62 protein-coding genes and 2 pseudogenes (1 of these 64 cut by a window edge) are annotated in these 46,732 nt (G+C 56.2%); 14 read left to right on the top strand and 50 right to left on the bottom strand.

Annotated elements, in window-relative coordinates; all coding sequences use genetic code 11:
- Positions 1-781, bottom strand: a pseudogene (locus HK23_RS14630) (transposase); the annotation flags it as partial.
- Between HK23_RS14630 and HK23_RS05075 the strand changes: the two are divergent.
- The 5 genes from HK23_RS05075 to HK23_RS05050 all read left to right on the top strand — a co-directional run bounded on the left by HK23_RS05075 (position 776) and on the right by HK23_RS05050 (position 4,660).
- Entirely contained in the window at positions 776-1,156 is a 381-nt protein-coding gene (locus HK23_RS05075; RefSeq protein WP_063908733.1) for a hypothetical protein, read from the top strand. The pseudogene HK23_RS14630 and the gene HK23_RS05075 overlap by 6 nt on opposite strands.
- A gap of 233 nt (positions 1,157-1,389) precedes the next feature.
- On the top strand, positions 1,390-1,563 hold the full coding sequence (locus tag HK23_RS05070) for a hypothetical protein (RefSeq protein WP_243444492.1): 174 nt from the start codon (positions 1,390-1,392) through the stop codon (positions 1,561-1,563).
- Positions 1,564-1,695: 132 nt separating this feature from the next.
- Positions 1,696-2,319 (top strand): hypothetical protein, encoded by a 624-nt coding sequence (locus HK23_RS05065; protein WP_025829086.1) that lies wholly within the window; start codon positions 1,696-1,698, stop codon positions 2,317-2,319.
- A gap of 1,439 nt (positions 2,320-3,758) precedes the next feature.
- Complete coding sequence (locus HK23_RS05055; protein WP_086653138.1) at positions 3,759-4,157, top strand: hypothetical protein; 399 nt, start codon at positions 3,759-3,761, stop codon at positions 4,155-4,157.
- 2 nt (positions 4,158-4,159) lie between these two features.
- Positions 4,160-4,660 carry an ImmA/IrrE family metallo-endopeptidase gene (locus HK23_RS05050; RefSeq protein WP_086653137.1) on the top strand — a complete coding sequence of 167 codons (501 nt, stop codon included), beginning with the start codon at positions 4,160-4,162 and terminating at the stop codon, positions 4,658-4,660.
- 33 nt (positions 4,661-4,693) lie between these two features.
- Here the strand turns inward: HK23_RS05050 and HK23_RS05045 are convergent, their stop codons facing one another.
- From HK23_RS05045 to HK23_RS04965, 17 genes are all read right to left on the bottom strand, one after another.
- Entirely contained in the window at positions 4,694-5,116 is a 423-nt protein-coding gene (locus HK23_RS05045; RefSeq protein WP_086653136.1) for a hypothetical protein, read from the bottom strand.
- 93 nt (positions 5,117-5,209) lie between these two features.
- Positions 5,210-5,758 (bottom strand): twin-arginine translocation signal domain-containing protein, encoded by a 549-nt coding sequence (locus HK23_RS05040; RefSeq protein ID WP_086653135.1) that lies wholly within the window; start codon positions 5,756-5,758, stop codon positions 5,210-5,212.
- 3 nt (positions 5,759-5,761) lie between these two features.
- Positions 5,762-6,079, bottom strand: coding sequence for a hypothetical protein (locus tag HK23_RS05035; protein WP_086653134.1), 318 nt, complete (start codon positions 6,077-6,079; stop codon positions 5,762-5,764).
- A 12-nt stretch (positions 6,080-6,091) separates the two neighbouring features.
- On the bottom strand, positions 6,092-6,400 hold the full coding sequence (locus tag HK23_RS05030) for a hypothetical protein (protein ID WP_086653133.1): 309 nt from the start codon (positions 6,398-6,400) through the stop codon (positions 6,092-6,094).
- Positions 6,397-6,825 (bottom strand): cell wall hydrolase, encoded by a 429-nt coding sequence (locus HK23_RS05025; RefSeq protein ID WP_086653132.1) that lies wholly within the window; start codon positions 6,823-6,825, stop codon positions 6,397-6,399. The genes HK23_RS05030 and HK23_RS05025 overlap by 4 nt, the downstream gene beginning before the upstream one ends.
- A complete protein-coding gene (locus HK23_RS05020; protein ID WP_086653131.1) occupies positions 6,806-7,282 on the bottom strand; it encodes a hypothetical protein in 477 nt (158 codons plus the stop codon). Before HK23_RS05020 ends, HK23_RS05025 begins: the two co-directional genes overlap by 20 nt.
- 18 nt (positions 7,283-7,300) lie before the next feature.
- Positions 7,301-8,032, bottom strand: coding sequence for a hypothetical protein (locus HK23_RS05015; RefSeq protein WP_086653130.1), 732 nt, complete (start codon positions 8,030-8,032; stop codon positions 7,301-7,303).
- A gap of 2 nt (positions 8,033-8,034) precedes the next feature.
- Complete coding sequence (locus HK23_RS05010; RefSeq protein WP_086653129.1) at positions 8,035-10,677, bottom strand: hypothetical protein; 2,643 nt, start codon at positions 10,675-10,677, stop codon at positions 8,035-8,037.
- Between the two features lie 252 nt (positions 10,678-10,929).
- Positions 10,930-12,192 carry a hypothetical protein gene (locus tag HK23_RS14225; protein WP_143217488.1) on the bottom strand — a complete coding sequence of 421 codons (1,263 nt, stop codon included), beginning with the start codon at positions 12,190-12,192 and terminating at the stop codon, positions 10,930-10,932.
- Positions 12,192-12,620 carry a hypothetical protein gene (locus tag HK23_RS05000; RefSeq protein WP_143217487.1) on the bottom strand — a complete coding sequence of 143 codons (429 nt, stop codon included), beginning with the start codon at positions 12,618-12,620 and terminating at the stop codon, positions 12,192-12,194. The genes HK23_RS14225 and HK23_RS05000 overlap by 1 nt, the downstream gene beginning before the upstream one ends.
- Positions 12,621-12,802: 182 nt before the next feature.
- Positions 12,803-13,948 (bottom strand): baseplate J/gp47 family protein, encoded by a 1,146-nt coding sequence (locus tag HK23_RS04995; protein ID WP_086653126.1) that lies wholly within the window; start codon positions 13,946-13,948, stop codon positions 12,803-12,805.
- 10 nt (positions 13,949-13,958) lie between these two features.
- On the bottom strand, positions 13,959-14,318 hold the full coding sequence (locus tag HK23_RS04990) for a phage tail protein (protein ID WP_086653125.1): 360 nt from the start codon (positions 14,316-14,318) through the stop codon (positions 13,959-13,961).
- Positions 14,315-14,983 (bottom strand): phage baseplate assembly protein V, encoded by a 669-nt coding sequence (locus HK23_RS04985; protein WP_086653124.1) that lies wholly within the window; start codon positions 14,981-14,983, stop codon positions 14,315-14,317. Before HK23_RS04985 ends, HK23_RS04990 begins: the two co-directional genes overlap by 4 nt.
- Positions 14,976-16,169 carry a hypothetical protein gene (locus tag HK23_RS04980; RefSeq protein ID WP_086653123.1) on the bottom strand — a complete coding sequence of 398 codons (1,194 nt, stop codon included), beginning with the start codon at positions 16,167-16,169 and terminating at the stop codon, positions 14,976-14,978. The genes HK23_RS04985 and HK23_RS04980 overlap by 8 nt, the downstream gene beginning before the upstream one ends.
- Entirely contained in the window at positions 16,166-16,375 is a 210-nt protein-coding gene (locus HK23_RS04975) for a hypothetical protein (RefSeq protein ID WP_086653122.1), read from the bottom strand. Before HK23_RS04975 ends, HK23_RS04980 begins: the two co-directional genes overlap by 4 nt.
- A complete protein-coding gene (locus HK23_RS04970; protein ID WP_179193802.1) occupies positions 16,375-17,298 on the bottom strand; it encodes a hypothetical protein in 924 nt (307 codons plus the stop codon). Before HK23_RS04970 ends, HK23_RS04975 begins: the two co-directional genes overlap by 1 nt.
- 98 nt (positions 17,299-17,396) lie before the next feature.
- Positions 17,397-17,687, bottom strand: a complete 291-nt coding sequence (locus HK23_RS04965; RefSeq protein WP_256940079.1) for a hypothetical protein — start codon at positions 17,685-17,687, stop codon at positions 17,397-17,399.
- A gap of 203 nt (positions 17,688-17,890) precedes the next feature.
- Between HK23_RS04965 and HK23_RS04960 the strand changes: the two genes are divergently transcribed.
- The 3 genes from HK23_RS04960 to HK23_RS04950 all read left to right on the top strand — a co-directional run bounded on the left by HK23_RS04960 (position 17,891) and on the right by HK23_RS04950 (position 20,688).
- Positions 17,891-18,271 carry a LexA family protein gene (locus HK23_RS04960; RefSeq protein WP_086653119.1) on the top strand — a complete coding sequence of 127 codons (381 nt, stop codon included), beginning with the start codon at positions 17,891-17,893 and terminating at the stop codon, positions 18,269-18,271.
- Positions 18,268-19,527 (top strand): Y-family DNA polymerase, encoded by a 1,260-nt coding sequence (locus tag HK23_RS04955; RefSeq protein ID WP_086653118.1) that lies wholly within the window; start codon positions 18,268-18,270, stop codon positions 19,525-19,527. The genes HK23_RS04960 and HK23_RS04955 overlap by 4 nt, the downstream gene beginning before the upstream one ends.
- Before the next feature lie 813 nt (positions 19,528-20,340).
- Positions 20,341-20,688 carry a hypothetical protein gene (locus HK23_RS04950; RefSeq protein WP_143217486.1) on the top strand — a complete coding sequence of 116 codons (348 nt, stop codon included), beginning with the start codon at positions 20,341-20,343 and terminating at the stop codon, positions 20,686-20,688.
- Positions 20,689-20,724: 36 nt separating this feature from the next.
- Here HK23_RS04950 and HK23_RS04945 read toward each other — a convergent pair whose 3' ends face one another.
- The gene (locus HK23_RS04945; RefSeq protein WP_086653116.1) at positions 20,725-20,907 is read right to left on the bottom strand and encodes a hypothetical protein; all 183 of its coding nucleotides are present in this window, start codon (positions 20,905-20,907) and stop codon (positions 20,725-20,727) included.
- Positions 20,908-20,951: 44 nt separating this feature from the next.
- Positions 20,952-21,755 (bottom strand): KilA-N domain-containing protein, encoded by an 804-nt coding sequence (locus HK23_RS04940; RefSeq protein WP_086653115.1) that lies wholly within the window; start codon positions 21,753-21,755, stop codon positions 20,952-20,954.
- 287 nt (positions 21,756-22,042) lie between these two features.
- On the opposite strand from HK23_RS04940, the gene HK23_RS04930 reads away from it, so the two are divergent.
- The 5 genes from HK23_RS04930 (at position 22,043) to HK23_RS04910 (ending at position 25,156) form a co-directional block, all read left to right on the top strand.
- Positions 22,043-22,471 carry an Arc family DNA-binding protein gene (locus tag HK23_RS04930; protein ID WP_086653113.1) on the top strand — a complete coding sequence of 143 codons (429 nt, stop codon included), beginning with the start codon at positions 22,043-22,045 and terminating at the stop codon, positions 22,469-22,471.
- 108 nt (positions 22,472-22,579) lie between these two features.
- Positions 22,580-22,939, top strand: coding sequence for a hypothetical protein (locus HK23_RS04925; RefSeq protein ID WP_086653112.1), 360 nt, complete (start codon positions 22,580-22,582; stop codon positions 22,937-22,939).
- A 171-nt stretch (positions 22,940-23,110) separates the two neighbouring features.
- Entirely contained in the window at positions 23,111-24,013 is a 903-nt protein-coding gene (locus HK23_RS04920; protein ID WP_086653147.1) for a BstA C-terminal domain-containing protein, read from the top strand.
- A 248-nt stretch (positions 24,014-24,261) separates the two neighbouring features.
- Complete coding sequence (locus HK23_RS14885) at positions 24,262-24,573, top strand: DUF3761 domain-containing protein (RefSeq protein ID WP_086653111.1); 312 nt, start codon at positions 24,262-24,264, stop codon at positions 24,571-24,573.
- A 25-nt stretch (positions 24,574-24,598) separates the two neighbouring features.
- Positions 24,599-25,156, top strand: a complete 558-nt coding sequence (locus tag HK23_RS04910; RefSeq protein WP_086653110.1) for a hypothetical protein — start codon at positions 24,599-24,601, stop codon at positions 25,154-25,156.
- Positions 25,157-25,170: 14 nt separating this feature from the next.
- Here HK23_RS04910 and HK23_RS04905 read toward each other — a convergent pair whose 3' ends face one another.
- The gene (locus HK23_RS04905; protein WP_086653109.1) at positions 25,171-27,501 is read right to left on the bottom strand and encodes a hypothetical protein; all 2,331 of its coding nucleotides are present in this window, start codon (positions 27,499-27,501) and stop codon (positions 25,171-25,173) included.
- 59 nt (positions 27,502-27,560) lie between these two features.
- On the opposite strand from HK23_RS04905, the gene HK23_RS04900 reads away from it, so the two are divergent.
- Complete coding sequence (locus tag HK23_RS04900; protein ID WP_179193801.1) at positions 27,561-28,022, top strand: restriction endonuclease; 462 nt, start codon at positions 27,561-27,563, stop codon at positions 28,020-28,022.
- Here HK23_RS04900 and HK23_RS04895 read toward each other — a convergent pair whose 3' ends face one another.
- From HK23_RS04895 to HK23_RS04745, 29 genes and pseudogenes are all read right to left on the bottom strand, one after another.
- Positions 28,023-28,538, bottom strand: a complete 516-nt coding sequence (locus HK23_RS04895; RefSeq protein ID WP_256940078.1) for a hypothetical protein — start codon at positions 28,536-28,538, stop codon at positions 28,023-28,025.
- 168 nt (positions 28,539-28,706) lie between these two features.
- Positions 28,707-29,030, bottom strand: coding sequence for a hypothetical protein (locus tag HK23_RS04890; protein ID WP_086653106.1), 324 nt, complete (start codon positions 29,028-29,030; stop codon positions 28,707-28,709).
- The gene (locus tag HK23_RS04885) at positions 29,027-29,458 is read right to left on the bottom strand and encodes a hypothetical protein (protein WP_086653105.1); all 432 of its coding nucleotides are present in this window, start codon (positions 29,456-29,458) and stop codon (positions 29,027-29,029) included. Before HK23_RS04885 ends, HK23_RS04890 begins: the two co-directional genes overlap by 4 nt.
- Positions 29,459-29,461: 3 nt before the next feature.
- Positions 29,462-30,946, bottom strand: a complete 1,485-nt coding sequence (locus HK23_RS04880) for a phage tail sheath protein (RefSeq protein ID WP_086653104.1) — start codon at positions 30,944-30,946, stop codon at positions 29,462-29,464.
- Positions 30,946-31,152 carry a hypothetical protein gene (locus HK23_RS04875; protein WP_086653103.1) on the bottom strand — a complete coding sequence of 69 codons (207 nt, stop codon included), beginning with the start codon at positions 31,150-31,152 and terminating at the stop codon, positions 30,946-30,948. The genes HK23_RS04880 and HK23_RS04875 overlap by 1 nt, the downstream gene beginning before the upstream one ends.
- Positions 31,153-31,165: 13 nt before the next feature.
- A complete protein-coding gene (locus tag HK23_RS04870; RefSeq protein WP_086653102.1) occupies positions 31,166-32,212 on the bottom strand; it encodes a hypothetical protein in 1,047 nt (348 codons plus the stop codon).
- On the bottom strand, positions 32,212-32,901 hold the full coding sequence (locus tag HK23_RS04865; protein ID WP_086653101.1) for a hypothetical protein: 690 nt from the start codon (positions 32,899-32,901) through the stop codon (positions 32,212-32,214). Before HK23_RS04865 ends, HK23_RS04870 begins: the two co-directional genes overlap by 1 nt.
- Positions 32,901-33,089, bottom strand: coding sequence for a hypothetical protein (locus HK23_RS04860; RefSeq protein ID WP_086653100.1), 189 nt, complete (start codon positions 33,087-33,089; stop codon positions 32,901-32,903). The genes HK23_RS04865 and HK23_RS04860 overlap by 1 nt, the downstream gene beginning before the upstream one ends.
- A complete protein-coding gene (locus tag HK23_RS04855) occupies positions 33,082-33,438 on the bottom strand; it encodes a hypothetical protein (protein WP_086653099.1) in 357 nt (118 codons plus the stop codon). Before HK23_RS04855 ends, HK23_RS04860 begins: the two co-directional genes overlap by 8 nt.
- 6 nt (positions 33,439-33,444) lie before the next feature.
- Positions 33,445-33,834 (bottom strand): hypothetical protein, encoded by a 390-nt coding sequence (locus HK23_RS04850; protein WP_086653098.1) that lies wholly within the window; start codon positions 33,832-33,834, stop codon positions 33,445-33,447.
- Complete coding sequence (locus HK23_RS04845; RefSeq protein WP_086653097.1) at positions 33,834-34,055, bottom strand: hypothetical protein; 222 nt, start codon at positions 34,053-34,055, stop codon at positions 33,834-33,836. The genes HK23_RS04850 and HK23_RS04845 overlap by 1 nt, the downstream gene beginning before the upstream one ends.
- Positions 34,055-35,449, bottom strand: coding sequence for a major capsid protein (locus tag HK23_RS04840; protein WP_086653096.1), 1,395 nt, complete (start codon positions 35,447-35,449; stop codon positions 34,055-34,057). The genes HK23_RS04845 and HK23_RS04840 overlap by 1 nt, the downstream gene beginning before the upstream one ends.
- A gap of 77 nt (positions 35,450-35,526) precedes the next feature.
- On the bottom strand, positions 35,527-36,159 hold the full coding sequence (locus HK23_RS04835) for a phage scaffolding protein (protein WP_086653095.1): 633 nt from the start codon (positions 36,157-36,159) through the stop codon (positions 35,527-35,529).
- Positions 36,160-36,205: 46 nt separating this feature from the next.
- Complete coding sequence (locus HK23_RS04830; RefSeq protein ID WP_086653094.1) at positions 36,206-37,726, bottom strand: phage portal protein; 1,521 nt, start codon at positions 37,724-37,726, stop codon at positions 36,206-36,208.
- Positions 37,726-39,036, bottom strand: coding sequence for a phage terminase large subunit family protein (locus HK23_RS04825; protein ID WP_086653093.1), 1,311 nt, complete (start codon positions 39,034-39,036; stop codon positions 37,726-37,728). Before HK23_RS04825 ends, HK23_RS04830 begins: the two co-directional genes overlap by 1 nt.
- Positions 39,011-39,574: a terminase small subunit gene (locus tag HK23_RS04820; protein ID WP_062143434.1), complete on the bottom strand. Its 564-nt coding sequence runs from the start codon at positions 39,572-39,574 to the stop codon at positions 39,011-39,013. The genes HK23_RS04825 and HK23_RS04820 overlap by 26 nt, the downstream gene beginning before the upstream one ends.
- Positions 39,575-39,748: 174 nt before the next feature.
- Positions 39,749-40,081, bottom strand: a complete 333-nt coding sequence (locus HK23_RS04815; protein ID WP_086653092.1) for a hypothetical protein — start codon at positions 40,079-40,081, stop codon at positions 39,749-39,751.
- Positions 40,082-40,120: 39 nt separating this feature from the next.
- Entirely contained in the window at positions 40,121-40,750 is a 630-nt protein-coding gene (locus tag HK23_RS04810; RefSeq protein ID WP_086653091.1) for a hypothetical protein, read from the bottom strand.
- Positions 40,751-41,419: 669 nt separating this feature from the next.
- Positions 41,420-42,919, bottom strand: coding sequence for a replicative DNA helicase (locus HK23_RS04800; protein WP_179193800.1), 1,500 nt, complete (start codon positions 42,917-42,919; stop codon positions 41,420-41,422).
- Entirely contained in the window at positions 42,916-43,302 is a 387-nt protein-coding gene (locus HK23_RS14730) for a hypothetical protein (protein ID WP_256940077.1), read from the bottom strand. Before HK23_RS14730 ends, HK23_RS04800 begins: the two co-directional genes overlap by 4 nt.
- Positions 43,303-43,593: 291 nt before the next feature.
- Positions 43,594-43,779 (bottom strand): annotated as a pseudogene (locus HK23_RS14880) (helix-turn-helix domain-containing protein); the annotation flags it as partial.
- Positions 43,776-43,973, bottom strand: a complete 198-nt coding sequence (locus HK23_RS04790) for a hypothetical protein (RefSeq protein ID WP_062141792.1) — start codon at positions 43,971-43,973, stop codon at positions 43,776-43,778. The pseudogene HK23_RS14880 and the gene HK23_RS04790, both read right to left, overlap by 4 nt.
- A gap of 123 nt (positions 43,974-44,096) precedes the next feature.
- A complete protein-coding gene (locus tag HK23_RS04785; RefSeq protein ID WP_086653087.1) occupies positions 44,097-44,519 on the bottom strand; it encodes a hypothetical protein in 423 nt (140 codons plus the stop codon).
- Complete coding sequence (locus tag HK23_RS04780) at positions 44,516-44,719, bottom strand: hypothetical protein (protein WP_086653086.1); 204 nt, start codon at positions 44,717-44,719, stop codon at positions 44,516-44,518. Before HK23_RS04780 ends, HK23_RS04785 begins: the two co-directional genes overlap by 4 nt.
- 3 nt (positions 44,720-44,722) lie before the next feature.
- The gene (locus tag HK23_RS04775) at positions 44,723-45,013 is read right to left on the bottom strand and encodes a DUF2312 domain-containing protein (RefSeq protein ID WP_086653085.1); all 291 of its coding nucleotides are present in this window, start codon (positions 45,011-45,013) and stop codon (positions 44,723-44,725) included.
- Between the two features lie 423 nt (positions 45,014-45,436).
- Positions 45,437-45,664, bottom strand: a complete 228-nt coding sequence (locus tag HK23_RS04765; RefSeq protein WP_086653083.1) for a hypothetical protein — start codon at positions 45,662-45,664, stop codon at positions 45,437-45,439.
- Positions 45,661-45,933, bottom strand: coding sequence for a hypothetical protein (locus tag HK23_RS04760; protein WP_179193799.1), 273 nt, complete (start codon positions 45,931-45,933; stop codon positions 45,661-45,663). Before HK23_RS04760 ends, HK23_RS04765 begins: the two co-directional genes overlap by 4 nt.
- Positions 45,909-46,214: a hypothetical protein gene (locus HK23_RS04755; protein ID WP_086653082.1), complete on the bottom strand. Its 306-nt coding sequence runs from the start codon at positions 46,212-46,214 to the stop codon at positions 45,909-45,911. The genes HK23_RS04760 and HK23_RS04755 overlap by 25 nt, the downstream gene beginning before the upstream one ends.
- 301 nt (positions 46,215-46,515) lie before the next feature.
- Positions 46,516-46,732, bottom strand: the 3' portion of a protein-coding gene (locus HK23_RS04745; RefSeq protein WP_086653080.1) for a hypothetical protein. The gene runs 113 nt beyond the window's last position; 217 of the gene's 330 nt are visible here — the last part of the coding sequence; its start codon lies off the right edge, out of view; the stop codon is at positions 46,516-46,518.

Genomic DNA, 46,732 nt, shown 5'->3' with positions numbered 1-46,732 from the left:
TCCCCTGTTTTTCGGCCCATGAAACCACCGTATGACTGACATATTCAGGGCCATTGTCCATTCGGATATCGTCCTTGTTCTGGGGCAGATTGTCTTCCAGACGACGCACGAGGTCCGGATTGGCGAGGAAAGGCCGACCAAACGCAATGGCGTCCGCAACACCGGTAGCGACTGTCTCGATCGCTTCTTCCCGTGTGTAGTCCTGATTCAGAACCAGCGGCTTCCTGAAGACTTCGCGGATCGGACCATGCAGCTTGGGCTGGTCGGTCTTGCCGAACGTGCCGTTCGGTCCGGGCTCGCGCAGTTCAAGGAAAGCGATATCGAGGTCATTCAGCAGCTTTGCGGCCGGCACAAAAACCTGCCCTGGATGACTGTCGATGCAGCCCTGCGTATTGCCATTGGGGGACAGCCTTACTGACGTTTTGTGCGCGCCAATCGTTGCGATCACGCGTTCGGTGACTTCACGCAGGAAGCGGATGCGGTTTTCCATATCCCCACGGGCGCAGTAGATCTGTTCGTAAAGGTGACGCGCCTCGGACGTTGCCTGCGGCAGAGTGGTGACGATAAAACGATGATAGCGGTTGCCGTGGCGCCATTCGGCCTTGGCCACCACCAACCTGCGGCGCGCCCAGCTGTCCTTTGTGATCCAGTCAAAGGAGGCAAAGCCGCGTGCCGCTTTGCCTGTCGCGGTGGCTGCGTCACAAACCTCGGCGGACAGGGAGGCAATCCGGTCATACAGGCGGGTGTTCCCTGCAAGCCCGAACAGGAAGTCAACGTGGTTGAGAGCCTGATCCGGCATTACGGTTGTGCCCCACCTGGCGCCGCCACTCTCCGCATCAACATGCCGCAACGGCTCGGCGCCATCATTCCGGAGGTTCTTCTGGACTCAGTCCATATTCCGGATCCCAGGATCTACAATCATGTGGTGGTAGGGCATGTCGCGATCGAAAGACTGGCCCGAAACCTCTCCCGCGCTTCCCAGACGACGACCGAAGAGACGCTCAAAATCATTGTTCATCATGGCCTCGAGCCCGTGCCCGACCGACGGGCTGTCAAGAATGCGCAGCAGGGACGCGACGCTGTATCGCGATCACAGAATGAAATCGAACGGCAAGCCGCCACAGGAAAAGCTAGAGGATGGGATATAGATTTTTAATATTTGTATTTTTTATTATTCTATCTTGATGGTTACTTATGACGATTTGAGCGGTGGTTCGAGGGTTCTTATCTTTTCTCCTCATGAGGTCTCATACCCGTAATTCCCCAGAGGATTTTTACCTTCTGACGTGTATCGGTCGTGGGGGTGTGAGCCTCGTTCCTCCAATATCGAACGAGAAAATCTTCATGTCTCAACACATCGTCTTATCGTCCCGCATGGAAGCGGACATCATGCAGATCGCCGCATTACACGGCCTTCTGGATTTCGCGCTCAGCGAATGTTTGGCTGGCAATGACGTCGACGGCACGGTCCTCGAAGGGGCCGTCGTGCTGACGCGTCACATCCGCCGAAGGTTCAGGCACCTGACCAACGCACTCCTGAGCCGTGAGGCCGTGATGCCGTAAAACGCGACTGAGCGCTGCACGCCAGACCAGTGGCAGGCTTGCCGTCACCTTATCACCTTCCCTTACATTCCGCGCGTTTTTGCATCGGGCTCATAGACCTGAGGGAGACGTGCGCCCTTTTGGATTATCCTCATGATCAACGACCATCTGAACAATACCCTCCCAAACTGGGTCTCCCGCACTCTTTTCCGCGACGAGGATCTGGATCGCTATGCCGCTCTGTCAAAGGAACTTCTCGTCACGCCGACGCAACAGATGCTCAAGTTCTGCGACGGCGGTCGCGCTCTGGTCGACCGCTACAACCGCGACAAGCCTCTGTGGAAGGCTTTCCGTCAGGCCGTGACCCAACGCCATCCGACGTTGCCGGCCTGGCAGGGCGACGTCCGGATCAAAGGCTATCGCATTGAATCCATCGTCGAGCTCGCCGTCTATCGCCGGATCGAGCGCATCTGTCCGCAAGCGGTGCGCGTGATGGTTCAGCCGCCTGTCAGAGAGAGTGTTGTCCAGGCGCGAGCCGACTTCGGGCTCTACGTCCGAGGGAAACCCACGTTGTATGTCGAAGTGGTCGGCACCGTCACCCGTGACGGACGCTCGATCTCAGAAGACGCCGAAGGCCTCCGCAACGCTATCGAGGAACGCCTGCTCCGCTATGTCGGGATGGCTCCGGTCGAAGTGCTGCACATCGATGAAGTATGCGATCCTGCCAGCCTGACGGCGCGTCTGGGGCAGGCTTTTGTCAGGGCTCAAGCCTTGTGAGCGCCTGACCTCAGTGAAGGCGAACGGGGGCGTGCACCAGGACAAGCGCCCGTCGGCTCCGGGTCAATGATGGAGCATGATGAATCGTATCAGCAAGGCCGCAGCGATCAGATAGAAAATGAGTGTCTCCAGGGCCACTGGAAGAGGCTGGGAACAGGCCCGACCGCGACGCGTTGAACCGCAAGGTCCACCTGATTCCATATCAGGGACATCCGCCCGGACCACCAGCTTGAGGACGTCCGCCAGAAGGAAGAGCGTTTTCCGGCCGAACTTGTATTTCGGGAGGAGCCCCTTGGCGACGTATCGGTCAACCGTCGCAACGTCGCATCGCAGATAGATCTCCGCTGCCTCGAGCCGGGTGATAAAGCGCCCCAATAGGCCAGACGTCTGTATGTCGTGCACCGCATGCACTCCTCAAGCCATGACGGTCGACCATCGACCGTCTTGTCGAACCACCTTGCCGAGGAGCTGGGGGGATCGGAGCTGGGGCTGTCTTGGGGAGGACGTTTGCCCTCGGTCACGAGGGGCTATGCTATGTTCTGTCGGGATGGAGAAGTATTAAACGAAAAGGCTCCTCAGCGTATTCTTGTTTTGTTCTATCAGAACACGCGGCGTTCTGCCAACACAAATCGTTCCAACGCGGTTTGAAGCCGCCCGACGCCACAGGAAACCGCAAACCATAAGGTGGGATGGATGATGGGAGCGTAAAATAAATCACTCGCAACACACTGATTTGTTTGATGTTTTTTGATTATGTTGGCGGAGGGGATGGGATTCGAACCCACGATACAGTTTAACCCGTATAACGATTTAGCAAACCGTGGTGACTACCCCCGTAATCCGCTAAGCCATTGTTTTACATATACTTGCTAGCGCAGGAAATGCAGTAAAAGCGCACGAATCCAGACGCATCCCCCACATAATCCCCCACAATGCGAATCGGGCCACTTTCTGCTTGTACCCCACCCCAAACCGTACTAGGCTTTGAGGGCTGCGGCGGCGTGGATGGACACGCAATACGGGACAGTTCGGTGCTGCGCACCAAATCAGGCCACGGCCCCCATTGAACGGCGGGGAGTTCGTATCAGGAGCCGGTATCAAGCCCGGCCCGCAGCAAAGACGAGCGAAAGAGCGCGATACTGGTTGACTGACAAGGATACTGGTTGAGAGGCGAGCGTGTCGTTACGAGGGGGTGGGAGTTCCCCCTGCCGAGTTTCTGAGGTTCCAGCCGTCAAGCAATCCTTGATAGCTGGCGGGTGCCAGACCCGAACCGCTCTGGTCGCTATAAATGCCCATCGGTCTCTCTGGTAGTCGTCGGATGCATACGGCGCAGATGCGGCAGGCAGCGACCGATGACCCGCAGCAGACGGTGGAAGCCCGTCACTTTCCGCATTCGTAACCTGTTGCGCGAATTTTAATTATGAACTACCTGCGCAGTCATGGCAGAGAAAACCACAGCATGGGATAAGGCGCGCCAATGCGGCGGGTGGATTATGTTTGCTTGCAACTTGCTTATGTTCGTTGTGTTTGTTTTTGCTTATTCAGTGCATGCAGTAACATTCGGGGGAGACCCGACGAAATGGGACGGCCCCACCGTCGCCTCTTTAGTTCTAACCGCAGCGGCACTTGTGATGGCCGGGCTCACTCTGATGGTGGGCATTGTTGCTATATGGGGATACTCTACCCTTAAAGCTGAGGCGGAAAAGATCGCTGAAAGAGTAGCGCTCGAAGCAATCGAAGCGCGTCAGAAGCAGGATATTCTTAATAAGATATCACTTCCAAATACTGACGGTGAGGATATAAGCTCAGGATACAACCGCGAAGAAAGGGGAGGTTAGATATGGTTTCGACAGTAGACGCTAGTCCTATCGTAACGCCCCTTGATATTGCGGGCCGGTATGTGGACAAAGCACCGGTAGACCTGCTTGCAATGGCCCGTGCGCTAGGAATTTCCGTAGATATGGATGCGGAAATGGAAGATCCAGATGTATCAGGTATCATCAGGCGTAATTCGAATGGTCGGTATGCCGTTCAGATTAACGGTCGCGATAATGCCAAGCGGAAAAAATTTACGTTAGCTCACGAGATAGCTCACTACCTTCTGCACAGAGATCTGATCGACCAGGCAGCCGTTGTGGATGACGGTATGTATAGAAGTGGCTTGCCCAGCTATGTTGAAACACAAGCGAACAGACTGGCCGCAGAACTGCTGATGCCTGCCCCACTGGTTAAAAAGCTGTGGAAAATGGGGGTTTGTTCAGTGTTTCAGCTTTCGGATATTTTCCAAGCATCTGAAGCCGCCGTTCGCATTAGATTGAAGCAACTCGGTTACAACGCGTAAGATGGATGAGGCGCGATAGCCAGCAACACTCAGTTATTGCGTCACTCGCACCCTTTTCTCACACGCCAGCACCAATGACCGACAAGCCGCATACGGCCCGGCCAGCGTAGCACTCGGCCCGGTGTATTCCACCTGAGCCACACGCCCAGCCTGTATCCGCGCAACCATATGGCACGTCCCGTGGCCGCCAATATCCAGCTCCAGAGACAATGGAGTCTTGATCGTCAGTGGCCCCTGCACCTGCTGGTCCTGCCGCCACTCCAGCACCTCGCCGTCTGGCAGCGGCTCCCGGTTGTCCGGAACGCCCGCGCAGGCGATCAAATCCGGGCGAGACATACCGATCAGGTCATGTTTGGCACGGGTTGGCAGGCTGGAGCAGGCGGAGAGCAGGATGGTGGCCAGCAGCCCGGACCATTTTCCTGGCGTCGGGAATATGATCTTACCCAAACGGATCATCGCGCCGCCTCCCCCACGCCATCAGGGCCGCGAGCCCAGACCCCAGCACCAATGTGCTGAGGCTCCCGAGGATCAGACCGCACTCAAATCCGCTCATTTAACCGCCAGAGTAGAGAGCGCCGTGGCCTCCTGCGTGGTCGTAACGCTGGTCAGGCTGATGCCGAGTAGCCCTTCAAACGCATCAATCACGGTCAGCAGCGCGTTAAAGGTGGTGATGGCCGTGCTGATCACGCTGTTCGTCACAGTCTGCTGAGCCGCAACCAGTCCGGCCCGGAGTGCGACGGCCGCACTGTTCAGATCCACCAGCAGCGTATCAATCCGGGATTTTGCATCCGTGTTGTCGTAGCTGACTGTCAGGCTGCCGTTGGTCTCGCTGGCGAACGCAGAGAGCGAGACAGACAGCGTGCCCCCGGCGGCCTCAATTGCGGCCACAGCCGGAGCGCCCATAGCCGTGGCAACCGCCGTGATACTGAGAATCGTCGTGACCGCGTTGATGCCAGCTTGCCCATACGCCTTGACCTTGGCTGTGTTGAGCGTGAGCGTCGTCGTCTTGCCACTGGTCGTGACCGTGCAGGCGGTGAGCGCACCGGCGGCGGCAACGAGGCCGGTGGTGCGGAGGAAATTACGGCGGGACTGGCTCATGTCTTATACTCCGGCCTGAGAGGTTTCGGTCTCAGTGGTCGCTATGGGCAGCGCGCTCGGCGCGGGGGACTTGGCCGCCACCACAGCTTTGTTGATTCCGGTCAGCGCATCGGTCGCTCCGGCCAGTACGCCGTCCAGGTCAAAGGAGACTCGCTCCGCCACGGCGGGCAGCAGGCCGTCCAGAACGGACATAATGCCCCGGGTGATCTTGGTCGCATTATCGGTCAGGGGCTTGCCGGTGATGGTTGTCACCAGCCCCTCCCCAGCGGTGACCAGAGGCGTGATAGCGGCGGAATTGGTCGCGATGACATCAGTCGTCATGATGGGTTCCAGTCAATTTTTGGGTGTGGATGTGTTGGCGGGGGCAATGGCACCCTGAGAGGCATTGACCCGCGCTCCGAGGTGGTTGGCGGCCCAGCCGAAGTTGATCCCAATAAGCGAGACCAGTTTGTAAGGGAGCGTCCATTTGCTCCCGACCGGGGGCGCGGGCACCGCCGCGGCAATGCCACCGCAGACAATGATCACGCTGGCGACCACCGTGCTCCACGGCTCAGGGATGGCAGAAAACAAAAGGGGCACCACCGCAGTGATGCCCCCTATCTTGGCCGCGTTGACCGCGACGGTCTTTTTGGGATCAGTCATTTTCCGTCTCCGCGCAGGCCAAGCCTGTAAAATGTGTGGTGGCCGATCACGCACCGGTAAGCACGGCCCTTGGCCCATGACGGCACCGGCCCGCGATGGTCGTAATAGTGGTCCGATCCGGCGGTGAGGTCAGGCAGGTGGTCCGCGACAAGACAGCCGGCCAGAACCAGCGCCTCCCGAAACTGCGGATCCGCATCAGTGACGGTCAGCAGTTTGGAGCGGTTGGGGTCGGCGGCGCCCCAGCACGAGAACTGCGCGTAGGCCTGACACACCCCGGCCACGTCATGCCCCCACCAGCCCGGATGTGTTGCCCTGTTACCGATGACATTCAGGACCGCCTGCATGCCCCGTGCTCCCTCGCCCCGCGCCTCGCCCCATGCCGTACGGGCTGCCGCCTGCACGGGGTCAGTGATTGGGAGTTGCATTGATCTGCGCCTCTACGTGCGGTGTCCGGAAATGTCCCCAGAAGGCCGCGTCAAATGTTTGGGAGGAAAACAGGGTAGCCCCGAGCATGCCCAGCACACCGGTCATAATGCCAATCCAGATCGACAGCCTCTTGAGCGTTTGCGTCCGCTCTTGAGACTGTCGATTGCGTTCCTCCTGCGCCCCGGTCAGCTTGGCAATCTGCTGCGCGAGACTAGTAAGGGCGGACCGATCCTGCACTCTGTCCTGAGCGCGGTTTCGTTCCCGCTCCTGCCCCTGCGCCTCGACCGAAATCAGGCGCTCCATCATGGCCTCCTGACCGGATTTAAATGACCGTACCTCGCCCTCAACACCGTCAAGGCGGCCATGCAGTTTTATGATTTCCTGCGTGTGGCCGTCTACGATTGGGCGCAGATCACCATCAGTCGCGACGTTTCCGCCGCTCTGTGTTTCTGTCATCAGTTTTTCCGGTTTGTATTAGACCGCTGTGCCGAAAGACAATGCGTATTGGCGTAGCCAGTTTGTAACTGCCGTAATGTCACTTTCGGACAAAACGCTGTCCCAGATCAGGCAAGACGACATTTTATGTGTAGCCGTCAGAGGATTGGTCGGGTCGGTCCCTAGTTTGAACACATTGCCGTTGACCGTCTGCGCAGTAATAGCCGTTGTATTGTTGGAACTATCAATGGAGAGCGTCTTGTTGAAATAACGGTTTTTGAGGACCGTCCCAGACATATCAACCTGCCAGCCATGGATCTGCCACGATCCCAGAGTCAGGCCGGGATTGATCGTGTTGCTTTGCCCAGATGCCGCCCATGCAAAACAGTTCATGACCGGCCCCCCACGTGAGCCGGCGGCAAAAAATGTGCTTGCTCCAGATACGTGGTTGCTGAGTAATGAGCACAATCCAACATCTGTTGTCGGCACCCAGAGCAGACTGATAACGGTAAACGCAGGCGTCTGGGCTACCCCGGTGTTAATGCCTGCGGTATTATTGAGAGATGCAAACGGCAGAGACTGTCCTGAGACACCCGCCGTCAGTACAGGCGTACCCACATCTGACGTGGGCGCACTGCCGCCAGCTGCCAGGTTTTTGATAGCACCCCCCGTCACGAAAATAGCTGCGTTGGGCTGCTGCGTAGAGGGAGCCTCCCAGCCGATAGAATTTCCGGAATAGTCTGCATTATTAACAGTAATGGCCAAAGTCATGGTTAGCCCTCCACACTTTTAAGTGCATAATTAATCATGGGGTTTTGCAGGGAGTACGGCTTGTTCAGGAGATCCGAAATATTCTCTGAATATGGAGCGCCGTTTCCTTCCCACCACTGGTACACATCGCGGGATACTGCGGGATCGCTATCAAAAACATTCCCGCTACCCTGATGACTGGAATCCCCATATGTGACCCACACGGGGGCAGATGGCGCACTCCCAAGCGTAATTTCGATCTGGGTTTCCCCAACGATTTCCGCTGAGGCAATCGGCAGAGTAGCGCCTGTAGCGCCGTCATAAACGCCAAATCCGAGGTCATCAAAAGTGACTGTAGACTGCCCTCGCCAGCACGGTAAAACCTGCATGGGTGAATAAGGAACATGGCAGTCGAGCAGAATGGTTTTCCCTCGGAGCGTGGCTTTTTCCATGATCAGAGGCCGCCATGCCATACCCTGATTTATAATCCTGTGCCGCACCTTGGCGCGCATTGCAGCAACGTAACGCTCGCCATTGCTTGAGTAGTGAAAACCATAGTCAATGGCCGGGTAGCCTACTGTCGCGATATATGCGCCCGGAGTTTTTTTGACATAATCAACCTGTGCTCGAGCGATATCATTGTAACCGATGGACGGCATATTCATGCCGCTAATGGGGACAATCTCAATAAACGGATCAACATCCTGACCAAATATGGGCATCAAATCGTCTTTGATGTCAGAAAAATACGCAGACAGCAGCGCGCCATACGTGTCGTAATTAGTCGTCGTTTCCGAGCCGCCCTGACAAAACTCGATCAGGAAAATTCCTGAGCTGACGCCTAATTTATCTGCTTGCTGTTTGGCAATAGTCGCGCTCTGAAGGTTCCGGAGATAGACGTTGTTATCCTCCCCTTTGCTCAGGTTATACAGTGGCATCCCTGACACGCAGGTTGACAAAAGAGCCAGCCGGCGCGTGCTGTCAGATACCATCTGGCGCTGATCCAGCTGCAAACCTCGGAAAAAGTTAAGCGCTGCGATAGACTGCTGCTCGCCAAAATCCCGAGTGATCCGCAGGGGGGCAATTGAAACCCCTGTTGCACCCGTTACTGCGACAGGAGTCCACCCCCACCAAACACCGTCGCAGGTCCCTGTTATGGTCTGCGCAGCAACGCTAGTGAGCGTGACATAATTGCTATACCAAAGGCCGCCCGTTTCGTTATTTTTTGCTGCGGCCCCGGTAAAGCCCGCGCACTGGATAACCTGCCCTACGGAAAAACCTGTTGTAAAATCGATAGATGTATCATTAGTGCTCAGCGTTATCTTAGGATTTCCTGACGTGACCGCAGGAACAGTTACATCCACCGTTGATGGTTTATAAACCAGCGCAGACGGGAACTTTAACGTGCTGAAATCAGTCTGGCTCACATTGACCGCAACCAGAGGCATGGGTGACGGGTCGCCGCCTCGAGGTGTCCATGCGTCCTTACTGTCCCCGAACACCTGCCCGCGGGGATCTTGTCCAAAAGTGATGTTGTCATGTGGCTGTGTGATTGAGAGCGCCGGCAGGGATACGTAGCCCATCATTTCTGACTGGCCAGTCGCCAAGGAAACAGAGATCCCCCATACAGGGCGCGCCCGCAGGAGGTCACCGGGTCCGGCCATTACTGCGGCAGATCGAGCCAGCTGCATCCGGTCGCGCTCTGCAATCTCCTCAGCGCTAAAATCAACGGCGCTTGTGCCATATGTCCCGGACGTATCCAGGACAATAAAGCCGTTTTTGTCTTTTATGAGTACGCCAGCTCCCCCGGAATTTGTCGTTACCGAGATCGGGCCGAGGTCGGCGCGCGCTGCCCCCTGAGGGAATGCCGGCGACCCATCCTCACGTACGCCCCACGCGACGTTGCCCATGTTATCGCGTTGCCGGAACAGGAAGTTTCCTTTTGCATTGCAATCCAGCAGCGTAGAGCCAAGCAGGAGTTGCTTCCCCGCCGTGCTAATATTGCCCGCACCATCAATGGCGGTAAGCACGTAGCCAACCACATCGCGCAGCGTCAGAGCGTGCCCCGTCTGGCTGTTGAGCGTCACGCCATCGGCAATAACACCCTGCAGGCCCTGAAACACCTGAGCTATGGTTGGGTAGCCTGCGTTGGCCAGACGTTGCCATGCGCCGTTATGGTACCATGCGCCGTCAAGGAGGGACCAGTCTGCAACACCGTCCAGCGTGGCAGCCCCGGCTACGGTGACAATATACAGATCCCCCTCTGCACCCACCCCGCTGGCCAGCGCCGGGCTATTTTTGGCGGCGTCCCAGCCGCCCCGGTTGGTAAACTGCGCCGGGTTATTGGCAACAAGGCTGGCTAACGCTGTGTTTTGGGCGAGAGTAGCTGCCGCGCCAGAAATAGTCGCCACAGCACTATCCGCAGCATTGGCGGCGGCATCAGCAGACTGAGAGGACGATTCTGAGGTTTGGTATGCTCTGTCTGCGGCATCCAATGCTTGTGATGTGGCCTCATTAACTGCCTTGGTATAGTCAACAATGGACATATCTCCGACATTGGCGCCCGAAACATCAAGGCCAGACAGTGATTCCTTAACGATAAGTGCGGCAACCAGCGGGGCTAACTGCCGGAGAGGAATAGGCGTGTATTGATCCGCGTCAGCCATAAGCCCTCGCATAAAAAAAAGCCGCTCGAGGCGGCTAAAAATTGGGAATGATTACAGCGTTATGTCTGCTTATAAACGCTGCCTATGGGGTAAGCTCCGCTTAGATCTGCAACCAAAGCTAACCCCTCTCCGGGATTGTAACTTGTGGTCCCATTCCAAATTATACGGTTAACGACAACACCAGGCACATCTTCTCCAGATGCTGCCGTGCGATATACTGCATATGTCATTACCTCAGCTGTCATCGTAGCCTCAGGAATATTCATAAACGATTACGAGGCCAGAGGATCCCTTGCCGCCATTCAAAGCTGCACCACCCGCTGGGGAAAAAGTTCCGCCACCGCCAGCGCCATACCCCCCTCCATCTGACCCTTGGATACCTTGTGCAGAATTACCGCCCCCCGCGCCAAACTTAGAACTTGCACCACTTGCACCCCATCCGACGCCAGTTGAAATTGCCACCCCCTCACCACCCACAGAATCACCGAGTATTTCTAAAACAGAAACCTCGTCAGAAAATATTGGACTTTTCCACGAGTGTGCTCCGGTTACCCATGGGGCTGAAATTTGATTTGCCCCAGTGGGTGCCCCGCCTCCAGGACAGTTTACATACGCCCCAAACGCTGTCGTATTCCCCTCAAGGCCTGAACCATTAGTGCCATTTTCTGTTTGTGCGGCGATTGTCACAAGGCATTCGTTCGGGTTGGAAATCATTCCTTTCAAATACGTCCCCGCATTTCCTCCAGAACCAACGGAACAGGTTCCTGTTGCGGCTTGGCCAGTGCATCCATATCCTGATGCCCCGCCCCCCTGAACCTCTACTATGATCGTCTTTGTGCCCGCGGTGGGCGTGTAAGTCCCTGATGAAACAAAGCGCTGCACATTCAGTAAGCGCCCGCGCGCAAGCTCTGGAATCGTCGGATAAAATAGGTCGTAATATGTAACAACAGATGAGCTTGTATTGGTGGCTCCAGAGGGAACCGAAGCAGTGAAGAGTGGAATAGTGAACCCGATATCTACTGATGGTTCCTCAATAGATACAATCAGATCAACAACCCCGCTCCTAACAGTAGGAAGAGGATTGCCTAAGTTATTTGGTCCAGCTTGTGTCTGACTTGGATTGTTGGCGTTATAAAATGGTAAAACTGTGTTGCCAGCATCCTGCTCATAACAGTGAGCATAAACCGTATAAACCACTCCTGTCGCTGGGATTGTAATTATCGTATTGTTTGTGGAGTAATATTGGTTTTCTGTTGTTCCCGTGTCCGCGGGCAGGCCACCACCATTGCCGCCTATAGCCGCCGCATCTACTGGCGCAACAGATAACACAAATCCTGGCGCAATGGTTAAAGTCATATCTGATGTTGAGCGCGTAATGCCGAACCCCCACGCGGCGGACTCTGCGCCGTAGAGCTGCATGGCTAAATTTCCCATGCCAATTTTGGCATATCGCCCAACTCGAAGAATATCAGTATCAAGCGGGATCTGACCACCATACGTGATAAGTCTATCCATCAGTTTTCAACCTTCACCCATGCCGTCACACCTTCGGCCCGCACGTTATTGATCGCGGCATAAATCGCCGCAGTAGATGGCGCCCTGCCTCTCTTGGTGCTTACGAAAAACTGGCCCCCATTCAGGGTGCCGTAGCAAAACCCCGGTACCCCGTATCCGTAGCCACCGCCCACAGCAGGAGACGTTGAGGTGGCCAGCCCTTTGCAGTCTGCGGCCCGGGTTGGCTCCACAATGGTCGGCACCTCTCCCGTTATAGTCTGGAGCGCCTGCGCGATTGCCTCTCTCGTATTCTTGGCTGCAACTAGAGATTGCTGAATGCGCGTTCTGTAGGCATCGTCCGTCTCGCTCGATGCCCGTGGCAGGCTATCGCCAAAGTAATCGTAAGCGATTATGCTAAGTATATCGCCGGTTGCAGTCGACAAACGCATCTGGGTGTTGACTTGAGTAAAAAGGTCAAACGCCCAACCGAGGACATTCCCAGCTCCCTGCAAAACGCCATTCAAAACCGGCGCTTTTTCTTCCTGCGTCTGAGTGGGAGGTGCGGGGAACCAACCAAACGGCAAAAGCTGCCTTATCCGCCGAGCGAAATCCGCCTGATCTCCTGCGGCCATCAGCTTGCAGCCTCCAGCACATTTACTGTGACGGTCCCGGCACGGATAACCTGCTTACTTTCGGCAGTAAGGTCTGCCTGCGCCCCGTTCAGCAGGACGCTGGTGATAGAAACAATATCGACCCCAGCATTATTGTAGGCCACCACCGGCAGGCGACTGTAGGCATACCCAGCCCCCACCTTCTGCTGGTCAATATCGGCGGTAATGGCATTTTGTATGTTTGTCTGGACCAGAGCCGTTTCTGTCCCGGCTGGAACCGTAACTGTCATGCTGACTGTGGCCAGAACCTCAATGGGACCAATCACTGCAAAACCAACACCACCAGCCCGGACCGCATCGATTGCGGCATATATGGACGCCACCAGCGAATTTGATGGCGCGCCGGTGCCGTCATCGACAACCACGGTGAAATATCCAGGCCGGAAGGAGCCGTCCGTAGCTTGGCAATTCAGGATCTGCCACGTTAGATTGGTTTGGACGCCGACAATAGCGTTCTCAATGGCAGCACTGCTCGCAGTCGCTTTTGCTGCCAGCCATTCCGGGAAGCGCGCACGGAGCTGCGCGTCAGTCTCTCCGTCAGATCCGTTCACAAACGCCGCCTCATTGGTGACGGTATCAATCCCCGCGATGCTGGTGCCAAGTAGGCAAATCGCCCCTGCATTCACATTCCCAGAGCTGCCGGTTGCCTGGCACTCCACCGGAACGGAAATTGAGCCGATCCCTGCAGGCCTGATGTAGGACTGCGTTTCTGCTGACCACGCCGAATTGGCACTATCTTCGAGCACCGCGAAATTCACGCCCGCAACAGTCCGCACAATAGCACCTACTTGAACCGAAGCTGATTGCTGATCCGGCTGGAAAGAGGTCAGCGTGACAGATCCTGTTGACGCCGTGCCCGGCATACGCACCATGCCAAAATCAGCAACCCAGCTATCAGCGTCCGCACCATCTGAAGTGGCAAGGCGCGACCGGCAAAGGATCAGTAGAGCTATATATTGCAGCCAGATGCCTACCCCCGCCATCGCCTCCATGATGGCCCGCAGCGGCGTTCCAACTGCCATATCTATCAGCGACGAGCATGCGCCTTGTGTCGCGGCCACCGCTTGGGCGACCAGCGCACTATACGTTCTCAGAGGTAGAGACATGTGTTTCCCGTCAGGCCAGCGCCAAGGCCCGCACGCTGTTGGTTTGAGCGTCTGTGTAAGCAATCAGGCAGGAGTATCCGCCGTTACCGTTGTCATTCAGCGTCACGGTAACGGGCTGCGTCTGATCGATGCCGGTTTCAAGCGCGCACTGAGATCGCACGATCGCATAGAGTTCTTCTTGGGTTGTGACCGCCCCGACCCTTTTAGGGAGGCCCGCGCCATAGTCAGGCTGCCAGATATAGCCGTTCTGGGGTGTCATAAGACGCCGAAGTAATCTCTGGCGTACGCCATCGTGATTGCTGGCAATCTTCAGGCCCCCAGAAGCATCAAGCTCAAGATCGCCGCCCCATTCATGAGACAGACAACTCATCCAACCGGCCCCCCGGTATTGTTCCCGTTATTCCCGTTGGTATGCTCATGCCCGTTCAGGCTATGTGCGTTTGTTTGAACATCCCCTGCAGCCTGAACATTTTTGTCTGTAGAAATATCGCCTCCAGAAACTGAAAAGCCGGCTTTCGACAACATTGCTGTAACGCCGCCCGCTTTCCAGATATGCTGGCCGTCCGAGATGGTGGCGGTCGCGCCCTTCCCTACCCCGGAGTAAAGCGTATCCCGCGTGACATGCATCCACGACGCGATATCCGCCACTTGCCCCATGTCTCGGCTCGTCGCATCCGTGGGCGGCGCGCCGCAGCCTGCCATCAGCAAGTATTCCCCAGGTTGGGCCGGCTTCCCCGTGGCGGGTGATATCGGCGGCGGCATCACCACACAAAACACAGGGCAGGCCACTACGGAATGTTCTGGATCGCCATCCACAGGCATCAGGTGGACCTGCGTCCCAACATTGGGAGGGCAGGCAATACGCAAATCACCCACTTGCATGGCGGCAAATGGCAACCAGCCTGTTTCGTTTCCACCCGGCTGGAGTGTAACTTTCACATCGTGCGTTGTGGGGTCAACGGCGGAGATCAGGCCATGATGCACCGCTCCGATCATTCCGATCGCGGATGACGCTATAGACCGTACGTCAGTCATATTCCTGCGCCTCGTCTTGCGTTACATCTCTATTCCTGAGCGTGGCTGATTGACGAAACCCCGCGCCGCTATAGGTGGTCACTACAGAGTCAACTGCGTGGGTTCCGTCCCATGTCGAATTAGTCCCGGTCAACCGCATGAAATGTCGTGGCGCCAGATTAATCATGGCCGGCGCCTCGTATGAAATGATCCGCTCATGCGCAACAATCTCATGGTACAGCTGTTCTGCTTTTGCCTGCACTTCGTCCATGCGGAGACCGGGGAATTGGAAGCTGTGCAAATTCCCGGCTTCTGAGGCCTTACGGGCAGACCCGCCATCGGGACCAAAATACCACTCTACCTTCGTGCGCTGACGGCTATCCCACGACAGGACATGCACCATAACGCCTTTTGCAATCTGGTAATCACGCCGCAAACTGAGGTCTGACACGCTCGACCGGATCGGAGTATTGACCCCAACATCAACATACTGCAGCGCATGGACTACCGCTCCATCTGAAGACGGAGAAAGCATCGGCTTACAGGTCAGTGTCTTACCGTCTACATACAGATCGGCCTGAGAGCTATTGGCAATATAGCGGGCCAGGTCAAAGGCTGTACGGAATCTGTTATTGCTGACGCCGGAGTGTCTCTTGTGTTCCGTCTGACGAAACTGCCCCTGCATGCCGCCTGTAATAGAAACATCAGCTGACAAGCCAGCCTTAACCGCCATAGCCTCAACGATCTCTGGCCCGGTCATGTTCATCCATGAGCCAAGAACGCGCATATCAATTAACTTGGAGAGGTAATCCCTGCACTCAACATTCAACGCGGCTTGTGCTGGCTGATATGTGACAGCATCAACGATCCCCTGAAACATCGTTGTCCACTGCGCACCCGACAATGCCGCATCTTGCATTTGCAGTGTAACATCTATCTCCGGGCCGACCGCTGCGCCAGAAGGATTTGGCTGGTCAAACCACCCAGCTCCACTGCCTTCTCTCGCCTGCAGCAGAGATGCTCTATCGACAACGCATGAAAAAGAAAGCGTATCTGCTCGAGAGTATCGAGTGCGCGTCAATGAAAATTGCTGGAGTGGCGTTTCCGCTCTTACTGCCCCATTTATCAGCAGGCGGCAGCGCGGTGCGCGACACCAGTTAGGCGAGCCTGAGCCAACCACTGTTGTGATATTCGTAGCGGCGGTCATGCTGTATAATCAGGAATGCCAGCAGTTTGTGTTTGATCCAAAGACGGCAAGACAAGTGTTATTGGCTGAGAAAATCCTGAAAGATCAGGATCACTTAATCCATTGAGCTGAGCGATCCGCCACCACTGGGTGGCATCCCCCAGCTCACGGCAGGCAATATGGTAAAGCGTTCCATCGGCTGCGCTGACTTTCACCGTAGCTGCCATCAGGTTGCTGATGTCACAAGTTGCCAACTTCCAGTTTTGTCGGCAGCAGTTAAAGTGTTCGCATAGCTTCGATTTACGAGCGCGCCGGCATCAATTGCTCCGCTCTGAGCACCCGCATTAGCCGCCACCGCAGCAAGACTTGCTCCATTGCTGACGGATATACCGCCAATGTTTGATGCTGTTTGGCTAATAGTTGTCATCAAGCTGCTTCCAGCGCTTTGCAGACCCGTCGCGATCGATGCGAAATTCTCTGGCGTAGACGCAAGATTTACTCCTGCCCCTGAAAGCCCCTGAACCATCGTGAGTTTGTCGCTAACTGACGCTAGCGCTCCCCCTGCCCCCACAATATTGGCGAGCGGGGCGATTTGACCAATCACAGATTGACCCTGTGCAGCAATATTAGAGAGCGCCTGCGCGCCTGTCGCCAAGGTGCTCGTTACAGTCCCTACGGCGCTAGCTGCATCGTTACCGATTAACGCTGACAACGCAGACGTTCCCGCCGCATTATTCTGTATCGCCGCTGGTTGCCGCTCTAACTGTATCCGATAAGCGATAATTGCTCCCTTGCGGGAGTAATCAAACGCATACTCAGCAATGACGACCTTTTCGCTCACGCCGGGAGCAGAAAATAATACAGGGATGCCTGCATCGCGCATTTGCGCCACAGCCTGCGCGCGAGATAGCGCGTTAGGGCCAGTAAATTTTGCAGACCACGAGAAACGGTCGGGATCATTCCCGAGGCGATCAATGACTTTCGCGCCACCGGGCAGCCATTGTGCCACAATGCGCTGCTGGCCGCCGTTGGTCAGGACATCAGGAACTTCCATCCCGTAAAATGTGACAGAACCCAAGGCGACAGGCGCAGTCGTGCTATAGCGCCCTATTGACCCGATAGCGGTTTCAATACTGAGCAGACTGGCCATAGCACCAACAAAAAAGCCACCCCGAAGGATGGCCGACGCATGTAGTGAATTTTGGCAACGTTAGAATTTTATGTCGCGTCCTGTCAACAGATAGATCATTACTGGACTACGCCCTGATTAGAAAACACAGGCCATTTTTGAAGAGGTGTTTTGGAATCACGTGGCACGAAAGCCCGGCGGGAAATATTAATATTCGGGTTCTCTGCCATCGTTTGCAATTCAGGGTCTGCGCGCAGATCAAGGGGAAGGTTCCTGGCATCATACACTGAATGCGTGGCAAGGTTTTCTGTGCGGACGCAAACACTCGCGGCCATATCAAAATCAATTGGCCCTTTCATATTAGGGGCCGTCAACACGCGACGCATGCATTGCGCGTCAGTTTCCAGCATGTCACGACTGTATGGAGTACCGGGATGCGTGCAGGACGCCAACGCGCACAAAGACAAGATCAAAAGAGTATTCCGCATACGATAGATCGTGCGCTTGTCAGCTTCGTATATCAACCAGTTTTGGCTCATAACGACCCATCAAGAAAACCTTGACTGCGCCTCCCGTACTGTTCTCTTTATGTTCTCATTATGGAGGCAGGAGCATGAGCGCATACGCAGGAGACCGGACAACAGGATTCGCCAGCCCCGCAGCGGATGCGATTGAGGGGCCGATTGACCTGTCAGACGTGCTGGATTTGCGCAGACCCAGCCGTTACCCGGTGCGTGTGCGAGGCGCGACTTTTTCCGCACGAGGCATTCTGGACGGCGATGTGCTGATAGCGGACACGTCTGGCCAGCAGGCTTCCGGGCAACTGGTGATCGCCTGCGCTGCCGGGCAGGTTCTGCTTGCAGAATTGCAGGCCCGGCGCGGGCATTGGTGGCTGGTTTCCGGTGATGACAGCCGCGAACCCATCCGCGTAGACCCGGCGCAAGACGTAGATATCTGGGCAACGGTCACGGGCGTGGTGCGCGAAAAGCCATGACGGTTTACGGGCTGATCGACTGCAATTCGTTCTACTGCTCGTGCCAGCGCGCCTTTGAGCCGAGGCTGAAGCGCCTGCCCGTGGTCGTGCTGTCCAACAATGACGGCTGCGCAATCGCCCGCACCGCTGAGGCTAAGGGGTTGGGCATCAAGATGGGCGATGCCTGGCACCTGATCCGCAACGAGCGAAAGCTGTCTGGCGTGCAGTGGTATTCCAGCAATTACCCGCTGTATGCCGATATGAGCCGCCGGGTCTATCAGGTGCTACTGGAGCATGTGCCCCGCGTTGAGCCCTACTCTATTGACGAGATGTTTCTGGATCTGACTGGGTTGCCGGGGGATCTGGCGGATCGGTGCGAGATGATCCGGGCGCGCGTAGAGCAGATCACCAAAATTCCGACGTGTGTAGGCTGGGGGCCGACAAAGGCCATCGCTAAGCTGGCCAACTACATCGCCAAGGATCGGCCGGAAATGGAGGGGCTGTGCGACCTGACCGACGAGCTGGTGCGGATGCGGTTCTATCGTAATTTGCCTGTCAGCGAGGTCTGGGGCATTGGCCGCCGACTGGTTCCGCGCTTGCAGGGCGCAGGTATCCGCACCATTGCGCAGTTCGTTGAGGCGGACCCGGCCCAGATCCGCAAGATTATGGCGATCACCGGCGTGCGATTGCAGGCCGAACTGCGCGGGGAATCCTGCCTCAAGCTCTCCGAGATTGCCGAGCAGCGCAAAGGACTGGCCTGCACGCGGTCATTCGGTCAGCCGATCACGTCTTATAGTGATATGCGCGAGGCTATCGCGGGGTTTGCGGCCCGAGCGGCTGAGAAGCTGCGGGCCGAGAAGATGGACGCCGGGCACGTCTCCGTCTTCATCCAGACCAATCCGCACAGACGGCAGGACGGATGGTATGCTAATCAAGCCGCCATTACCTGCGCGCCGACTAATAACGCGCTGACGCTGATCGGCACATCAACGCGGCTGCTGCGGGCTATCTGGCGAGACGGATTCCGCTACGCCAAGGGCGGTGTTCTGTTGAATGACCTCGCGCCGGCAGGCCAGCAATCGTCACTCTTTGACCAACCGGAAGAGCAATCCCCGGCCCTGATGGACGCAATGGACGCGATCAACCGGCGCTTTGGCCGGGAGGCGATCAAGCCGCTCAGCACAGGCGTTGAACGGGCTTGGAGGCCCCGGCAGGGGATGCTTTCGCCGAGGTTTACGACTGGGTTTGGGGAGGTAATGGAGGCGCGAGCTTGGTAGCCATGGTGATCTGCCATTAAAAGGTCAAGATCTCAAAATGCCTTTATTTTCCTACGCGCGGTCGGAAAATTATCATGTACAGCTCTTCACATGCTCGTAAGGTACAGTTAATGAGGACCTTGAAACGAGAAAGGAGCGGGACGGCAATCCCACTCCTTTCGATTCCACGAGCGTACGAGCCGCCTGTGGAAATGCTACTCTAAACCTAGCGGTGCTTTACTGCATCGCTAAATAAGCATCGGTCAAGGCGGTTCCTTTAATTTAATTTTTAAACGGATTGCTAACGATGGTTAAATCTTCCGGGCGCGGGCCCGTTAAACCCAGCACTTCACCCAGCGTGAAAACAACTGCCGGCAAGGTCCTGAATACAGGCCGGGCCACGCCTTCTCAGGCAAAGCAGCTTGCGGCCTCTGTTATGCGGCATGAACCTGCTCACAAGGGCTCAAAGAAGTAAGGCTGACTACCGCTGATCGCGGTATCTGCATTACGCCATTGGCTTGGGGGCGTTCACTCGTGACGTCCCCAATGCTTAAGGCTATTGTCAGGCAGTTTTCAGTTTCCTTCAGCAGAAAGCCAACAGACTGACAAAGCACTGGTTTGGGAGAGGGTAATTCATCCACCCATCCCCACGATGAAGAGGGCTGAGTGCTGTCTTCCCATTCGACGCAAATTATCTTGTTTCCATCCATATTTTTTCCTGAGGGTTAAAATTTTGAACTAGAAGCACATTGTGCTGAAACCCATGATATCCCCGAACAAGCGTCGTTAATGCAACAATTCTTAGAGGAACCAAAAATGCAGAAAGGACAAGTTATGACTGATCTAGAAATAGACAATGTTTCGAATGCACAAGAGTATCTGAAGAGCAACGATACCTATTCGGATCAAAAATTTTCTGCGAATGTTATCATTAGAGGATTTGGAAAATGCGAAGATATATCAAATATACGTGTAAAAACAAATATATATGATACTAATTTAGTATTTGAGTTTGATATTGATGATATTGGAGAAGAGGAGTCCGGCAAGTGTCCTTCCGCATTCCATACTAAATCATTCCATGACAATAAAAGCATATGGTCCTTTAATGAAGACACTCTTACAATTAAAGGAAAATATTTTGGCAAAGAGTATACGGCCGAATTTTCTCCTGTTGAATAATCAGAAAAAGGCGGTCTCACGACCGCCCTCCTTTTGTCAGGCCAAAGCCTTACACCCAGCCCGCTCCTGCTCTTCCAGATCCCGCCACATCTGCATGATGGCCCGCGCACCTGCCTGAAGGTATTCCCGCGCCATTGGCGACGGAAGCTTCCCCTCCTCCATGTCCGCTACGACGCGCAATGTCAGGCCGAGGTTTGACGCGAGAGTGTAGCAGTTCATTCTCCCGCCAGCGTTGCCACCCCCGAAGGGGTGGCTGGCCTGTGTCAGGCTGTTTGCGCTGGCGTTTTGGCGAAAGGGCGCAGGAACTCAATGGCCGATGGCTTCCATTTAAGTTGCTGCTGAGACCCCCTGCCGCCTTTCCGGGTAGTGTCGAACATTCTCCCGTAAGCGAGGCCGCGCTCGGTCATGCCCCAGTCGCTTCCGGAAGACGAACCCGGTGTGGGCAGCTGAAGGCGCGCTTCTTTCCAGAGGATCTGGTTGACGCGCCGGCCTGTCATCCCGACTTCGCTCCCGAGCTGCGTTGGCGTCATGTAATTGTCCTGCGTCTGCGCGGGGAGCGCCGTGTAGCCCATCACCTCAAGAGGATTGATGCCGCACAGGTTCTGAGTGCCGCGCGCTGCCATCAACACCTTCTGGTTTTCGTCTACGTTCGGAAGATGAGCGACAACCTTCATGCAGCGGTCGAAGGTCACGGCGAAGGATGGTTTACGGATGCGTTTTGGTTTGGGTGCTGCATTGGGGATCTGACCAGTCACCAGCGCGTCAAACGCCCGAATGACAGTGAGGTGGAAGTCAACATTGATCCACATAGCATAGGCGTAGACTAACTCTTTAGCGACATAAGTACCGCCATTCCGACCCTCATTGGTAACTACCGACTTTCCGGTAGTTTCAGAATCAAGGCGTGAAGCCAGCTTCTGGGCATCAGTTGTAGCAAGCCAGTAGGACGGCCCGTCCTTTTTTGCTGCACCAGCAGCCTTATGGCAATCATTCAGGCAATACCGCCCTTCGGCATCACGATGGATAGTGGTGGAAAGAATGGTCAGTTCTGTGTTATGCGGCGTCATGGCCGTTTTCCTTTTCGGCTGAGGCATCGGGGGATTGTTTGGCGACGTGCCCTGATGCCTTTTCTGTGTTTTCGAAATGGTCTTCCAAAATCTTTACGATTTGAGCATTTATTGAGCGCCGCTCATGCGCCGCTGAATTTATGATTTTTTCATAAAGTTTGGGCGGAGGCCTAAAGCGCATTTGGGAGTATAATCGGCTCACGTTTGCTCCTTCTCGCTGTGAACGAACAAACGATGGCACACCGTGTGCTATTGATGCAAGAAGAAAAATAGCACACGGTGTGATTATGGCACGTGATGACCCGATGATGCGCTTTAGAGCGCCCGCGCACTTAAAAGAACGCATAGAGGAGGCTGCCGCAAAAAACGGCAGGAGCCTGAACTCGGAAATTGTTCAAAGGCTGGAAGAATCCTTTGATCCCTCGTCTATCCCAGAAATTGTCTCTCTATATTCTGAGAGTTCAAGCGTAGAGCACGCAATAGTAAACCTTACGTTAGCATGTGATGCGTTAGAATATTCTGAAGAATTACTTAATAGCACCCTCAAAGATGTAGGAGCAAGCGACCTTGACGTGGCGCTATCAAGGCATGAGGCGGCAAAAGCCAGGAAACATTTTGAGTTATTGGCTCATCGGGCAAGAAGTGACCTTTCGGCAAATGACCTTAAGCGGATCCCAGATTACGTCTTAGCACGAATCCGACGAGAGAAAGACTGACTCCCCAACCCCACCCACTGCCGCTACCATTCTCCAAAAGAGGAGTCTCAAATGGCAGTGCAAATGGTCCTCCTGAGCCAAGCGGTATGGTCAGGACGAAATGGCGAGATGATCACCACCTACCCCCGCACGGGTGTGGATGAGGCCTTTCTGGCCATGCAAACATTCAAGCATACCAACGGGGCGGTGGTGGCGCTTGAGAAGAATGAAAAAGACCAGGTCACCGGAGTGGTATGCGCGGCGATCTACTGCGCCATTGCTCCTTTCGACCCGAAAGAACTGCTTGAGCTGGCGGCCACAGAATTCGAGCGGGAGCCTCATCTTAGGGCAGCCATAACCGGGAAAAGCGTTTTCTTCCGCTCACTCCAGTTCCCCGGATTTGAGCTCACCTACCCCTTTGATGAGAAAGAGTTCGGCGCGCTGTATGCTGAGATCTACATGAAATATGCGGTGGCGGGGCGGGCCTGAATTTTCTCGCCATTCTGCCATGCGTACATGACAGACGATTCATGATTTGTTCATCTTACTCACCAATACACCTTCGCTTACATTTTAAAAAATACTGCTTTAGATCACCTCCCGCCGAGCTTTGCCGGCAGGGTAAAATTGTTTTTTTTCATATAGTTATAGGTGTTTCCCATGACTTTACCGGCGCCCCCCCAATACAGCTTAGACTTAACCGTTGAAGTTGAAAAAAATGTCAATGGGATAGAGATGGGGGTGCTAGAAAATGGCATCCCATATTTAACGCAAACTGGCCTCGCCGCGCTGGCAGGTGTGGCCAGAAGCATTATTTTCGATTTGTCTCAAGAATGGGAGCAGCAATTTCAAGATCCTATTGGAACAAAAACGAGAAGTGATTTCATTCGAAATTATCTTTTTTCGGCCGGCTATAAGGAGAGCAAATTATATATTGAAATTTCAAATTCAGGCATTAAGTATAATGCTTATCCTGATATAGTGTGCATGGCTATCCTTGAATATTATGCCTTTGAGGCGCGAAATAAATCAGCCTTAGCATTAGAAAACTACAGAAAGTTTTCAACATTTGGCCTTCAAAAATTTATTTACCAATCCCTTGGCTACACGCCGGGAGATAAATGGAAATACTACCATGAACGTGTGTCTCTTTTAAATGACGCGCCTCCCCCTGGATATTTCATTGTTTTTAATGAGACAACCGGCCTTATAGTGGATCTAATTAATGCTAACCTCACAGTAAATCACAAGACGATCCCCGACATTAGCGTAGGAAGAGCATGGGGGGATTACTGGAGAAAATGCAATCTCGCTGCAACATATGGTGAGCGAGTCGGATTTTCACATAACTATCCGCCTTCTTTCCCACAATCAGCTAGCAATCCTCAGCCAGCTAATGCCTACCCAGATGCAGCACTTGGTGAGTTCCGCCGCTGGTTTAAAGGCAATTACCTAATGACGAAATTTCCAAAATATATATTAAGCAAAGCGAATATTCTTCCTGGAGGAAAAGGAGAAGCATTACAAATTGCAGGGATTTATGAACAAAAGCTTATAAAGTGATTGCATTAACATTCAGTTGCGATGGTCGGAACGCAGACAGATCTCTATCTGCGCTCTTTAAGCATCTCAATGGGCTGTGTACGAAAGGATATATAAGCACTGAAATACATAGGAAGGTAGGTAGCTGCATTCTTGAGATCACTATTAAGGGCGATTACGATGAGATTATTTACGCTCATGCCAGCTGGTAAGCTGCCTCTCGCCAAAAGATACGGCTATCATCTTCCGGATTGTAATAAGCGGCGGATTTGAAGCGCTTCATTATAGCCGCACTGGCGGCCCTAACATTAACCGCCCCGGCCTACGCCCTAGACCCGTCCACCTACCAAGGGCAGACGCCCCCTGCCCGGCCGCACATCCCGCAGCCGGACGAGAGCGCCCTGCTGGAGCACCGGCACTACCGGAATACTGACGGCAACAGCATCCACTCCCCGGCGCACACCAGCAGCAACCAAGCCCCAGCAGGCGCAACCGCTAAATGCGGAGACGGGTCATTCAGCTTCAGCCAGCACCACAGAGGCACTTGTTCCCGGCATGGGGGTGTGGTGAGTTGGTTGTGATCAAATATTGCGAATAGAGATTATCATGCGGAAATTATTGCTAGCGTCAGCGCTTGGGGCGCTGTCCTGTTCGTCAATCGGCCACGCCCAGACAGCAGACACTTCAAAGCTCACGCAATGGGGCGTAAAGCTCGCTGAGGTCGTCATGCCGGCCTGCTCCACAACCGTGACAATCGATCAGCCAACGTTTGCAGCTAACGTTCAGGATATGGTGGATTCTGATATTTTCAGCAAAAAAGTCAGCCCAACACTCGGCAACGTTGCCCCTCACTATCTCATGAATGTTTTTGAGGCAGAAACTGCGCCTTACATAGTTCGCAGTCTTTTCATGAGGAACCCGGACGTAAATACCTGCCATTTCGTATTTCAATACGTGAACCCGGATGACTATGGCAACGACGTTACTCACCGCATGCTGTCATTCGACTTCACAAGAGCAATTTTCCAGAAAGTGAATTGGGATCGGTTCAATATCGACAATCTGAGGAAAATTTCCCCCAACTTCAAGGGCGACCCCGGCTTTGCTGCACTGCTAAACGATGAATCCATTGCCGCTATGATGGATTTGAAGAGCAACGAATAAACACTAACCCTAGGTTAATTTACACCCCAAGGCATGCCCGAGTAGCGAGGAGATGAGAGCGGATCGGGAGCGGCGCTACCTGCACGCATTTCGGTCGCCTGCCGCCGACGAACCACCGTATCGACGTGACTGGCGATTTGCTGACCGTCCAGATAGACGGTCACATGAGTGTCACCAGACGCCTGAGAGCCTTCCCATGCGCCGCTTCCCGACGCTCGAGAGCGAGCGGGAGCGTTAACAACACTACCAATTCTTTCAGCCTGAACGTATCCTTCGTGCGCAACGCCCGCAACAAAACCAGCTGTAGCCCCCGCTGCTGCGCCGGGTAGAGCGCCTATCCCACCAAACATAGCCCCCCCTGCCCCGCCTACCGTTGCGCCAGCAAGTGCGCTTTCCAATGGGCGCCTTAGAAACCCAGGTATGGCGTTGAGTATCGCCCCAACGCCATGGCCTATGCCCGCTAACACATTGATTACGGCACTAATATCATCAGCAAACTGCTTGATGTCATTTGGATGCTTTGTAACAAAATCACTCATCCCATTGAACGCCCCCGTCAGAGTGTTCATGGACTTTACGAGCGGCCCCTGCGCCAAGCGCCCAATAGTAAACTCAAACCGCTCAAAGGACGTGGCTAGGGCGGCCTGAGCTGCCTTTGGGCCGCCGGCTAAGGCACTTAGCGCCCCCGATGCGTCCGTCCGACGAGATGCCGCCGCCTGTCTTGCAATATTGCCTTCCGCGCCTGTTGTTTCATTCAGCAAGTCCTGAATGGTCATGCGCTGCACATGGCCCAGAAGTTCTGGATAGCTCTTGATGAGCGGGATCAGGTGCTTCGTGATCCAGCTGATAGGATCCGCCCCCAAGGTCTGCTGGTCCACAAACTGGCCATGCGCCCCCACCAAGCCAAGGCGTCTCTGGCTGAAATACGCAAAGTCTTTGTCAGACATGCGCGTATGATCACCAAGGAACAGATCTTCGAATGACCTTACAGACGTGGCTGCGCGCGACGGATTTACGTCAATAAAATGCGCGAGGTTCAACATGCCTTCGTCAGAAAGGCGCATGCCAGCCGCACCGGAAGAACGAGCAAATGTCTGGAAGTTCTGGCCGCGCATGAACTGCCGGTTGGCAATGATCATAGAGAGGGCGGTATCAGTCGCCCTTTCGGCCTGCCCCAGCGAAAACTGACCCGTTCTCTTGTCGTAAAACCGGTTCGAAATGTCCTGCGCCCGAATGAAGGCAATGCTCTCCCGCATGGCATCTTGCGGCGATTTTCCTAGCAGCAGGAAGGTCTTATCGACCCGGTTTAGTAGGCGAGCGATATTGGGCTGCTCGGCCATTTCCCCGCCAGACACCTCGTACGACTCTTGCGCAATGCGCGCTGCATCAACCGGAGCCAGAAACGGGTTTTCCTTCATGGCCTGCTGTGCGCTGGCCTGAATGGCTCCCATGTTTTGTCGCGCCACAGGATCGCCCATCATGCCCAGAAAGGTCTGATCGTAGGCCGCTGACTGGTCGAACCCGGATGCCGCGAAATGCGCTGTGGCCGCAGCGCCACCAAGGATAGCTAGAGGCCCCACAAAATGTGCAATGGCATGCTTGGGACTGATAGCCCTCAGACGCGCCTTTCCTGCGGCAAAGGCAGCTGCCACCGTCGCACCGGCCTCTGGCGCGGTCAGGTTCGGCTGCCACGGACCAAGCGTACGGTTTCCCCCCATCCAGTATCCGTCGCGGTTTACTGGCCCGGTGTAAGGAACGAGATCGCGACTGGGGACGCGTATCCAGTCGGGCTCGTAGTCAGCCGGGTTTTCAAAGCGACGAAAATTAGGAATGGCGCCGTAGCTGTTTTCTGCTCCGGGGAGGGGGACGAGTGCCGTGCCGGTGGCACGCGGCGGCGGAAGCATGAGCATAGGCGCGCCGGGCACGTTGGTTGCTGCTGCAGAATATGGGGAGACATAAGAGCCGCCTGCATCGACAACCGGCGAAGCTGGCATGGGTGCAGACGTGCGCCGCCCACGGCTACCAGATCGAGGAGCTTCACCAGCCTCATCAACGTTATATGTGCCACCCCCGGCATTAAACACTGGCGCAGAAGTTCGAAAACGGGCCGACGCAGAAGCAAACTCCCGAGCCGAGCGCGCTGCCGCGTTCATGTCTGTGGCTAGACCGGACGCTAGCCGACGCGCCGCACCCAAAGATGACACCATGCTGTTGAAGCCCATCTGAGCCTCACGCTGCGCCGAGGTAAGCCGCGTCAGGGCCTCAATCATCTCCCCAATAGGGCCGACAACGCGCATGGCGTCCGCGACCAGAGAAACGCCGATCTGGTACGCTTCAACAGACATGTGTTATTCTCGGCTTTATGGGATTTGGGAAGAGATTTGGGCGTGCCCTGGCTTACGCCGTGGCGCAATCATTGCTGAATGACCGACGCGATCAAGATAGGCACAAGCGGCAAGTGGCAGCAAAGCTGGCGAAAGAAAACGTCCAGCAATACCGTGATGCAGTGAAGCGTTCGGATGGAGCAAGCTTTGAGCATTCCTGCGCTCTGACACTGGCTCAATGCGGATGGAATGCCAAAAAGCGCGGCGGAAGTGGGGATTGCGGCTGTGATGTCATGGCGACATTCGCGGGGTATCGGCTTGTGTTGCAATGCAAGGACACGGTTAAGCCCGCAGGATCGCTAGCCGTACAGCAGGCGCTGGCGGCCAAGGCCCGCTACAGCGCCGATTATGCTGGTGTTGTGTGTAATGCGGGTTTCACGCCAGCAGCTCAAGATTTGGCGCTTTACACACGAGTGGAACTGCTTTCGTCGGGAGATCTGTTCTCGCTTCGAAAGCGGCTTAGGTTGCCAGAACGAAAATAATTAGTCGTCAGAAGTTTCAGTAGCCCGAATATTAGGCAACCCGCGACCCTCAATAGCCCTCACAACAAGCCGTCCTATGCCTGCCGCAACTTTATGTTCATTGCGAAAAGCTGCCACCGACAGTTCCGGGCGCGGCGGCTGGTAGTTTGCCTGTTCCATGCGGCCAAGCTCAAACACAACAGCTTTGATGTCGTCAGACCCTATGGAAGCCTCTGTGCGCAACGCACCCTCTGATACTCGCACGCCGTAGCTATCCCGCATATCGCCCGTTCGTAGGCCGGGGTCATCAGGCGTAAAGCCTTTTCGAATACGGTCATCAATAGTGCTGTCAGCCAGCGGCGCGGTCGGCAGCCCCGGTTCAGGTCCATCGAGATATTGACCAAGCTGCCTCTGCGTTGCACGCTTAATCAGTTCTCCCCCATCCTCCACACCTCTATGCACGGCAAGAGGAAGGTCAACGAGCACGCACCCAGAAAGGTGCTTGATGAACGCGTCAACAGTTTTGAATTCACGCATCAGGCACCTCCATAAACGTCATGCTCCCCCAATCGAATTCATATCCTTCCAGCTCACGGAAGGCCACACAGGCGGCAAGTCGCCGCGCTGAACTCCATTGCGTCACAACGGACCACGGCACCCCATTCTTCACGAGAAAAAGTAGCTCACGAAAAACAGGGTGCTTGCTTAGTTTTTTGCCGTTTCAGTCACGTCAGACGCCTTGGTGTCGGCCTTGGGGTAGAAGATCGGGGACAGGGCCGCGACACCATCATTACCAATTTCCGTTGCAAGGTGACGCACCTCGTCCTTGGTCATCGGCATCTGTACAGGCACGCCGTCAATGGAAGTGACGGAGCAGATCATCTGCGCATAACCAAGCCACGCCCCGGCAGAAGCAGAGGACATCGCCGAGCCCGCGGCTTCAATCAGATCCAGCATATCGCCGGGGTTAATTTCCTTCAGGCCAAGTGTATGGCCAGCTGCGGTTTTGACTTCTGCTGGGATGTTCATGCGATTTTCGTCCGAAGAGGTGAGAAGAAGCTGAGGGTCTGATAAACGATCCCCTCTTTCTGCCATGAGCCGCCAGCCGAAAGCGAAAGGCCAACCTGGCTAAACTGCCATTTCGACGTGCTGCCGTCCGGCTCGCTGATATACTGGTAGATGGTGCCGGAATTGATCGTGCCCGCTGACCAGAACCCGGCCTCAATGTCCGCAACCAGATCATCAAGCGCCCGGTTGGCGCGCGCCACGGTAAAACTGCCACGCCACCCATTGGGGGTGGCAAATTCTACAGGAGTGCTGTTGAGCGGATCGGCCCGCTGCGTGGTGGTTTCCTGATTGGCCGTGAACCCGGTTACATCACGCAGATCAACCCGGCTACCGGCCCACAACAGGGTCAGGCGGCAATTCCGGCCAATGCTATATGGATTGGTCGCCATGTCTTAGCTCCCTGTTGCCACAGTGACGGTCACGCCCTGACCGCCCTGCAGGTTGACGATGAAGTAGCGCAGGATGCCCATGTATTTGACCTTCACATCCGCCTGCACATAGCCAAGCGCCGTCCGGCTATCGGGATTATTGCTGGTGTCGCAGATCACAGAATACGGGACAGCGCCGTTTGTGCTGCCCAGCATGCCCTCATCCAGCATGTTCGACAGGAATCCCGTCAGCGTGGCCTCAATGTTTACGAACAGATCGGCATTAATGGTCTGCCCGATATATGTGCCCATCCCGGTGGCGAACGTTTCGGCCAGATAGTTGGTCAGGCGCGTATAATTGTCGCCGTTGACCGCAGCTGAGGTGGAGCAGTTGATGCCGCCGCGCACGGCCCAATACTCACCGCCGGGAGCGGGGTAGCAGATCACGTCAATACCAGCGTCAAACAGCGCCGTCAGCTCAGCATCCGAGTAGGACGCCAACGTGCCGGAACTGGTCAGGCCCGCTTTCTGGCTGCCGATGACCCCATAGAGCTGCTTATTCAGCGTGGACTGCTCAGGAGAAAGCCCGGCCAGCTTGCCAGCGGCAAACGCTGCAGGAGAAACCAGCATATTGCCGTTGGTGTCATCATCCCACCATAGCCAGTCACCATGCATGACCTTCATCGCGTAGCTATCAGCACCCGCCCCAGTCAGCGCAGAAGCTGCGGCGGACACACTGGTGCCGGACGGCAGCGCTGAGACCATGTAAAGCCCCTCACCCAACCCAAAATCAATCTGGGCAGCGAATGAGGAAGTGTCAGACAGGCCACACAGAAGGCCGATGGCACAACCCTGATTGCGCAGAGCGTAAAGGCCTGTGCGGGTGGTGCCATCAGAGCCGATAAATGCGGAAGTGGAAGGCGTTCCGCCATCAGCGCCCCCTGCGAGAGTAACGCCCCCTGCTGTGAGGGCTGTTCCGCCCGAAACGACAACAAGAGCCGAGGCGTCGGATGCTGCTGCGGCGGCAATCTCTACCCAGGTCGTCCCCTGATAGGAGTTGACGCCAAGCAGGCTATGACTAACGGTCAGCGTCCAGATGGCCGTGTTGATCGTGCCCTGCGTCAGTTTCGCAGAGATCGTATTGCCGGAAGTGCCCGTGCAGACCGCCGTAAGTGTGGCACCTGACAGCATGCCGGTAGAGGCCTTATCTGTGCCATCTGTCACACGCACGCACCGGAAATCCGACGCGCCCTGATACACAGCGATATTGACGTTCACGCCCATGTCACTGGCAAGCGCCTGCTTTGTGCCAAATGCAGCCTGATAATCTGGCATACCCCCAATCACGACCGGTGCATTCACCGGCCCCCATGAGGCAGTCCCGACAACACCAACACGACTGGACGAAACGCCATTCAGGAGTGTCACCGGCTGCTGGATCTGCACGTAAACATTCGGCACCGTGAGGGATGTCGTGTTCAGCGCGCCCGCCTGATAAATTTTCGCCATTATACGCTCCCAACAGGCACAGCGAAAAGCCGAATGGCTGAACCGTGCTTTTTGATTTCAGACTGATCCGAAATTGTTGCGCCGATGCTGTAACCGTGGCCGGGCCGGATCACGCGATAAAGCGGTCCGCCCGGAACAGTCGCAGCAGGCACAACAGCGGCCTTCACGCCTGCCGTAGCGGGCGCGCCGTCCTGTGTGTCTGTCATATTGTCTCGCTGGTTAGGCCGGTTGCCCGGCTAGATTGGTGGCGGTGTCCTGCAGAACCACATCGCCAGCCTGATTGAGCATCAACCCTTCGTAGGGCTGCTCCACCGCAAACACGAGGTTCCCGGCGGCGTCTTTGTAAAACGTCCCCTGTTCGTCAGAGCTCAGCGCGCCAGCATTACCCGGGGTATCCCCAAAGGGATGAAGTGCTACGCCAATCTGTGTTGCTGCATGCGACAAGCCGACCCCAAACATCATCTGTGCCGCAGTCTGGGTATTGATGGTGTCAAAGGTGATTTTGAAGCGGAAGTCACGCCTATAAAGGCTCTGCATCTGCGCGCTGTCCACGTCATTGCTGCCAGCAAAAGTCAGCAGTGCATTCTGGCCGTCGAGCGTAGCAAGCCACGATTGGGCAGATAGCGCCGCGTCCAGAGCGCTTCCTAAATTATCACGAGCGTTGCCATTGCTGGACCAGAGGGAGACCAGAAATAACTGCTCCTGTCGCCGGGTTGTTCGTGTGATCTGGCCATACCCAGCCGTTGCTGTCTTAATGAGCGTAGCGTTCGGGACAATCACCGTGGTCCCATACGTATATGCACCATCAATCAGGCCAGCCAATGACTGTGCGATCAGTTCAGACGTGTCGTCAGACTGGGCTGCATACGACACACACATGTTGGCTGGGAGCAGGCCAGACCCGTCAGGGGTAATCCGCAGCCCCACAAGCCCACTTGGCGCCACTCCGTCTGAAACACTGACCGTTGCCTGATTGCCGGTCGCCTCCAAGCCGACAGAGCACGCACTGACTGCGCCCTCTCGCCATGGCCATCCCAGAGGCTCGGCAAGCTGCCGGTACGCGGAGCCATATGACGTGACCGTTACATAATCGACGCCTGACCTTAGGCCGCACGGTCCGGTATAGTCGGCATTGGTGATCCACCCGCGCCTGACAATGGTTCGGCGCCCTGTCAGCGGTGATGTCCCGGCACCGATACCAGACGGATAGAGGATCTGCGCAATGCTGTAAGCCAAGGCCCGCGAGATAGTGCCAATGTCTGCCATCAGATTTGATTAACCGACACAATAAGGCGGCTCCCATATTGCGAAACCTCAGCAGCATCCACCGTGTAAGACACGCCTAAATCATCTTCGATCTGCATGTAGGCCTTTGGCACGAAGCCGGGGATGATAGGGCACAGCACATCGAATTGGGCCTGACCAAGCGCGCCAGGCAGCCCGGTATCCATCTTGGAGCCTACGCCCCGACGCAAGATGCTGGCCGGCCATCCCGAAGCCTCAACCGTGACAGCACCGCTGTCATCTGTTTGGCCGCCGTATCCGTCCTGATAACCTGCCAGAGAGCAGGTTCCAGCTGATCCGTCTCCCGTTATGCCCGATCCGCTTTGAGCGGTGGCGGAAAAGCTGATTATGCGATCTGTCAGGATGCAAATGACAGGCCGATATGGTTCAAACCGCGCCACAAAATACGTGCCCATAGGCGCAGCCAGAATATCACCGGCAAGCACATCTGTTGTGTCCAGCAGGCCGTAAACCGTCGGCTTTCCCCACAGCGGGGGCTTTTGGAACGTGAACGCCGCATCAGACGCAAAATCCGCCATCAGCGTTGCGTGCGCCGTTGTCATTGGGGCGGTTCGGGCCGCCGGGCGGTATTGCGTGGTCAGCGCGCCGAGCCTTTGTGCGGCCTTGGCGTAGCCTTTGGCGACTTTGGTCTGTAGGCGCGCCTGATCCATTATTTCCGCTTTGCCTGCCTCTGATTGAGGGCAACCACATCCCGGTCAATAGCTCGAGCCTGCGGGGTCTTTTTGAAATCACGCATCGTCATGCCGGTCAGGCTGGGCATAAACCGGTCTTCTGTCTTGTCCTGCTTGGATCGCAGGTACGCGTCCATGCTGGTTGGACGTGCTGCAGATTTAGCCATCACTCGCATCCTCCTGATCGTGTTCAGCTGCCAGCTTTTCTGCGTCCTCTTCCGGATGCACGTTTGCGGCAGCCAGCGCGATAGCCACGGAGCCGGACGGCTCAGCAGGCACGCCGCACGGCGCACAATAGGCGGCCTCACCCTCGCGCAGTGGATACCGGCCAGCGCGCGGCGCAACATTGCCGTGCCGATCAGCGGCAAACCCAATCTCGCACGGGACACCGGTCACACGGATGGCGCGGGCATTATCCCACGGCGCAGGTTTACCAGTTTCAACGGTGCGTATCTCGACCACAAAACCGTTCTCAATACGCGCCCACGTCTGGGGCGGAATTCTTGCGATGCTCATTTGTCCTCAGATCACAATGCGGCTGTCTGTGCGCAGGCCGGGGCCGGGCGGGACGCCAAGAAACTGACAGAGTTGCCGACGCCACCGGTTAAACAGGCCCATCCGGTCCTGCACCTCGTTTTTGTTGTGGGTCCAAACGGCAGCCTTGTCTGTGTCCAGGTTGTCGCTGGCTGTCAGGATGGCCGTTTCCAGCGCGGCAATATCTTTGACGTATTGCCGCACCTGAGCGACTTCTGCGTCCGCAAGGTTTCTCAGCCGCCACTCGTTAAAGCCATAGACTTTGAAAAACCGCCATGACTGCTGGCTGCTGTTGATCCCACCCATCGCCGGAAACCCCATAAAACGCCGAACCGTGACCAGCTCGTCATCTGTCAGGGGATCGGTTGCATCTGCCATTACACAGGCTCCAGCGGCGCTCCGTGGGAGCGCAAAAGGGCAATTTCCGCAGGGTTGCGTACAACCTCGCCCGCCACCCACTCAAACCGTCCACGGTTATATTCCGTCTCGATAAATCCAAACGGATACGCCAGCCTCACGGCCTGCACAGGCGCGGCATCACTCTCGGCCTGCACAGGTGGGGCGGCCTGTTCAGCCGCCCCCCTGCGCGCGCGCCTCATCAGGCGGCAGCACCAAGCGAGGTTGCGCCCAAGCTCTCGATCACTACCCCGCGCTTGAGGTAGCTGTTGGTCGCTGTGGGAATGACCGTCGTGTTGGCGGTCAGGTCGGTTGGCAGAGCAAACCCGCCAATCCATGACCAGGACTGCGCAATAATCTGGCCCAGACGATCCAGCGGCGGGCGCGTGACCATCAGAACGTCGTCAATATGCTCAACCTCGCCCGGCAGGTTGGTATATGCCTGCGCCATGTTGGCGTAATCACCCTCAATCAGCGCGCCAGAGCCACAGATGATGGCGCGGTGGATCTGCCCCTGCCCCAGAGACGCCTGCTGCGGCGCTTCCGTGGTCGGGATGAACCGGATGCCCAGCAGCTCAAAAACCTGACCGGTGCGGTATTCATCCGAGCCATACTGGCCGCGATACAGCAGTTTAAAGTCCGGATCGCGGAACAGCCCCAGAAGCTGGGAGTTGTCCAGGAAGCAGTTGTAGCAACCGTCAATCGTCGGGACATTGTTGTTACGCAGGGCAGCAACGGCGCCCAACATCGTATCGATTGTCAGGTAGTCGCCTGTCACAACCGTGCCGTTGGCGTCCTTGGAGCCAGACGCCAACAGCCCGGCGGTCGTGGCGCGGCCATTCGGGCGCAGAACCAGTGGGGCGGTTGCGGCCACAACGGCGGCATTTTCCGTGGCGTTCGCAGCGGCGACATTGCCAGAGAACGTCAGCGTGCCGGAAATACCGCCCGGTGCCTTGCTGGTGTTGGCTGCATCGGCAGACACGCCGGTGAGCGTGTAAGAGCCTGCGCCGACGGTAACTGTCATACCGGAAGACGCGGAGACCGGCACAACCTGCCCTTCGGCAGTCATGAGGCGCTGGAAACCGCGAATGTCGTCAACCTGCACGGTGGTCCCATCAGCGCCCAGCGCCGTGGTCACGCGGGTGTTGCCGCCCAGATATCCGCCAACGCCGCCAATAGCACCCCCAAACAGAGCGTTACGGGCCAGACGGTCAAGGGACTGGCGGGCATTGATGCCCAGTACCTGCGCATTCTGCACAAACTGGTTGGCAATACCTACGCCCTCAGTGACCTGGTTGAGGTCCATAGTGTTGCCATACTGTGCAATTTCGAGGGTGTACTGTTCAACTGACCAGTCGCCCGGCGTCAGGCCGTTATCGAAATTGGTGTTGCTGGCCGGGTTCAGCGGCGTTTCGACGGGGGCCAGCAGGCCGCGCCGGGTGTCGGTGATCGTCTGACCGATGCGGGCGGGGAACTCCATGCGGTCGGCGATGGAGCGGAAGCCTAACTTGGATTCAAGGCTGGCTTCAAAAGCACGAGCCAGAAACCCGTTCTGAATGACGGGCTGGAGTGCTGCGGGAAAATCGTCAATCGCCATTTTTTATCTCACTATTTGCGGATTATTACACAGCGCCCGCAGCATCAGCCGCCGAGCGGGACCACATCAGCGGTCGATCAGGAGGTCAGGAATTTCGGGTTGATCCCGAGTTCGCGGGCTTTTGCCGCAGTCTCTTCGGGTGTGGCCTTACGAGCATCAAACGGAACCGGCTTACCCGGATTGGGTGCGTTCGGCGCGGCGGTCGTACCGGTCGCGGTGCCGGGCTTGGCCGGAACCGTAAACAGATACCCGCGCGCCTCTTTGGCGGCGGCCATCACATCATCCAGCCCTTCAATCTGCCCATCCTCGCCCATTTTGACGGCTGACAGGTCGAGCAGCTTGACGACATCTTCGGGAGCAACTGCACCCAACCGTGTTGCAGCAGCTTTGGCCTCAGCGCGGATAACGGCTGCGTCAGCCTGCGTTTTTGACTGCTCCAGAGCGGATTTTGCTTCGCTCTGCGCAGTCTCGGTCTCCTTCTGCGCCTCGGCCAGCTTGGCTTCAAAATCACCCTTCTGCTGGGCGAGTTGCCCTTTGAAACCATCGCGGGCCTTGATGGCTGCGTCACGCTCGGAGCGGATCGCGTCACCATCTTCACGCGCACGCTTCAGTTCCTCTCGGACGGAAACCAGATCGGCCCTTGCCCGCTGGAGTTCACGCACGGTGTTGGGATCAATGCCGGCATCAGCCGGATTGGAATTTTCTGCCATTTGCTCTCGCAATTTTATGGATATTGACCGGCATCAGCCGGGTGCGTCAGGCTGTAACCTGATGCGTTTGTGTGCGCCCCGCAGCAGCCGCAGAGCGGTCGCCTTTCGCAAGGTCAGCGTCTCTTTTGCGGGCTGCCTGAAGGTTTGCGTTTGCAAGATCCTCCTGCACGCGCGCCCATTCCGTTGCCGGATCTGCGCCGCCAATTTTGCTGGCGAACAGGCTGCATGCCGTCTCGTTGGACAGGATGCCCGCATGCACGGCAGTCACGAGGCCCTGCGCCAACTGGAGCAGTTCTCCATCGGTCGGCGGAAAATACGGGGGCCACTCAAGAGCTAAGCCAGACGCATCCAGCACGACGCTTTCGCCGCCAACCTTGATCCCGCCGTCCAGCGCAATCGAAAAATCGCAGATCATGCGATAGAGCGACAGCAACGCGCCCTCGCCGTAGCAAAGCCGCAGACGGTCTGCCAGCCACACCAGAGACTGACACATCATCTCCATTGCCCGGCCCGACTGGCCGGAAGAGATTTTGTCGGAGTGCGCCCGGTTGCCGTGCAGCTGCTCCAGCACGATCGCCCGCAATTCTCGCCACTGCTCAAGCACGGAACTGGCAGCGTTGCCGTTAATCTCCAGCATTTTGGCGTCACCGTCAGGCGGGACGACAATGGCATTCGCTGCCCCACCTTGTGAGGCTGGTGCTTCTTCTCCCCCCGCTGGATCGCCACCGCCCGCCTTAAGAACCAGCTTGGGATCAGAGCAGTATTTCAGCCCGCGTCCAGATTGCGAGAGCAGATAATCCCCCTCAATCACGGTCGAGATTGCCCGCTCAAACGTGCATTCGCCGTCTGGCACCCGAGCGGGCGGTGCGAGGTTACGGACCCACACAATCGGCACAAACCCGAGGCCATGCGGTGCTGGCGTCAGATCGGCGGCCACGGACGGGCGATGCTCGGTGTCAGACACGAGCCACGGCGCATAGACGCGGCACTCTGTCGTCGTCCACTCCCGCCGGTACCAATAGGATACATTGCGGTTTTCAGGAGGCGAGGATATGCCCATTGCCTCCACATCCGCACCGGTAATCTGGTATTGCTGCGTGACGCTCTCCAGCTGACCAGAGGCAGACCAGACCGGCGTCAGGTAGGCGCTCTCCAGCGTGCTAATCTGGATCTCATTATCAACGGCCTCGACCAGAAGAGCAACAGAGCCGACGGAACCTTTGATCGCAGCTTCCATCATAACGGACGGAATATGCGCGTGCGACGTGATCGAAGTCAGGCCAGTTGATGTGCCCTCATTTTCCGCCTTGATCGTCGGCCAATGGCTCTCACCAAACAGCAGCGCAGCAGCATCCTCAACAACCACCCGGCAGAGATTTGTCTGCACGGATGGGCGGCGCTGGCTGAGGGGAATGTAATTACCAGCCACATACTCTGTGCTGAACCCATACTGAATGCCGTCATACTGCCGACCGTCACGAACAGCAGCCAGCCGCAGCAGCTCTTTCGCGCGCTCCGGCAAACTATCCGTAACCAGGATGGTTTTTTTGAGTTCCTGCCAGTCCATCAGCGACCTAGGTTAAATGTTGTGCGGACCATGCGGGCGGGCTGAGGCGGATATTTTAAGCCATAAAGCAGGTATCCGGTCGCATCCACTATGTGGTCGTAACCGCTGCGTTTGTCGGGCTCATTGGTCCCGTCTCGATAGGTCTGGCGCTCATACGCTTCAATCGACTTTGCGCATTTCGGATCGACAAAAGCGGTAATTGCCCCATCCGCTGCGCAGAACTGAGCATTCGTCACATTCAGCCTGTCCCGCACAAGCGGGTGAGATGATGCAGCAACAACCGCGAACCCCTTGGCGTGCAGAATGCTAATGTCCGTGCGTCCTTGGGCAGATGTTTTACGCTGCGCACCCGCTGGGTCAGGGTAGATGGTAATATGAGCAACAGAGCCTCCACGCTGGTAGCGCCGGGCTATTTCATCCGCCATTTCATCCGTGTTTGACGTCGGCATAATGATTTCATCCACCTGCCCTATTGTTCCATGATCGCCCGCCTGCCAGATCGTGGCCGACATGGGATTGATGTTAAAATCCATTCCCACAAGCACGGGCTTTTTCGGATCGAATGACCATGGTTTGACGTTTGAGGCCCGGCTGAACGCATACAAGACTCGACCCGCATACGTCTCAAATGACGCCTCGTATTCCTGCCGAAACTGACGGAGATCCATGTCGCGCATGGCGGCCTGAATTTCGTCCGGCGGAATATTTCCGCCCGCCAGAGACGTGTAAAGGCAAGACCACCAGCCATTTTCATGCTGGGAGCCCGGTTGGCCCCGCAGATACTCGTCGCGGAAATGGTTAAACCCCTTCGGGGTGCCGATGAAGAGCGCATGGCCACCAGCCGTTGAAAGCATTGGCCGGATTGTCTCCGTCCAAGCCTCCAGCTTCACATCTGCCCACTCGTCACCGACAAAGAAATACAGACCCGAGCCGCGTAATGCGTCGTAGTTATCAAGGCCAACAATCCGAATGACATGCCCCGATTTCAGGGTCATGCTGCATTCTGTCTCGTTTGGCCTCTTAGCAAGCCACCTTTCGGGGATTGCCCGCTTCAGACGGTTCCAGAAATTTTTCTTTGCCTGCTTAAATGTCGGACTGCCAAACCAGATTTCATTTTCTGGGTGAACGTCATTTTTGACAGCCATCCGAACTGCGCGGCGAATTTCTTCCTGCGCCAAAAATGTCTTGCCAAACCGACGCCCACAAACCGCGGTACGGAATCTGCTCTCAGGCTTCCAGCCGTGTTCATAGATATTCCACTGAGGGTTTGTGAGTTTTGCTCGCTCACCCTTCCTCAGCACTTTCGCCACGGTCTATCCGCTCCGGGTCTTGGTCGTTTGCCATGTCATCAATCGCATCGTCATCTTTCGGCTCAGGCCTGTCCAAACCAAGATGCCTCGCCAAAGCGGTTAGCGCGGCAATTTTGCTGTGAGATTTGACCTTAATCGTGCGGTCGCCGCTTTCCGTAATTGATTCGCTGATTTCAGAAATGGCGCGGCGCGCGTCTTCGGGGACTTCTGATGTATCAGCCACAGTGACCAATCCATTCACGATGGAGACAACGTCTGTCACGTCCGAAAATCCGATCCGAGCAAATTCGCGCAGAACATTTTCTTTGGTGATTGCGTAGCGCTCCACGATGCGGTCCGTTCGTTTTTTGGCTTTGCGTCTGGCTTCATTAATTACCGGGGTTATTCGGGGGTTCGCAAGAAGTCGCCTCGCTTCTCGGTCTGCGTTCTTGTAACTCGCGGTTTTGCTATATGCCGCGCGATAAGCTTCAACCCCATTTTCACCATTCGACAGGTATTCTTCGGCGAACCGCCTCTGTTTTGGCGTAAGGTTCGCCATGCCATTTTTACCGGGCTACCGATCTCCCAAAAAAGCACTCCCCGCCTTGCCTCTTAACGATTAAGAGCACACGGTTTACCCACCTCATGCTGCGAAAAACCACTGGGACAGCATGGTTAGGGAGAACGGGGATTTTGCATCCGTGCCAGATGCCGAAAGGCGCGCTCCCCAAACTCAATTCAACTCAACAGGCCGCCACTTTTCTTCAAGCGCCCGAATGTCACGCTCTTTGTTGACCATCCGATCAACGCGATCCATGCAGGCCGCCGTCACCTCGCCAACAATCCGCAAATCATGGTTCCGAACCGTATGCGGCCAACACCGAATACGCAGCGAAGTCGTCAGTCCACCCATCAGGCAATCCAACCAATCAAGCGGCAAATCTGCCCGATGCCACAAATCATCCGGCTGGATAATTTTGCAGACGAAAACCTTCCCACCCCTCAGTCCAACACACACAGCACGATAGCGCGCAAACTGCACGACGTGGCCGCGTTGGAGAGACATCAGGATTTCCGGATAAAGAAAAAGCCGCTCTATGGCGGCTTAAGCGTAAGTATGCGATTTTGAGTAATCTTGGATTTTATGTTGCATATAGTCAAGGGCAATTTTCTTGCGTTGAGGAAATGTCGAACGTGGAGGCGCATCAACCTGTGCTTTTTGGGCTGCCGGGTATGCGTTGACTAGCTTTTTGAGAACGATCTCAGCTTGCTTCTCACATCGCGCTATCTGCTGGGTTCGGCACAATTCCGGCCACAAACTCGCCCCCAACTCTGACATCGAAAACTCACGCACAAGCAAGAAAATCAGCCAGCGATGCTCGTTTTCCGTCAGCATGGACCGCACAAGAGAAATGCGTTCTCCGGCCTTTCCGCGTGCGATGGCAAATGTATGCACATCGCCCTTCACATAGCCTTCCGGGAGCTCTGCATCGATCTCCAGAATGCCAGACTGGGAAAAAACATAATCATGATACCAGCGGTTCGCGATGGTCACGACTGAACCGTCAATGCGGCCAGAACGCTCAAGAGTAGCCAGGATGCACCGTTTGCGGCGAACTGTCTTTTTCCCTTCGGCGACAGTGTCGTAATCAGGCTTTGCGGCCCGCTCTGGCGTCGGCCCCATATCCTGAGCCTGCCGGATTTCGTGGCGCGGACGCTTGATAGTTTTTTTCATATCACCGCCTTTTAGCGACCCTCACGATGATAATCAGCGTTTCCATCATGAGGTATAAGATGAGCGCCACCCAAAAAGGGTGAGTATAAGCCACATCAGCCCAACTATGGTGAATTCCAGCGCATGTTTGCATGGCATGATGGAATCACACATCCCGCAAAAAGTACAGGATTTTTTGTACTCGCTGGTGTGTTCTGGTGGTTTTATTTCGGCCCGTTAAGCTAGTCCGCCTTGAGGTCAAGAATTTCCTCATCCAGCAGACCCAGCCCGGATCGTGGACGGGGCTTCCACCAACCAACCGCAAAGCCGGCATTCCTTCCGGCACATGCAGCCCCATCGGCCAGTCATCCCACGCAAGACAGTCATTCACCTTCGCCAGCCGGCCAACCTGCACGACATGTCGCCGCCCATCGTCATCGCGCACAACGGCGACAACACCCAGGGCAGTTTCACAGATCTCCACGATTTCGCCGAGGACAGCCTCAGCCGTGCCCCGGCCACACTGGACGCGGTCTCCGATATTCAGCCGCTGCACTCGGTTTTCTCCCCATTAGTTCCAACTTTCTCAAACATACCCCAAAAATCCCCTACAAAGCCCGCTGATGATTTCCGGCACCCACGTATGCCGAGAGTGGTTTCATTGCGCTGTGTGGTGCGCTGTGTCCGTTTTCACCACGGTTCACTGCCTGCCCCCTCGGCCATATCGCGGAACCATGTTCCCGGCCCGTCAAAGAGCATCTGGATGGTAGCCGTTTCGCCCTGACGGTTTTTGTCGATGATCCACTGGGCTTTCCCATGCACGGCGTCCTTGTGTTTTTCCCACTGGTCCACGCGACCCATCCATGCCTCTGCGCTCTCTGTGGGTTTCTGCTTCGGCGGCCCCTCTTGGTCGAGGTAGTATTCCTCCCGGTAGAGCAGCATGATCACGGATGCGTCCTGCTCCAGATTGCCGCTGTCCCGCAGGTCAGATTTGGAGGGCCGCTTATCGTCGCGTTTCTCTACCTCACGGTTGAGCTGCTGCAGCGCGATGACGGGCACACCCAGCGTTTTGGCTAGCGCCAGAAGGTCCGCGCTGATTTCCGAAACCTCGGCATATTTGCCCTGCCGCCGGGCCTGCTGCGTCCCGCGCATGAGCGCCAGATAATCCACCACGATCATGGACAACCCCTCTTTGGAGCGAGCCATGCGCCGCGCGATCCCATACAGCTTCGCAACCGTGATGGCGGGAGTGTCGTCTATCACCAGCGGGATTTCCTGCGACTGCCGTGCCGCCACGACCATGCGGTCAAACTGCTCCTGCCGTAGCGGCGTGCTAGCCGAGAAGCTTCCATCTTCGAGCTGCCGCCCACGGTTCTTCCCGGACCGGATGCAAATCACGGGGATCTTGGTTTTTGAGGCAATGATGCGCTGAGAGATCGCTTCGGCGCTCACCTCGCCCGACCAGTAAAGCACCCGCTTCCCGGTTTTCTTGGCGGACCGCACCGCGATACCGACCCCCGCCGCTGTTTTGCCCATAGCTGGCCGCCCGGCAATGATCGTCAGCGTTCCCGGCTCAAAGCCGCCCGTGATGTTGTCCAGCCCCTCATAGCCAGACGACACGCCAACAATCCCGTCTCGCTTGGATGCTTCTTCCGACGCCGCCAGAACGCGTTGGATGGCGTCAGAGAGCGACGACTGCCTCACGTCCTGCCGTCCATGCGCCAGCGTCAGCAGACCATTCTCGACATAATCCACGACCTCGTCAGGGGAGTTCCCATCTGGGGTCACGATCATGTCCCGCATGTCTGCTGATAGCTGGAGCAGTTCCCGTTGGACCCATGCTTGCCGAATGGCGGTAGCATCCCCCTTGACCGTCGGGAGGCCGACAAACGAGTTCATCAGCAGCGGCACGACAACCGCGAAGCCGCCAATTCCCGCCAGCTTGTCCGATCCGTCAATCAGGGGCTTGAGCGTCACTGGATTGGCTACGCTGCCGCTCTGGATCAGACCCTGAATTTGCTCGTAAATCCAGCTGTAGACCGGGCTGTAGAAGTGCCGCGGCTCCAGAAAATCACACACAGCCTCGTAGGCCCGGTTGTTGGTTAGGATGGCCCCGAGGATGGATTGCTCCGCCGCCAGATTGCGAGGCATGTCCGCCTGCACCTCAGCAGCATCGAAAAGCCCGTTCATGCCGCATGCCTTCCGCGCCATTCCGCCTCAAACTGCTCATACGGCTTGCGCTTTTCCCGGTGGTTCGAGCACCAGACCACATGATCCCGGTAGGCGTCCTGAATGGCTCGGGCATCGACTGGCAGCTCTGGGCTCGCCGAAGCCGTGCATCCGGTGGCAATCGCCTCCCGAACGGGCTTGTCGAACCATGCCGGGGCTTTTCCACGGCCACTCCCGCGCTCACAGCGACGCTTGACGGTTTCGAGGATCACTTCCCGCGCCGAAGTCAGGGAATACCCAATCGCCCGAGCGTCTGCCAGCCATTGGCGAACGATGCCAGTGGGGGCCATCGCGTTGGCGGGGTTGTGTCCGGAAACGGCCAACACGTCATTCCCGATTTTCATCCAGTTTGCTGACACCCAATCGTCGTCGCGCGGCGCAGTGCACTGTGTAGGTTCTTGACGGTTACTTACGGTTTGTCGGTACGTGGTACCGGTCAGACCGGTACGAGATACCGGTTGGGCGGTATGAGGTACCGGGTAACCGGTATGACGTACCGCGGTATCTGGTACCGGTTGGGTGGTATCTGATACCGGTTGACCGGTACGAGATACCGGTATCTCATTCCGCGTTTCAATGCTGAGCTGGTACGTTTTTGACCGCGTGCCGCTGGTTACGCGGGTGATGAACCCACCCTGCTCAAGCTGTTTCAGAGCATTCCGAACGGCCTTGTCGCATGCGCCTGTCATGTCACAAATTGTGCGCGCAGACGGCCACGCCACCCCCTCGTCATTGGCACGCTCTGCCAGAGCCACCAGCACGAATTTCTGGCAAAGAGGAAGCTGCACCGCATAAGCCCAGTCTCTGGCTCTGGCACTCATTCAAGTCCCTCCAATTGGAGGGCACCGTGCATAGCGTTCATGGTGCAGGCGATTTCACCGCGTAGCGTGTAAACGTCGATCCCGCTCTGAATGAGGTGAAAAAACAGGCGCATCATATCTTGCCTTGCCCAGTCAAAGGCTTCCTGTTTTGTCTTCACGTCAATGCTAATTGACGGTATAGCTGGCTCAGCCATTGTCTTGCTACTCCAAGATTGTGGTCAGAAAGCCGCCCGGTGTTAGCGCACCGGCGGCTTTCGTCGTTTTAGCAGATGCGCGCAGGGTTGGGTACTCTGTGCGGTGCGGAAATTTGGTGATTCTCACGGCAAAATCTCCGTAATCGTCACCACTGTTTTGCCCTCACGGGGGCGGCATTTCACTGCCCGAATGTCGAACGTCGCATAGGCCGGTCCATCATCAACGATGAAACCAAGCCCGCGCTTGTTCCTGACACGCTGACGGGCTCCAGGTTTGCGCACATTCAGAGCCCGAGGTGTGGTGAGGCTGTCGATCAGAAACTTAGCGCCACCAACCAGCCCGTCTTTATCTGGCGTCCCGCTGGAATGACGCTCGATGGTGACATGCGCCTTTGCAAACGGCTCAGCCAGTCGGCTGCCAACGGTAGCCAAAGCAACCGCACGGGAGGCCTTCCGCCGCATATTTGTGAGCGCAAAGCGGCTTTGCCCGATACTGTGATTGAGCAGCGGATAGGCTTCCGGGATCTCAAACCGAACGGTCCTCACGCAAACCTCCCGGCTGCATCACGGCCTTTGCCACGCTTGAGAGCATCCAGTTTCAAACGCAGAGCGCGGTTCTCTTCCCGCAAGCTGATGTTCTCTTTGTTGCGGCGAGCCACCGCATCCAGAAACCGGGCGTTTTCAGCCCGCAGTTCCGTGTTTTCGCGGCGCAGTTTTGCGTCGGGAGATAGGAGGGTTTTCAGCATGGATCACATCCCCAATGCTTTGCGGTAGATATCAAGCAGGGTTTCCTGCTCTTCGAGTTCGCCCGGCTCCTGCTTGCGCATGCGGATGATCTGGCGGATCGTTTTCACGTCAAACCCGGCTGATTTAGCCTCTGTGAAAATATCCTTGATATCTCCGCCGAGAGCCTTCCGCTCCTCTTCCAGCCTTTCAACGCGCTCAATAATTGACCGCAGCCGGTCAGCCGCAATGCCGCCTACTGCTGCGTCGTCGTCGCCGGTGAGCTGGTTGTGGTCATGGGGATGAAGATCAGACATTGCAGCTCTCCGCGTTAAATTTTGATGATGTGCGTTTTTTGCGATAGGTCGAATTGGCGCATGAGATGCAGGATTGCGCGCCGCCTTTGCGCAGAACTGAGAGGCGGACATCAGAGACAAACCCGCATCCACATCGCACCTGTGCATAAATGCCCGTGCCCGTGCGTTTGACTTCAGACGGCCCGATAATTTCTCTTCCGGGAAGCGCAGCCGCCTTCCGTATAGCTTTGCTCCGACGCTCAGCCATGGCGCATACATTGCAATTATTGGCCTGCCCCCTCCTTAAGAGGAAACCAAATACTTCAGACAGGGCGCCGCAATCACAACGCACTTTCCATCGGGCTTTGCCGTGACGTGATGGTGCAGCCGCATATACGGTTCGGCTGCCAAACCTCTGCCCGCGCAGGTCTTTAATGGCACTCATCAGATTTCATCCATCAGATAATATTCGGCAGGAGGCCGGACCACTTTGATTCCGGCTGCATTAAGCACGCGGTCTGAAAACGGCTTCTCGCCGTTGGTCATTTCGTTGAGCTGCTGGCGCTTCATCCCGATTGACCGGGCCGCGGCTGCCTCAGACTGGAAAGTGTCAAGCCAGCGCCTGACAAATCCCAATCTCTCGCCATCGGTAAGGCTGTTGCGGCGGGTCATTTCGTTGGCCCGCTAAAATCAACATTGTTTTCCGGGCGTGCGACGAGAATTATAGCGCGCAGTTGACGTTCACGTCCTTGCAGGGCAGATCGGAGCTTTCGATTTTCCTGCTCCAGCCGTGACAAAGCTTCACGCTCACTGCGCATTGACTGCCATACGTTTTGCTGCAGGAAAGCAAAGCCAATCAGGCCCACTCGGATTTCAAAGGACCCGTCGCCCCGGTCAAATCCGAAGCCACGCCATTTCAGAGTTTGGATTGCTGTAGGCATTTCCTTGTTTCTTCGACCATCTGGCCGACCCTCTGCTCCAACTCCGGGCAGTCCGCCATCAGGACGATTAAGTCCTGCATGCGTGGCGCATTCGTGCCGTAGAGCCAATTTTTGAAAGCCTTCACCGACCAGCCGCGTGCGCGTGACACCCGTTTGGCGGCATTACGAAGATCCCCGTAACGCTGCTGCATTGCCGTGCTCACGGCCTCTGCGCAGATTTCGCTCGAGGGAATTGGGGTGACATTTCGGGAAACATTTTCCCGAGAAAGTTCCATCATCATTGTCCATTCTCCGTTTTGCGAGAACGAGAGAGCGGAGAAACTATGAAGAAGGAGACTTGTTTTGGAACGGTGGAATACGGGGGAGAATATGTCTCCAGCCCGTATTCCCCAATCGATACCGCTGACACAGCACCCGGCCAATTACCCATTGCAACGCCATACCTGGCCCATGCGCTCGTACGCACGGCCAAGCTCTGGTCTTTCCTGCACGCAAGCGCGCCCTTGGCCGCGAGACGGTATCTCGTCGGCAGGGTCGCGGATGCGCTTGGGGTTGAGGTTACGGGTGGCATTTGGTGAGAGGCTACTTCGCTGCGCCGCTGTGCCGGGCGATGGCGATTGCCTTGTCCAGCCTGATAATATCGGCCCACGGGGCACATGGATGCGCTTTGAGGCGGGCACACTCTTTGTCAATGAGCGCGCCGGGCCATGCGACAGTTGTCCGTGTCGTGATGTTTTCTGGCGCTTTTTTCTTAGCGACAAAAGTAGACAATATCGCAGCTACGTTTTTACGGTGTGCT

It is taken from the genome of Acetobacter malorum, from assembly GCF_002153605.1.
GTDB classification, from domain to species: Bacteria; Pseudomonadota; Alphaproteobacteria; order Acetobacterales; family Acetobacteraceae; genus Acetobacter; species Acetobacter malorum_A.
Note: the sequence above shows the minus strand (reverse complement) of the source record. Positions and strands in the feature narration are given on the sequence as shown.

Excerpts from the sequence above, each read along its gene's own strand:
- HK23_RS04965 (WP_256940079.1), bottom strand. The coding sequence starts at position 17,687 with ATGCTGGAAACTGACGCGCAATGCATGCGTCGCGTGTTGACGGCCCCT.
- HK23_RS04990 (WP_086653125.1), bottom strand. The coding sequence starts at position 14,318 with ATGAGTTGTCTGTCTCATGAATGGGGCGGCGATCTTGAGCTTGATGCT.
- HK23_RS04850 (WP_086653098.1), bottom strand. The coding sequence starts at position 33,834 with ATGGCAGATGCAACCGATCCCCTGACAGATGACGAGCTGGTCACGGTT.
- HK23_RS04775 (WP_086653085.1), bottom strand. The coding sequence starts at position 45,013 with ATGTCTGATCTTCATCCCCATGACCACAACCAGCTCACCGGCGACGAC.
- HK23_RS04945 (WP_086653116.1), bottom strand. The coding sequence starts at position 20,907 with ATGAACTGCTACACTCTCGCGTCAAACCTCGGCCTGACATTGCGCGTC.
- HK23_RS04875 (WP_086653103.1), bottom strand. The coding sequence starts at position 31,152 with ATGACAGACACACAGGACGGCGCGCCCGCTACGGCAGGCGTGAAGGCC.
- HK23_RS05035 (WP_086653134.1), bottom strand. The coding sequence starts at position 6,079 with ATGACGACTGATGTCATCGCGACCAATTCCGCCGCTATCACGCCTCTG.
- HK23_RS04800 (WP_179193800.1), bottom strand. The coding sequence starts at position 42,919 with ATGAACGGGCTTTTCGATGCTGCTGAGGTGCAGGCGGACATGCCTCGC.
- HK23_RS04830 (WP_086653094.1), bottom strand. The coding sequence starts at position 37,726 with ATGGACTGGCAGGAACTCAAAAAAACCATCCTGGTTACGGATAGTTTG.
- HK23_RS04925 (WP_086653112.1), top strand. The coding sequence starts at position 22,580 with ATGATCACCACCTACCCCCGCACGGGTGTGGATGAGGCCTTTCTGGCC.
- HK23_RS04840 (WP_086653096.1), bottom strand. The coding sequence starts at position 35,449 with ATGGCGATTGACGATTTTCCCGCAGCACTCCAGCCCGTCATTCAGAAC.
- HK23_RS04880 (WP_086653104.1), bottom strand. The coding sequence starts at position 30,946 with ATGGCGAAAATTTATCAGGCGGGCGCGCTGAACACGACATCCCTCACG.
- HK23_RS04995 (WP_086653126.1), bottom strand. The coding sequence starts at position 13,948 with ATGTCTCTACCTCTGAGAACGTATAGTGCGCTGGTCGCCCAAGCGGTG.
- HK23_RS04885 (WP_086653105.1), bottom strand. The coding sequence starts at position 29,458 with ATGGCGACCAATCCATATAGCATTGGCCGGAATTGCCGCCTGACCCTG.
- HK23_RS04895 (WP_256940078.1), bottom strand. The coding sequence starts at position 28,538 with ATGCGTGAATTCAAAACTGTTGACGCGTTCATCAAGCACCTTTCTGGG.
- HK23_RS05000 (WP_143217487.1), bottom strand. The coding sequence starts at position 12,620 with ATGCGTTTGTCGACTGCAACCGGCGATATACTTAGCATAATCGCTTAC.
- HK23_RS05050 (WP_086653137.1), top strand. The coding sequence starts at position 4,160 with ATGGTTTCGACAGTAGACGCTAGTCCTATCGTAACGCCCCTTGATATT.
- HK23_RS04975 (WP_086653122.1), bottom strand. The coding sequence starts at position 16,375 with ATGGCAGCTACGGTGAAAGTCAGCGCAGCCGATGGAACGCTTTACCAT.
- HK23_RS05010 (WP_086653129.1), bottom strand. The coding sequence starts at position 10,677 with ATGGCTGACGCGGATCAATACACGCCTATTCCTCTCCGGCAGTTAGCC.
- HK23_RS04855 (WP_086653099.1), bottom strand. The coding sequence starts at position 33,438 with ATGAGCATCGCAAGAATTCCGCCCCAGACGTGGGCGCGTATTGAGAAC.
- HK23_RS05020 (WP_086653131.1), bottom strand. The coding sequence starts at position 7,282 with ATGACAGAAACACAGAGCGGCGGAAACGTCGCGACTGATGGTGATCTG.
- HK23_RS14225 (WP_143217488.1), bottom strand. The coding sequence starts at position 12,192 with ATGGATAGACTTATCACGTATGGTGGTCAGATCCCGCTTGATACTGAT.
- HK23_RS05055 (WP_086653138.1), top strand. The coding sequence starts at position 3,759 with ATGGCAGAGAAAACCACAGCATGGGATAAGGCGCGCCAATGCGGCGGG.
- HK23_RS04940 (WP_086653115.1), bottom strand. The coding sequence starts at position 21,755 with ATGACGCCGCATAACACAGAACTGACCATTCTTTCCACCACTATCCAT.
- HK23_RS04845 (WP_086653097.1), bottom strand. The coding sequence starts at position 34,055 with ATGAGGCGCGCGCGCAGGGGGGCGGCTGAACAGGCCGCCCCACCTGTG.
- HK23_RS04765 (WP_086653083.1), bottom strand. The coding sequence starts at position 45,664 with ATGACCCGCCGCAACAGCCTTACCGATGGCGAGAGATTGGGATTTGTC.
- HK23_RS04985 (WP_086653124.1), bottom strand. The coding sequence starts at position 14,983 with ATGACTGACGTACGGTCTATAGCGTCATCCGCGATCGGAATGATCGGA.
- HK23_RS04890 (WP_086653106.1), bottom strand. The coding sequence starts at position 29,030 with ATGAACATCCCAGCAGAAGTCAAAACCGCAGCTGGCCATACACTTGGC.
- HK23_RS04930 (WP_086653113.1), top strand. The coding sequence starts at position 22,043 with ATGGCACGTGATGACCCGATGATGCGCTTTAGAGCGCCCGCGCACTTA.
- HK23_RS05040 (WP_086653135.1), bottom strand. The coding sequence starts at position 5,758 with ATGAGCCAGTCCCGCCGTAATTTCCTCCGCACCACCGGCCTCGTTGCC.
- HK23_RS05015 (WP_086653130.1), bottom strand. The coding sequence starts at position 8,032 with ATGACTTTGGCCATTACTGTTAATAATGCAGACTATTCCGGAAATTCT.
- HK23_RS05065 (WP_025829086.1), top strand. The coding sequence starts at position 1,696 with ATGATCAACGACCATCTGAACAATACCCTCCCAAACTGGGTCTCCCGC.
- HK23_RS04760 (WP_179193799.1), bottom strand. The coding sequence starts at position 45,933 with ATGCCTACAGCAATCCAAACTCTGAAATGGCGTGGCTTCGGATTTGAC.
- HK23_RS04780 (WP_086653086.1), bottom strand. The coding sequence starts at position 44,719 with ATGCTGAAAACCCTCCTATCTCCCGACGCAAAACTGCGCCGCGAAAAC.
- HK23_RS04860 (WP_086653100.1), bottom strand. The coding sequence starts at position 33,089 with ATGGCTAAATCTGCAGCACGTCCAACCAGCATGGACGCGTACCTGCGA.
- HK23_RS04815 (WP_086653092.1), bottom strand. The coding sequence starts at position 40,081 with ATGTCTCTCCAACGCGGCCACGTCGTGCAGTTTGCGCGCTATCGTGCT.
- HK23_RS05070 (WP_243444492.1), top strand. The coding sequence starts at position 1,390 with ATGCAGATCGCCGCATTACACGGCCTTCTGGATTTCGCGCTCAGCGAA.
- HK23_RS04865 (WP_086653101.1), bottom strand. The coding sequence starts at position 32,901 with ATGGATCAGGCGCGCCTACAGACCAAAGTCGCCAAAGGCTACGCCAAG.
- HK23_RS04755 (WP_086653082.1), bottom strand. The coding sequence starts at position 46,214 with ATGATGATGGAACTTTCTCGGGAAAATGTTTCCCGAAATGTCACCCCA.
- HK23_RS04810 (WP_086653091.1), bottom strand. The coding sequence starts at position 40,750 with ATGAAAAAAACTATCAAGCGTCCGCGCCACGAAATCCGGCAGGCTCAG.
- HK23_RS14730 (WP_256940077.1), bottom strand. The coding sequence starts at position 43,302 with ATGAAAATCGGGAATGACGTGTTGGCCGTTTCCGGACACAACCCCGCC.
- HK23_RS04835 (WP_086653095.1), bottom strand. The coding sequence starts at position 36,159 with ATGGCAGAAAATTCCAATCCGGCTGATGCCGGCATTGATCCCAACACC.
- HK23_RS04955 (WP_086653118.1), top strand. The coding sequence starts at position 18,268 with ATGACGGTTTACGGGCTGATCGACTGCAATTCGTTCTACTGCTCGTGC.
- HK23_RS04970 (WP_179193802.1), bottom strand. The coding sequence starts at position 17,298 with ATGGCCAGTCTGCTCAGTATTGAAACCGCTATCGGGTCAATAGGGCGC.
- HK23_RS04910 (WP_086653110.1), top strand. The coding sequence starts at position 24,599 with ATGCGGAAATTATTGCTAGCGTCAGCGCTTGGGGCGCTGTCCTGTTCG.
- HK23_RS04905 (WP_086653109.1), bottom strand. The coding sequence starts at position 27,501 with ATGTCTGTTGAAGCGTACCAGATCGGCGTTTCTCTGGTCGCGGACGCC.
- HK23_RS04960 (WP_086653119.1), top strand. The coding sequence starts at position 17,891 with ATGAGCGCATACGCAGGAGACCGGACAACAGGATTCGCCAGCCCCGCA.
- HK23_RS05030 (WP_086653133.1), bottom strand. The coding sequence starts at position 6,400 with ATGACTGATCCCAAAAAGACCGTCGCGGTCAACGCGGCCAAGATAGGG.
- HK23_RS04980 (WP_086653123.1), bottom strand. The coding sequence starts at position 16,169 with ATGACCGCCGCTACGAATATCACAACAGTGGTTGGCTCAGGCTCGCCT.
- HK23_RS04870 (WP_086653102.1), bottom strand. The coding sequence starts at position 32,212 with ATGGCAGACATTGGCACTATCTCGCGGGCCTTGGCTTACAGCATTGCG.
- HK23_RS04950 (WP_143217486.1), top strand. The coding sequence starts at position 20,341 with ATGACTGATCTAGAAATAGACAATGTTTCGAATGCACAAGAGTATCTG.
- HK23_RS04820 (WP_062143434.1), bottom strand. The coding sequence starts at position 39,574 with ATGGCGAACCTTACGCCAAAACAGAGGCGGTTCGCCGAAGAATACCTG.
- HK23_RS05025 (WP_086653132.1), bottom strand. The coding sequence starts at position 6,825 with ATGCAACTCCCAATCACTGACCCCGTGCAGGCGGCAGCCCGTACGGCA.
- HK23_RS04920 (WP_086653147.1), top strand. The coding sequence starts at position 23,111 with ATGACTTTACCGGCGCCCCCCCAATACAGCTTAGACTTAACCGTTGAA.
- HK23_RS05045 (WP_086653136.1), bottom strand. The coding sequence starts at position 5,116 with ATGATCCGTTTGGGTAAGATCATATTCCCGACGCCAGGAAAATGGTCC.
- HK23_RS04790 (WP_062141792.1), bottom strand. The coding sequence starts at position 43,973 with ATGGCTGAGCCAGCTATACCGTCAATTAGCATTGACGTGAAGACAAAA.